Genomic DNA, 57,671 nt, shown 5'->3' with positions numbered 1-57,671 from the left:
GCGCTAGAGACCCTCCAGCAAGGGTTCGACGAGGCGCATGGGTATCTCGACATCGATGCACTCCGCGCGTTCGGCGCCGCGGTGATCCTCGTGCAGCTCCTCGCGGGTGACTACGCCGCCGTGGACGAGATCGTGGAGACGGTGTTCGCCGCCGGTGAGCCCTCGCCTCTGCCTCCCGGCGTTCAGCTCTCGCTCTTGACCATCGCGTCCGTCGTGGCGATCCGACGCGGACAACTGAGCCTGGGAGAGAAGATCGCCCAGGAGATCAACGGCACCTCCATTCTCGACGGCCCGCTGCCCGGCCAGACCCACGCCTGGCCTCGTGCGCAGCTCCTGGCCTTCGATGGAAAGGTGCAGGCGGCCGCGGATGACATGTGGGCGTCGTCGCAGTCGCTGTGGGATCGTGGCGCACGGTTCGCCGCAGTGCTCGGCATGCTGTCCTCGCTCGAGCTCGCCCCCGTCGGGGAGCGCCTCGCGGTCGCCCGTCGCGCGCTCGACGAACTCCCGGACGCCCGCCTGCTTCAGGCGCACGGCGACTACGTCTCCGCCCTCGTCGAGGGCGACCCGGTCACGATGCTCGCGTGCGTGGAAGAGCTCGAGCAGGTGGGGCTCGTCGGCCTCGCCCTCTCGGCGTGCCAGATCGCGCGCACCACGGCGCTCGAGAGGGGCGATGACGCCACACGCCGGGCCGCAGACAGCGCGGCGCACGCGATTCGCGCCGCTCACGGAGACCGGGCCTTCGACACGGCCAGATTCGGGGCCGCGGCCGTCACCCTCACGGAGCGCGAGCGCGAGGTCGGCAGGTTCGCCGCGATGGGTCTCTCCAACCAGGAGATCGCCACGCGCCTCGTGCTCAGCGTGCGCACGGTCGAGAGTCACATGCATCGCATCATGCGCAAGCTCGACGTGTCGAACCGGAAAGCGCTCGCGCAGCACGTCGAGGTCTTGTCTTAGCTCTCCGCACAGAGAGAACGCACCGCGGAGTTCCGCCCTCCGGACCACGGAGCGGGCTGCCGTCATCACTGAATCATGGCAGCGCGGCTACGTGACCTTTGTGGCGACCGGTACCCGCAGACCGCTCCGTGGCGATACTGATCAGCTGCCCTTCTCGTCCGGAGCCACGACCCATGCCGCATCCCCCCTCTCGCCCGCTCACCCGATCCTCGAGGTCACGCCGAGCGCTTCGCACGCGCACGCTGTTCGCGGGGATGCTCCTGGCTGTGGGGGCGGCGGTGCTCGTCGCCGTGATCTTCGCTCCGTCCGAGGTCGAGCGCGTCTACGGCGAGACGAAGATCGCGATCGCCACGGTTCAGACCGAGGCGAGCGGAACGCTCCCGCACGTCACGCTCGGCGTCCCGGGCGACGAGAGGGAATTGGACCGGTGCGACGGCACCTTCACCGAGATGGTCCGCTATGAGAACCCCGGCACGGTGCCCACGTGGGCTGCCCACAACAACTGCGGTGGGGACGTCATCCTCCCGTGGGAGGTGGGCCAGCAGCTCTCCATTGACGGAGTCACCTATGCCGTGGTGGATGTCCGGATGCTGCCGAAGCGCGTCGCGACCTCGGACGACCTCATCGGCATACACGGCGAACTCACCCTGCAGACCTGCCTCTACGGACAGCAGATGATGAAGTTCGTCGGAGTGGAGAAGGTCTCAACGACCGCGAGTCGCTGACACGGCGGCTACTCGGCTCACACGTCGACTACCGCCGATCACGTCATCGGCGCGCGTGGTTTCGGCTCGAAGACACGGAGAACCACGCGAGGAGCACGGCATCGGAGGCATTCAACGCCGAGGAGCGAAGCTGGCCACCTAGCTTTGCTGAGTTCCCTGCGCTGCACCCAGAAACCCGACAGGCCGCGCAACTCACACTCAACCAGGAAAGCAAATACAAATCATGTCAACATCCACCGTCCCGAACGCTTCTGGTAGCGCAGTCCCCACGGAGGGCCTGCGCTCCAAGATGCTGGGATTGGCGAGCCTCGTCACGGGAATCGTCTCGTTCTTCGCAGGCATCACGCTCCTCGTACCGATCGCCGGTCTGGTCGCAGGGTTCTTCTCACTTCGTCGCGAACCCGCAGGCCGAACGCTTGCCGTCTGGGGAATCATCCTCAACACGCTGGCACTCATCGGTGGCGTGATCGTCGCCGTCGGAATCATCCTGACCTTCATCGGTACCGGCCTTACCGCGTTCCTCCCCGCGTGACTCGGCAGCACCGCTAGCTGACTGCGCATCACGCTCGATCGTCGTCGGGGCTCGGCCCGGGCCACGGTCGAGCGTGACGTGTTCCACGGAAACGGTGCCCTACGTATTGACAAGCTTCGATGCATGCGAGATCGTCTATGCATCGAAGTTGTTCAATGCGACGGACCGGCCACGTGCGACGCCTGCTCCGCCGTCTGAGCGCGAACACCCTGCCCGGAGAACTTCCGGACACCATGCTCTCGCGCCAAGATCACCGAGAAGGAGAACGCATGAGCTCGTCGCCCCTGCCCGCCCCTCACGCCCCCGTGTTCCCGCACGGATGAGGGCCATCGTGCTCGATCGCTTCGGCGGCGTCGATGAGCTCGTCCCTCGGACGATCGACGTTCCGATCGTGGGCGAGTCCGATGTCCTGATCAAGGTGTCCGTGGCGGGGGTGGCCTCCTGGGACGCCGTGGAGCGCCAGGGGGAATATGAGGATGCGTTCGGTATCGCCTCGACCTTCCCCTACGTACTCGGCTGGGATGCCGCCGGCACGATCGCCGCCGTGGGCAGCGCAGTCACACGCTTCGCGGTCGGCGATCGCGTCTATGCCGCGTCGATGCCCGTGCCGCGCGGAGGGTTCTACGCCGAGTACGGAGTCGTCGCCGAGGAGCACGTCGCCCACGTCCCCGAGCGCCTGTCGATGACCGAGGCCGGCGTGATGGCGTGGGATGCCCTGACCGCCCTGAGCGGAATCGATCTGCTCGATCTCGCGCCCGGCCAGACGCTGATGGTGTTCGGCGCGAGCGGGGGCATGGGACACATGGTCGTGCAACTGGCGCAGCAGCGCGGCATCCGGGTCCTTGCCGTCTCCTCCGGCGCCGACGGCGTCGCTCTGTCCCGGAGCCACGGCGCCGCGGCCGTCGTCGACGGCCGCTCGCACGACGTCGTGGCAGCGGCGGAGGCTTTCGCGCCGAACGGGCTCGATGCGGCGTTCGTCACCGTCGGCGGATCCGTGCTGGAGCAGGCGCTTCGCGCGATGCACCCTTCAGGACGCGTCGCTTGGCCCCACGGCGTTCATCCCCTGCCCGCGACACCACCCGCCGTGCCGATCCTCCACTTCGACGGCGACCGGAGCCATGCCGGCCTCGAACGACTCAACTCCCTCATCGACGCCGGCACGTTCACGCCGCACGTCACGCAACGGTTCCCCTTCACTCGTGTGCAAGACGCCCACCGCGCGCTCCGCGAACACCATGTGGGGAAGCTGGCCCTCGACGTCGCCGGCGACGATGCGGAAACGGTATGACCGCAACAGGGGGAACGATCAGCCGGCGATCACTTTGATCCCCAGCGTGGCGGTCGGCACATCCTTGGTCTCACGGGCGGTGAGGGCCGCGAGCGTCACGATGAGGCACACCACTGCGGTGAAGATCGAGATGACGACCCATCCCCCTTGCTGAACGCCTCCGAGCCCGGCGACGATCGACGGAGCGAATCCGGCGAGCAGGAAACCGATCTGAGTGCCGATCGCCAGCCCGGAGAACCGGACCCGGGCAGAGAACATCTCCCCGTAGAAAGACGGCCACACCGCGTTCGCAGCCGCGTAGCCGCAAGAGAACGTGAGCACGGCCAGAGCGAAGGTGAGGACCATGTTGTCCCCGCTCATCGACAGCATGTAGAACGGCATGAAGACGGCGGAAGAGATCGCCCCGTAGATGAAGACCGGCTTTCGCCCGATGCGATCGGCGAGTGTGGCGAACAGGGGTTGCGTTCCGAGAGCGAAGACGTTCGCCACCACGACGAGCCACAGGGTGAGACTCTCGGCGAGTCCGACCTCCTTGCCGTAGGCGAGCGCCAGGTTTCCGAACACCGTGGAGACCGCGGCGATGAACGCGCACAGGATCACTCGCAGCACGTCCCGCCAGTGATATCGCATGAGGTCGAACAGCGGGATCTTCGCGATGTCCCCGTGGGCCTTCGCTTCTTCGAATGCCGGCGGCTCCTGCAGGGTGCGACGAATGTAGAACGTGACGACGACGACGACCGCGCTCAGCCAGAACGGTATCCGCCATGCCCACTCGTACTTGAACGGGTCTTCGTCGGGGATCAGCGTCACCGGGAGGAAGATGAGCGCTGCGAGGATCTGCCCGCCCTGTGTTCCCGACAGCGTCCAGGAGGTGAAGAACGAACGCCGATCGTCGGGCGCATGCTCCAGGGTCATCGACGACGCGCCCGCCTGCTCACCTGCGGCGGAAAGCCCCTGCATCAAACGACAGAGGACGAGCAGGATCGGCGCGAACCAACCGATCTGCGCGAACGTCGGGAGGCATCCGATGACGAAGGTCGAGATGCCCATCAGCACGAGCGTGAACATCAGGATCCGCTGGCGCCCCAGCCTGTCCCCCAGGTGGCCGAGGATGACCGCGCCGATCGGACGTGCGATGTAGGCGAACCCGAACGTCGCGAGCGACATGACCAGAGCAGCATTGTCTCCGTCGGGGAAGAAGATGTGCGGGAAGATCAGCGCCGCGGCGGTGCCGAAGATGAAGAAATCGTAGTATTCGACGGCGCTGCCCATGAAGCTCGCGACAGCCGCCTTGACGGGGGTCTTGTGACCCGTTTCCGCGTCGACGGGCAGGTCGGGGGCATCAGAGGGCGCTGCGCTGGGTGGATGCGACACGTTGTTGACTCCTTTGTCATGGGTGATGATCACTTACGGGGCGGCGATGAGTTCTTCGAAGTGCCGGTGCATGCGCGGAAGGTCCGGGGCTCGGCCGGTGACCAGGTGGAAGGTGTCGGCCGCCTGACCGACCGCCATGTGCCCGCCGTGCATCGTGCGGCAGCCGGCAGCCGCGGCGGCGCGGAGGAGCTCCGTGTGGAGCGGTCGATACACGATGTCGGCAACCCAGTGCCGCGCGTGAAGCAGTGTGAGGTCGAAGGGCGCTCCGGGATGATTGTGCATCCCGATCGGCGAGCAGTTCACGATGCCATCGACTGTCCGAAGCAGATCGGCAAGGTCATCCGGGCTCGCCGGGACCGCCGCGCGACCGTGCCTCTCGGAGACGGACTTCGCAAGGCTCCGGGCGCGATCCGAGTCCAGGTCGACGATGACCAGTTCCTCGGCACCCAACCGCATCAGCGCGTCGGCGACGGCCGCCCCCGCGCCGCCGGCAGCGAGCTGAACGACTCGCCTTCTCCGGACATCGTCCAGTTCCGCACGATAGGCCCGCTCGAACCCGGTGGTGTCCGTGTTGAGGCCGACCCGTCCGTCCGCGGTGAACAGCACCGTGTTCACCGCGCCGACGGCAGCGGCAACGGGGTCCAGGGAATCGAGGAGAGGAATGACCGCCTGTTTGCAGGGATAGGTGATGTTCAGCGCGCTGAATCCCAGACGCTCGGCCCAGTCGAGCACATCGGCGAGCTTCTCCGCGCCGAACCCCGACGATCCCGACGCATCGAAGTCGATTGCTCGATCGACGAGATTCAGGCCCTGGGCTCTGCCCTCCTCCATCTGCAGCAGGGGCGTCAAGGAGGGGAGCACTCCTTCACCCACCAGCCCCATGAGGACCCCGGTCGATGCGTGGACCGGCTCGGTCGCGAGGCCGAGGGATCTGATCATGGGGCATCCGTTCGTAATGGACTAACTGGTTAGTACACTTTGACGCCCACCGGCCGGCATGTCAACCGTGGGCTAATTAACCGTCTGGTACATTGAGCGCCATGCGCACTTCGATAGCGACCGTCTGCCTCTCCGGGGGCCTCGTCGACAAGCTCCACGCCTGCGCCGCCGCAGGCTTCGACGGCGTCGAGATCATGGATGCCGACCTGGTCGCGGCCGTGGAGTCGCCGGAGGAGATCCGCGCGCTGTGTGCGCGTCTGGGACTGACGATCGACCTCTTCCAGCCGTTGCGTGACTGTGAAGGCGTCGATGACGCGACGTTCGCGGACAATCTGCGCCGTGCTCGCGCGAAGTTCGAGGTGATGCGCCGACTGGGGGCTTCGATGGTGCTCGTGTGCAGCAATGTCGGAACGGCCACGATCGCCGACCCCGAGGTCGCCGCGCGGCAGCTGGGGCAGCTGGCGGACGCGGCGGCGGAGTACGGCATCTCGATCGCATACGAGGCGTTGGCCTGGGGGCGGTTCGTCGATGACTACCGGGACGCGTGGAACATCGTCGAGCGTGCCGACCGCGCGAACCTGGGCGTCTGTCTCGACAGCTTCCACGTTCTGTCGCGGGGCCACGACCCTGCCGCAATCGAGGGCATCGATCCCGCAAAGTTGTTCTTCCTGCAGCTGGCCGATGCACCGTCACTCGACATGGACGTCTTGTCGTGGAGCCGCCACCACCGTCTCTTCCCCGGCGAGGGACAGTTCGATCTGACGACCTTCCTCTCGCACGTCCTGCGCGCCGGCTACACCGGTCCGCTGTCGCTCGAGGTGTTCAACGACACCTTCCGTCAGACCGACGTGACCCGAACGGCCGCGCATGCGCATCGCTCCCTGCGTTGGCTGTACAACAGCACCGTTCGTGCGAACGGACAGCCGGACGCGCAGGTCGCACCGCCACAGCCCCCGCACGCGGTCGACTTCGTCGAGATCTCCGGCTCCGATCTCTCGTCGGTCGAGCAGATCCTCGACCAGCTCGGGTTCGACTTCGGGGGCGGACACCGCACGAAGGCCGTACGCCTCTGGCGCGCGGGCGAAGCGAGCATCGTGCTGTCGGAGGAGCCTCGCGCCGGCGAACCGCACATCGAGGGGATCGGCTTCACGGTGGCGGATGCGCAGGCGGCGAAGCGGCATGCCGTATCGATCGGCGCGACACCGCGGTTTCGTCGCACCCGCGCCGGTGACGCCGAGCTACCGACCGTCTCCGCTCCGGACGGCACCGGGATCTACTGGAGTTCCGCGTCCACGGCAGAGTCGTGGGTCGCCGAGTTCGAAGGCGGCCAGACCTCCGAGATCGACTCTCTCCACGGCGTCATCGATCACCTCAACGTCGCCCTCCCGTGGCATGAGTTCGATGAGGCGGTCCTGTTCAACATCGGCGTTCTCGCGCTCGACCCGGGGACGTCTGCGGATCTGGCCGGCCCCTACGGCCTCGTGCGCAGTCAAGTGATGCGCACGCCTGACGGATCGGTCCGCCTCGCCATGAATCTCGCCCCTCCCACGGCGCCCCTTCAGCCTCGCCACATCGCGATACGGGTCGATGACGTGATCGCCGCCGCCGAACGTGCGCGACGCTCGGGCTTGCCCTCGCTCCCGATTCCCGACAACTACTACGACGACCTCCACGCACGCTTCGGCCTCGACGACGAATTCCTCCACCTCCTGCGCGAACTCAACCTTCTCTATGACCGTGATGCGAATGGCTCCTTTCTGCACTTCTACACCCCGACCGTCGGCAAGGTCTTCTTCGAGATCGTCGAACGGCGCGGTGCCTACGACGGATACGGCGCGGCCAGCACCCCGGTCCGGCTTGTGGCTCAAGAAGACCGCAGGGCAGGATAGCCATGTGAGCGAACGAGTGGTGCGGCATCGCGACGCCGAGCGGACGCGGGCCGAACTCCTCGCCGAGGCGACAGCGGCCTTCGCACAAACGGGATATTCCGGAACGACAGTCGATGACATCGCGCAGCGGAGCAGCACCACCAAGCGCATGATCTACTACTACTTCGGGAGCAAGGAGCAGCTGTACCTCGCCGTCCTGGAGAACTCCTACCGCGAGATCCGCGAAGCCGAACAGCGACTGCGCGTCGATGGGCTCGAGCCGGTCGCCGCCCTCCGCCAGATCGCGGAGCTGACCTATGATCACCACCTGGAGCACCGGGACTTCGTCCGCCTCGTCGCCGTGGAGAACATCCACTACGGACGTTTCGTCACGCAGGTGGACTCCCTCCGCGAGCTCAACGCACCGGCCCTCGAACTGCTCGACGACATCCTCAGACGAGGGCATGAACGCGCCCTCTTCCGCCGTGACATCGATGCGCTCGACGTGCATCTGCTGATCAGCTCCTACTGCGTCTTCCAGATCGCGAATCAGCACACTTTCGAGTATCTCTTCGACACCGACCTGCACTCGCCCGGCCGTCGCGACCACCTCCGCCAGATGATCGGCGACGTGGTCGTGTCGTGGGCGACCGCACCGACGGAGTAGTCGCCGGTGTCGACGACGAATCCTCCCCCTCCCCCCGACCGACGCCTGCTCCTGTTGAACGGCCCGAACCTGAACCAGCTGGGCCTCAGGGAACCAGAGCTGTATGGAACCGAGACCCTCGACGACGTCGCGCGGATCGCCGTAGCCACGGCACGAGCACTCGGCTACGACATCGAGACCGTCCAGAGCAATCACGAAGGCGTCCTCATCGACGCGATCCACGCGGCGCGGAACCGAGTCGCCGGCATCGTCATCAACCCCGGCGGTCTGACCCACAGTTCCGTGTCACTTCGCGACGCGCTCTCCGCTGTGGCACTCCCGTTCGCGGAGGTGCACGTCACAGACCTGGACCATCGAGAACCCTTCCGCCGCTTCTCCTACCTCCACGACATCGCAGCCGTCCGCGTCGTCGGGCAGGGAGTGAGAGGGTACGCCGTCGCCGTCGAGGAACTCGTCGCCCTGCTCTGAGCCCGTCGAGCCTGCACAGCGCCGGGATGTCGCCGTGCGCGTGGGGGCGTCAGTGTAGGTTCCCGCTCGAAGTGGCGGTGAATGCCTCGGATTCCACGGTACTCGGCACGAATCCCTGATCTGAGATTCCACCACAGGTGGCGGATTCCTACACAGTGATTCATCGAGGCAAGAGAGATTGGCCGTGCTCGGTCTCGGCCAGCCTCACGAAGTCCTCAAGCGCGTCCGCTCGGACCGTGGCTCGCTGGGCAGGCGTCCGATCGGGATAGACATAGCCGAGTCCCGAGTTCTCGACATACAGACCGAGTGCCCCGGGGGTCGGCGCAGCTCCTGGAATCACATGAAGCACAAGCGGCGCCTCCGCGAAGGTGGCGCGCGCGGTAAAGTTCACCGTGCGATCAGGGTTCTCCGTTCGCCCGGAGACAGTCGCGTCGAAGCTCTCGGGCCAGAGTTCACTCCGCAGAGGAACATAACGAAATGGCTTGGTCGCATCGCCTGCAACTAAGATCGTGTACCCACCGACAGGTTCAGGGCGCACCAGGTGGACGATATGCTGCATCGTCGACTGCAAGCGAAACAGCACAGAATCGTCGGCGAAATCGTCGAAGCGCGCTTGAAACCTCGCAAACGCGCTCCGGTCTCCAGCCCATGCTCGGCCTATTGCGGTCCGCTCCTCGACTCCCAGCTCGGCCGAGACCGTCCAAATCCGGGCGGGCTCTCGATGAGCCACGACAAAGGACGCACCGGCGATCAGCGACAGCTCTTCAAGCACCTCGTCGACTCCGCGACCGCGCAAGCTCGTCACCGCAGACGCGAGCACGTCAGGCCCGTCGCCGGCATAGCCGACGACAAGATCATCGTGAAGGTGAATGATCTTGAGTACGGGTTCCGTGTACACCCTCCTCGTTCGGCTCTCATCCTGAGCCCATGTGACCTTGGAGTCAGCTCCTACTGCGACTGCCCCAGTCACCTGATCAATCACGGCCACGACCAACGTCATGCGTTGATCGTCCCACGACCGCGAAGAGCAGACGACCCAGTACCATAAGCCGCAGGCACGAGGGGGAGACTGTGACGGCGACCGACGACCACCCGAACGATGGTGAAAGCTTCGAGCAGGAGAGCATGGATGCTACCGCTGAGTACAGCGAGCCGATCGTGCTCGATTGGGGATCCCCCGACCCCGAAGAGACAAGGCGGCTCCTCAATGAGACCCCAGAGCAGCTAGCGCGCCTTGTTCAACGACACCCGCCCCTCGCCGCGTTCCTCAAACTGGGGCTCGAGGCGATCAAGTCTGCCGGTTCTGAAGAACGAGCAGCCAATGCGCACACCTCCGATTCTTACTACGAACTCACCAACAGGATCGTTGATGGACTATTTGAGCGGCTTAGCCAGGGCGGCATTAGCGAAGGCGAAGCTCACACGATCTACCGCCTCCTGGAAGACCTTCAAGTTCAGAGCAGCGACAAGACGACCGAGTTTCTGCGCGCCAACGACAAGACTGGCACCAAAACCATGCTGGTCGTCGGCCTCCTCTTAGCTGCCGGGTTGGGGATCGCAGCGGCGATCTATTCAGGCCAGCGCCCCTCCACGTCCCCACCGTCACTTCGCGCTTGACGTCTAAGGCATAGGGGATCCGTGTTGGGTGATCCACCAGTCGAAATTCACGCGATAAGCGATCGGCGGTTCAATGCATTCGTCGGTTGGACGCGTGGTCCGATGGCCAGCGTCCTCGTCGCGGAAGTCGAGTGGATGGAGCTCAAGCCCGGAGCGGTCTTGGCCACCGTATTCCTAGACCGCACCGACAAGGATCTCTGGAGCGCTATTCTCGCCCCAGATCTCGCTGGGCGCTATCGCAGCGTCATGAATCTCGGTCCGCACGCGAATGTGCGCGAAGCAATCGAAGCCACGGCCAACGGCATGGTCGCGGTTCACACGAACTATGATGTCGCACGCGAACAGGGCGACGAAGCGCCTGCTGTCGACTTCTTCGCCACCACCACGTCGGAACATCTGTGGCACCGAAACTTCCGGTACCTTCGTGAGGAACCGGCCGCGATCGGTGCTCGTCGACTGATCCAGCTCATGATGCGGTGGTACGAGAATCAGGATGGAACGTTCGTCCGCGAATTCCAGACGACGGCCTTCGACGCCAGAATCTGGGAGCTGTACGTCTGGGCCATGCTTCGCGAGTCCGGCTACATAGTGGAGCAGCCGAAGCCCGCACCAGACTTTCTCGCTCACGGCCTCGACGGTAGCTTCTACGTGGAGGCCACCACGGCAAACGAGCCATCCGCCCCGAATGTCGCGACCGTGCCCACAAACGAGGCCGAACTACACGCGTACGTTCACGAGTACTTGCCCACGCGATTCTCCGGACCGCTCTACGCGAAACTTCAGAAGCGCTATTGGGAGCGCAAGGGTATCGAGGAAATCCCTTTCTCCATCGCGATCCAAGATTTCCACGGCGAGCTGTCGATGACGTACAGCCAGTCGGCGCTCTACGAGTACCTGTATGGGGTGCGCATTGACCTGGTCGAGCATGAAGGCGTCGCTCAGAAGGTCGAGGTGCCGGTCAAGTCGCACGTGTGGGGCAAGAAGGAGGTCCCCTCGGGGTTCTTCAGCCTGCCCGACTCCGAGCACATCAGCGCTGTCATGTTCAATGCCGGCGGGACGCTGAGCAAATTCAACCGCATGGGCATCTCAGCGGGCATGGGCGATGAATCCGTGACCGCCGTCCATGAGGGCACTCGCTTCGCGTTGGACAACTCGGGCAAAGAGATCCCGTTCAGTGCGCCCGTCACGGAAGGCTACGAAGAGGACTGGGTGGACGGACTCACCGTATTCCACAACCCGAACGCGCTCCGGCCGTTGGCGAGGGAAGCACTTCCAGGGGCGGCCCATGTTTTTGAGGACAATGGTCTTCGAACGCAGCTCACTCCCCGCGGTCACGTGGTGAGCAGCATCACGAAATTGACCAGACGAGGCAACCCTCTTAAACGCTAGGTTCCCCTTGAGGGCCAGTATCATCGCCACGCGCCTCGTCACCCGCTGTTTCGTCGACGTCCATCCGCTTCCTTAACGAGCGCAGGATGTTGTCGAGCCGCCTGAGCAGGTCGTCGTATGTGATGATGTCGACCAAGTTTGAGTACTTCCGGCGAACGAACTCAAAATCAAAGGCCTGTTGGTCGGTGAAGTTGGTGTCTCGCCCTGAAAGCACATACGCCTTCGGATTGGTGATCTGAACCTTCAGCCCGCTTGGCAGCTCTGCCGCATGCTTCTCCGTGATCATTTTCTCCCCATCAGGCCCCGACTTGCCGAGATAGAAGAGATACTTCTCAACTTGGACGATGGTGCCTGAGAGCTCCCGAACGGGAACGTGGTTGTCGCGATACTTCCGCGCTGACATCAGGCCATTGGAAAATGGCTTCTTGATTTCGAGGATGTCAGCGGTGCCGTTCGCCGCGATCAGGACCAAATCAAGCTCGCGTGTGCTCACACTCGGGCTCCGCGAGTAGCTCTCCTTGACTCGTACTTTCTGCAGCACCGCGACGTATTGCGGGAAGATCAAGAGGAAAAGGTCGGCCACCGTACGCTGCCATTCCGCCTCGGAGTATGATTCGGCATCGCGAAGCATCTCGGCCACGCGATCCCGGACAAACGTGAACTTCTCCAGTTCCAGCTCGTTGGCCACCGGGAGCCGCTCGTCCACGACAGTAGGGGTGTTCGCGCGCGAACGTCGTCGACGCTCGAAATGATCCGCGAGCTTCGCCTCCGCGTCGCTCATCGTGTCCATGTGCTCTTGAAGGATCCGCGTCACGCGCGAATATGAATAGAGCCTCATCTCAGTCGTCGTTGGGAAATCGTTGAGCAGCCGGACGAACTCCTCCTTGGGTATCGCTCCCTCCCTATCTCCCCCAATTACGACTTCTTCGTCGGACAGCTCGTCTATGCGCCAGAAGATCGAGATGTTCTGCTGGGCGATGAACATCTTCCGAGTCAAGCCAAGGCCGCTATCGATCAGCACGTCGTGCTTCAGCCCCAATGAACTGGCCCGGATCCGGCGGTACCTACCGTCGTGTACGCCAATAACGAAGCGGCGAACTTCGGAATCATCCCATTCGTCATCGCCGCCGACCGTTAGCAGATCCTGCTTTCGGAGTGTGAACGTATGTGCGAGCCTGTAGCTGCCGTCCGCGTCCAACTTTTGGTCGAGCCAATCGGCTGGGCTTCGGTCTGGCCGGTAAGCCAACACCACGTCGTCACCGTGGTCCTCAAACTGAATCATGTACCGCCCTCACCTTCGAAGTCCGCAACACGCCACTTCTTTGGGAACCATCACGAACACAACTGGGCCGAACGCAACCAGCGCAGCGGCACCGGCCGGTGTTCTCTAATCGAACGGCGTGTGGTTCACTCGCCGATCGCGGTGCATTGGCTTCTCTACCTTTGCGGCCGGGGCCGCTCACGCCTGCTTGTCCTTCAGGAACTCGTACAACATCGCCGGCAGCGCCTTACTCAGCTGCGCGAACAGCCCACTATCGCTGAGCATGTCATCCACAAGCAACGGCGTTTCATCCCGCACCTCGATAACAGCCTTCGCGAACGCCTTCGGCAGCGCGGGCGACTCCGCAAACTGCTGCGGTGTGTTCACCTCGGCCTGTCGCGCGAGGTCGTAGTCGACGGCGAGCTTGCCCATGATGTGGTTGACGGTGAGGTCGACTGCGCCGATCCCGTACTTGTCGCCGAAGCGCTCGTTGAGCTTGCCAATGATCTCCTCGAGGGCGCTGCGGTGCTTCTCGTGAATCGCGCCGGAACCGATCGCGGTGATCGGGTCGAGTCCCGGCCCCTGCTCCAGGTTGAGCTTCACGGAATCCCCGGGCGCGATGCTGTACTCCGTGAGCTGCACCTTGGAGATGTCGACCGGCTCCTCGTAGGTCGCCGTCGACAACTGCGGCAGGATACGCCGCAGGAAGTAGTGCCGCCGAGGCAGATCGGTGTCCTCGAGGTTTCGCGCCTGCGAGATGAAGTCGTAGAACTTCACGTACTGGCCCGCGTCGCTCTTGAACAGCTTGAGCTCTTCCTGCTCCGCAGCATCCCCGTCGGTAACCGCGCTAAACCAACGCTTCGAGAACCGATCCACCGCAGGCGCCGTCGCAGCACTGACTGCGCTATTCGCATTCACTCCACCAGCCAAGGCGGCGTCGAATGCCTGCGCGACCTCGGCCATCGTGTAGATACCGGCCCCGTCGAGTTTCGTCACCAGGTCGTAGATCAGGTTCGGGTCCGTCGTCGCTGTCAGCGTCGCCTTGCGGTAGTAGTCCTTGAACGCATCGAGAATCTCGAGGGGCTCGTTCACGAAGTCCAGCACGAACGTCTTGTCCTTGCCCGGGTACGTGCGATTGAGCCTCGAGAGCGTCTGAACGGCCTGCACGCCGCCGAGCTTGCGGTCCACGTACATTGCAACGAGTCGCGGCTGGTCGAAGCCAGTCTGGAACTTCTCCGCCACGATCATCACGTTGTACGTCGAAGGCTTGAACGCCGCGGCCAGATCCGACGTCCACAGGCCCGGGTTCTGGGTCTTCTCTGTCAGACCCTCGCCGACATCCTCGGGATCTTCGACCGTGCCGGAGAACGCGACGAGCGCCTTGACACCCTGAATGCGCGAGTCGGACAGGTACGTGTCAAGATACTTCTTCCAGCGCACCGCCTCCTTGCGGGAGCCGGTGACCACCATTGCCTTCGCCTTGCCGTCCAGCAGCGGCTGCGCGAACGCGCGGAAGTGATCGACGACGATCTTCGCCTTCTGGCTGATGTTCGTCGGATGAAGTCGCACATACTGCACCAGTGCCTTCACCGCCGTCGACTCGTCGACTTCGCCTGGCCCGTCGTAGTCCGCTCCCGGATGTTGCAGTTGCCACGCGACCTTGTAGGGCGTGAAGTTCTGCAGCACGTCGAGGATGAAGCCCTCTTCGATCGCCTGCTGCATCGAGTACAGGTCGAACGGCTCCGGCGTCTCTGCACCTTCAGGGGTCCGACCGAACAGCTCCAGCGTCTTGGCCTTCGGCGTCGCGGTGAACGCGAAGTACGAGATGTTCGATGCGTTGGCGGTGACCTCCATCGCCCACTGCAGGTACGCCTCCGAGTCAATCGGAGCACCCTCAGCCACGGCGGCCTGCTCCTGCGGCGAGAGCACCTTCGTAAGTGCCCCCGCCGTCGATCCGGTCTGCGACGAGTGAGCCTCGTCCGCGATCACCGCGAACCGCCGCCCCTGCAGCTCCGGCTTGGACTGAATCGCCGTGATCAACGCTTCGAAAGTTTGGATCGTCACGATCACGATCTGCTTGCCACCAGAAAGCGCGGCCGCAAGCTCCGTCGACTTCGACTCCCCGCTCTCGCGAGTGATCGATTGCACCACGCCGGCGTGCTTCTCGAACTGACCGATCGCGTCTTGGAGTTGCTTGTCCAGCACCGTGCGGTCGGTGACGACCACGACCGTGTCGAAGACCTTCTCGCTCTGCTCATCATGCAGCTGCGAGAGCCGATGAGCGAGCCAGGCGATCGAGTTCGTCTTCCCAGAGCCCGCGGAGTGCTGCACCAGGTAGCGGTTACCCGCGCCCTCTGTACGTGCGGCTTCCACGAGCCTATTGACGGCACGCCACTGGTGATAGCGCGGGAACAGGATCTTCTCGGTGCGCGTCTTCTTGCCCGTGTCGGGATCGACATCGACCTCGACTTGCAGGTGGACGAACGATCCAACCACTTGCAGCCAGGCGTCCCGCTGCAGCAGCTCTTCCCAGAAGTAGGAGGATGCCGAGCCTGCCGGGTTCGGCGGGTTGCCCGCACCCTGGTCGTGTCCCTGATTGAACGGAAGGAAGCGAGTGCCGGCGCCGGCGAGCTTCGTCGTCATCCGCACCTCGTTGTTCGACACGACGAAGTGTACGAGCGACCGCTTCGCGAACGAGAACAGCGGCTCACCCGCCGGGTTACGGTCAAATCGGTACTGGGTGACCGCGTTGCTGATCGGCTGCGTGAAGTCTGTCTTGAGCTCGACCGTCGCCACCGGGATGCCGTTGACGAACAGCACCAGGTCGAGCGCCTTGTTCGGATGCTTCGTCGAATAGTGCACCTGGCGCATCACCCGCACCCGCATCTTCGCGTAGTCAGCGAGCGTCTCGGGGTTGTTCGCCGTCGCTGGACGGAACTGCGCCATCCGGAACTTCACCGCACCACCGTGCAGTGGCACCATCGAGAACCCCTCGTGGAGGATACGGATCGTACCGCCGTTCTTCATCGGGTCGTTGTCGAGTGATTTTGCGAAGCGAGTCAGGATGCTGCGGGATGCCGCTTCGCGCTGTGCCTCGGAGTCGTCCGGACGCACGACCTTCGCGAACTCGGTCGGTTGCGACTCCGCGAGCCAGCCAAGAACATCATCTGGGAAGAGCGCGAGCTCGCGGTCATAGCCAGCATCGGTTGGCGAATAGAGCCAGCCGCTTACAGCCAGGTAGGTCGCGATCTCGGTCTCTAGCACCGACTCGAGGTGCGCACCAGCGGGCCCAGTCATGCCGCCTCCCTCACATCAATCTTGCCCGTGACTGCCGCCGAGATAAGAGCGGTACGACGCTCACTGGCAAGTTTGACGGCTTGCCTTGCAACATTTATCGCGGTGTCGATCTTGGCAACGGCATCATCAACCATTCCCGCGATTCTTTGCTGCTCATCGACTGACGGGAGTGGAATCGGCGTCTCGCCGAGCGTCCCAAGATTGAGCCGGCGGAACGTTGCACCGAGGATCTCATAGTCCCAGAAGTCGTCTGCGATTCGCGAGCTAAGCACCCAGACCAGGTAGTGCGCGTCAATCTTCTCAGGCATCGCCGCTACACGGACGGTGTCCTGCGTTAGGTTAGCACCAGCCAGATCGTCAGAGAGCAAACCCACCCGGCCAAAAGCCGGACCGATCGACACGACGATATCGCCGCCCGCGAGGACTGACCGCCTATATGCGGCCGCGATCTCCGGAGTGGTGCGCCGAAGGGATGCGAGAACGGGCGAGACACCCTCACCGGGGAGATCAGAGGGACCAATGTACGGAATACCGTTCTCGACAGGTTCCCCGCATTGCAGGATCCCGTAGGTTAACGGTCGCCTCGGCGAAACCAATCGCTTGAGGGGAATCGTTTCATGGCTGCCGATCAGTTCGACGATCGATGATGCGCGGCGCTCAGTGAGGAGGGCGATGAGTTCCTCGTTCTTCGCGATGAACGCGTCGATCTGCGCCGTCTCCCGGTCCAGATAGTCCGCGATCGCCCGCTGTTCCATCATGGGCGGGAGCATGATTGGTGCGGCCTTGATCGCCGACGAAGTCATGCTCGGCAATGCCGTGTCCGTCGCCCACGCTCTGAACGGAAGAGTCGTCGCCCAGTAGTAGGCAAATCGAGGCAGCAGTCTCGATCGGTCGATCACGCTATAGAACATCGTGTCGACGGTCCAAAACTTTCCGGAAACGTGCAGTGGCCGATCCACGGTGCCCTTGCGTCCGAACAGCACTGACTCGCCGTCGAACAGATAACTCGAAGCCCGACGAAACTCGCCACCAGAGCCGTAGACCGGGTAACCGCCGTGTTCAACTTCGACGCCACTATAGTCAGCGCCATTTCCGATGCGGGCCAGACGTCCGAACGTCGTCTTTGGCCAACTAGCAACGGTGCGCGACTTCACCGCTCGACCTCGAGAAGCATCGCGCGAAGCTCGTCCATCACGGACTCAAGATCACGATCGATCTCCTCCAGTGGACGTGGCCGCATGTACCGGTAGAAGTGGCGGGTGAAGGGGATCTCCGCGCCCTCCTTGGTCTTGGCATGGTCGATCCAGGCATCCGGCGCGTACGGCGACACCTCACGCCGGACGTAATTGTCGACGTCCTCGTCCCACCGCACGTTTTCGGTGTCGCGTAACGAAGCGTCCGCCTCGACCTTGCCTTTGGCGTCCAGGCAGGCGTCGGCAGTATCATCCTGCTCGCCGAGCTCCGCCGTGACGGTCTTCAGCAGAGGCCCCGTGATCGCGATGCCTTCGGCCTTCGCGGCAACCTTCAGCGACTTGTGGAACAAGGTCCGGTTCTTCCACACGGTGTCGCCGCCCAGAGACTCGAGCACGCGACGCAACGCGATAGCGTCCGCCTCGCTCAACTTCTGCACGGTCTTCGCCCCGAAGACCGCGTCGATACGCTCTGGCGTCGCCTGCCAGTTGAGCTTCAGCGGTCGCTCGACGGTGATGGTGCGGTAGAGGAAGTCCTCGTTGCGGAAGATCTTCGAGTTCTCGCCATCTTCGAAGCCGGCGTACAGCCCCACGATGGTTTCGATGTCCTGGGCCGAGAGCTCGTTGCGCTTCGAGCCGAGCCCCTTGCGCAGTTTGGTGAACATCTCGCGTCCGTCGATCAGCTGCACGTGGCCCTTGCGCTCATCGGTCTTGCGGTTGCTGAGCACCCAGATGTAGGTAGAGATGCCGGTGTTGTAGAACATGTCCTTCGGCAGTCCGATGATCGCCTCGACGAGGTCGTTGTCGAGCAGCCACTTGCGGATGTTCGATTCACCCCCGCCCGCGCCACCGGAGAACAGCGGCGACCCGTTCAACACGATCGCGACGCGCGAACCACCATCCTCCTTCTTGCGCATCTTCGACACCAGGTGAAGCAGGAACAGCATCGCACCGTCGCTCACCGCGGGCGTTCCGGGGCCGAAGCGGCCGTTGAAGCCAAGCCGCGCGTGCTCCTCGTCGACGTACGTGCGCTGGTCTTTCCAGTCGACGCCGAATGGTGGGTTGGAGAGTCCGTAGTCGAACTTCTTGCCGTCGAATGCATCCTCGGTGAGGGTGTCGCCGAGGGCAATGTTGTCGACATCCTGGCCCTTGATGACCATGTCGGCTTTGCAGATCGCGTAGGAGGCGTCGTTGTAGTCCTGCCCGTAGAGGCTGAGCTGGATGCCAGGGTTCATCCGGCGCAGGTACTCGTCGGCAACGGAGAGCATGCCGCCGGTGCCGGCGGTCGGGTCGTAGATGGAACGCACGACGCCCTGCTTAGAGAGTGCGTCATCGTCGAGCGCGAACAGCAGCTGCACCATCAGCGCGATTACCTCGCGCGGCGTATAGTGATCGCCCGCGGTCTCGTTCGAGCGCTCGTTCGCCCACCGGATGAGCTCCTCGAACACCAGGCCCATCTGGATGTTGCTGACGACCTTCGGGTGGAAGTCGGCCTGCGCGAACTTCTCCATCACCGCGTAGAGCTTGTTCTTCTCTGCCAACTTGTTGAGCGTCTTGTCGAACTCGAAGCGTTCGAAGATGTCACGCACGTTCTCGGAGAATCCGGCCAAGTACGCCGACAGGTTGGCGCGGAGGTCTTGCGGGTCTGCGACGAGTTTCGCGAAGTCGAATGAGCTGGTGTTGTAGAACTGGTGGCCCGCAGCCTCGGTCAGCCGCAGGTGCCGCAGCATGTCGGGGATCGCCTCCGTCGCCTTCGCGACGTTGAGTACCTTCGGCTTAGTCTCCGCAAGCACAGCATCTAGACGCCGCAACACAGTGAACGGAAGGACAACCGATCCGTACTCCGCGGGCTTGAACGGGCCGCGCAACGACTCCGCGATGTTCCAGATGAAGTTGACGTGATTGACCAACGGCGGGGACTCCTGACAGCTCGACGAGACCAGTCGGGCCTCGTCTCCCTATCCTGGCGCACGGAACGCGAATCGTGATGTGCCGCCCGGACGACATCGCTAGCTACGTCGCCCCTTCGTCAGTCCCGCCACGCGGAGGTATCTCCGGATCGTCGTCGGACTGCAGCCGAGCTCGCGAGCAATGCTCGCCGCGGTCCGTCGTTCCGTCTCGTACTGCTCGCGTAGCCACTCGGTCTTTACGCGGTATCGCGGCTGGCGGCCCGGCCTCGAGGGGATACTGTGCGCGTCTCGAGTCCGAGCGACACTCTGACGCGAGAGTCCGAGCTTGACCGCGGTGGCACGTATCGAAAGGCCCTCGTCGTGTGCCGTGGTGATCGCGATGTCCTCGGGACCGCCGCTCGCACCGCGCATCGGACGCCGCGCGACCCATTCGCGGTCACCTGCTTGAACGGCGAACGATTCTAAGCCAAGCGCGCTCGGAGTCGGATGCCACGACACCGGCTCGTCGATGCCGAGGCGGTCCAGATACGACGCCCCGACTTCTTCAAGAGTGGAAAGCACCCGAGAGGGCGCGTTCCGTATGAATCCGTCGAGTTCCGAGTCGGTAACGAGTTCCGTCGCGCTGTCCAGCGGCGGAAGGCGTTGGACTCGATCACCGCTCAGCAAACGGTGCACGTGCGCGCGAGCGAGTACACCTCGTCGCGGGAAGCCGGAATGGACATTCTGCGCGATTGCGATCCGCTCCCACTCCTCTGGCGGCAGCAATTCCGTGTAGTCGAGCGAACGTCGCCGGGCATAGTCGATGGGCGTATCGACCGCATCCAGGAACTGAGCAAGCTACAGGATCGTCGGCAGGGTTTCGGTTTCGGCACCGCTCCTGCCGAGCGAACGCATCACGTTGGTCACTCGGCGGCTCGGCGCTTCCCTATCGATCAAGCCCAGGCTCGCAGCGTGGGTGAGCCTGCTTCCTGCCAACACGATCGCTGCGGACAGTGCCGCCGCCGCAATGGTGCGGTCAACGCGTCGAGGTGCAAGGTGAGCGGTCCACTCCGGCCAGAGAAGCGGTGGAATCTTGGCTGCGCGAGCCGCCGCGTCGCCGCCATCGAAAGCCGTCTGAAGGACGAACGTGGCTCGACGTTTCGTACCTCGGGTAGATTCGATCAAGGTCTGCATCTGCGGCGATAGTCCGTCGTAAGAGGTGGTGACGTTGTCGCGGAGCAGTTCATTGAGCAGGGCAGTGTCATGCACCGCCCGACATGCGACGGCATAAGCAGACGCGCGATGAATCGCACCGGCGCCGCCCGATGATGTCCGACTTTCGTCTGGACCCCGTTCCTCCAGGTCGCGACTCACAGCCTCCGACATCCCGCGCTCGTCCCGTTGCAAGTGAGCCTCGCGGAACCTCGCTACTTGGCAGTACTGCCAAGTGACTGACAAGTAGCGGTGGATTTTGCCAAGTTCACCCGGAACCTACCGTCAGTTGTGTAGGTTCCCGCTCGAGATGGCGGATAACCCCAGGGATTCCACGCTAGTTGGCGGTGGTCCCGGACTCAGGATTCCACGGGAAATGGCGGATTCCTACACCGCTCTCTGACGCGCCGACCCTGTCTGGTCAGCGGCCTGTCACGGCGGCGAGAGCGCTGGAGGTCACTGCAGCTGGCCGAGCTCGAGCATCTCACCGTCGAGGAAGAACGTCGGAGGGGAATGCTGAAGCTTCGGTTGACTCTGGGACTGCCAATGACCCCACCACGAACGGATGCTCGCGGTCTCACTGTCACCGTTCCAGCACGACGGCGAGGCCTTGACCCACGCCGATGCAGATCGCCACGACGGCGACGCCGCCTCCGCGTCGCGCAAGCTCATGCGCGGCATGCCCGAGAATGCGGCCCCCCGAAGCGCCCAGCGGATGGCCGATGGCCAGCGCTCCGCCGTGGATGTTGACCCGCTCAGGATCAAGTTCAGGCCACCCGGCGACGCATGCGAGCGACTGTGAAGCGAACGCCTCGTTGAGCTCGACCACGTCGACATCGGCCCAGGACCGGCCGGCGCGTGCGAGCGCCTTGTTCGCCGCCTCGATCGGCGCGATCGGGAACAGATGCGGATCGACGCCATGCGCCCCGCGTCCCGCAATCCGCGCGAGTGGCTCGCCGGGCAGCGCACCCTCCGCGGCGATCAGAACGGCGGAAGCGCCGTCGTTGATCGGCGAGGAGTTGCCGGCGGTGACGGTGCCTTCGCCGTCGCGCGCGAACAGCGGAGTAAGCCCGGCGAGCTTGTCCACGGAAGTGTCGTCCCGGATGCCCTCGTCGCGTGCCAGGTCGGCCCCTGGCACGTGCACGATCTCGCCATCGTAGACCCCGTCAGCCCACGCTTTAGCTGCCAGCCGGTGAGAGCGCACGGCGAACTCGTCCTGGGCATCTCGGGAGATTCCCCACTCTCGGGCGATCTTCTCCGCCGATTCTCCATTGGAGATGGTCCACTGCTTCGGCAGCTTCGGGTTGGTCATCCGCCACCCGATGGAGGTGTTCCACAGTGTCTGGTTACCGACCGCCGGCCACGGCCTCGGCGACTTCTCCACGATGAACGGCGCCCGGCTCATCGACTCCACTCCGCCGGCGAGCACGAGACCGGCGTCGCCGGTCTCGACAGCGCGGGCGGCCTGGATCACCGCTTCCAGCGACGACGAGCAGAGTCGGTTGACGGTCACGCCGGTGACACTGGTGGGGAAGCCTGCCAGCAGCGCCCCGAAACGGGCGACGTCGCGGTTGTCCTCTCCTGCTTGGTTCGCATCGCCGAAGATCACGTCATCGATGCGCGCGGGGTCGAGGCCCATGCGCGCGACGGTCGCCTTCATGACGACTGCGGCGAGATCGTCGGGCCGGATGCCGCTGAGCGCGCCACCCGCCCGCCCGAAGGGGGTGCGGACAGCATCGTAGACAAAGCTCGCGGTCATGGCGGGCTCCCTTCCGTGGTCGGCCGAGGGTCAGGCGAACGCCGATATTCCGGTGATCTGGCGGCCGATGATGAGCGACTGGATGAAGTCGGTCCCCTCATATGTGTGGACGACTTCCATGTCGGTGAGGTGGCGGGCGACGTGGTTCTCCAGAAGGAGTCCGTTGCCGCCGAGGAGGTCGCGGGCATCCCGGCAGAGTGCACGCGCGTGCTGGCCGGTGAACATCTTCGCGAGCGAGGCCTGTTCGTTCGTCAGTCGCCCTTCATCCTGCAGAGTGGCTGTGCGGAAGCAGAGCAACTGCATCGCGGTGAGATCGGCGAGCATGTTGGCCAGCTTGTTCTGCACCAGCTGGAAGCTGGCGATGGGCTTGCCGAACTGGACACGTTCCTGGACGTAGACCGCCGCTGCCTCGTACGCGGCGAGAGCGTGCCCGAGCGCCTCCCACGCGACGGTGCTGCGGGTGCGGTTGAGGATCGCGGAGACGTCACGGAATGAGGTCGACTTCGCCAGCTTGTTCCCGGCAGGGATCCTCAGTCCGGAGATCTCGATGTGCGCCTGCTGGATCGCGCGCTTAGCGATCTTCCCGGTGATCGCCTCCGCAGAGTACCCCTCGGGATACTGTCCGTCAGCGCCTTTCTCGAGCACGAATGCCTTCACTTTGGCATCCGCTGTGTCGCGGGCCCAGATGATGACGAGGTCCGCAACGTGTCCGAGCCCGATCCACCGTTTGGCACCGTCTATGACATACGCGCTCCCGTCGCGGCGGGCAGTGGTCTCCAGGGCGACGGAGTCGGAGCCGTGATCGGGCTCGGTCAGCGCGAACGCGCCGAGCTTGCGGAGGGCTGCCATTTCGGGCAGCCAGCGCTGCTTCTGCTCGTCGTCGCCGAGCAACGCGATGCTGCCCATCGCAAGTCCCGAGTGCACGGCATTGAGCGTGTTCACACTCCCGTCTCCACGAGACAGTTCCATCGCGACGAGGCCGGTCTGCAGTCGGGTCAGTCCCGGACAGCCGTAGCCCTGGATCGCGGTGCCCACGATTCCCAGCTCGCCCAGTGCGGGGAGGATCTGGTAAGGGAAGTCCGCTAACTCCCAGTACTCGTTGATAACTGGCAGGACCTCGGAATCCACGAATCCGCGCACACGTGTGATGAGATTGCGGTCGTCGTCGCCGAGAAGATCACCGATCTGATAAAAGTCCGTATCCACCGGATGTGCCGCCTTCGTGATCGTCATCTCTCAGCGTCCCTCTTTCCGAATCGCCGGGACGGTAACCCGATCGCCGACGTGGTCTTCATCGTCTTCCGCGACTTGCAGCCACCGTCGGACCGCCTCGCCATCCTGGTCGAGTGCAGGAGGCGCGGCGCGGTAACTCGCGGGGGTGCGGGAGAACGTTATGGGGTTGCGAATGGTGGGCACCGCGTGGTCGCCGGTGCCGGCCGCGACGCTGGGCTCCAGGCCGATCTTCGCAGCGAACTCGACGCCTCCACGGACATCCAGGACCGGCGCACACGGGACCTGCAACGGGCTGAAGATGTCGAACCACTCCCATGCGGTCTTGGTGACCAGCCGCGCTGTCAGCAGCGGGCGCAGGGCGTCTCGGTGCGCGCTGCGGTCTGCGTTGGACGCGAAGCGAGTGTCTGCGGCCAGCTGCGGCAGCCCGATGGCGTCGCAGAACGTAGCGAACTGCGCGTCGTTGCCGATCGCGAGCACCAGTTCCCCGTCATGGGTGCGAAACGGTGCGTAGGGGTAGATACTGGGGTGGTCATTGCCCATCCGGGTCGGAGACTGCCCGCTCAGCAGAAACCCGCCGGTCTGGTTGACCATGCCCGACAATGCGGAGGACAGCAGGTTCAGTTCGACGTGCTGTCCCTCTCCCGAGCGCTGTCGGTGGTAAAGGGCGGAGGTGATCGCGATGCACGTGTGCAACCCGGTGATCACATCGAACACCGCGACGCCCGCGCGGAACCCTTCCGTGTTCGGCGCGCCGGTCACGCTCATCAGTCCAGACAGCGCCTGTGCGAGCAGGTCGTAGCCGGCGAGCCCCGCGCCTCCCGCGGTACCGAAGCCGGTGATCGACGCATAGATCACACTGGGGTTCTCCCGCTTGACGGACTCGTAGTCCAAGCCGAATCGCCGGAGCCCGCCGGGTTTGAAGTTCTCTGTGACCACATCGGCTCGGGCCGCGAGACGCTGTGCGAGGACAAGGTCATCGGGGTTGCGGAAGTCCAGCACCACAGACTGCTTGTTCCTGTTAATGGAGAGGAAGTAGGTCGACTCGCCTCGGTACTCCGGTGGCCGGTAGCTGCGTGTCTCGTCCCCTAGCGGACTCTCCACCTTGATGACCGTCGCCCCGAGGTCCGCGAGCAGCATCGTGCAGTAGGGGCCAGCGAGTACCCGGCCGAAATCCGCGACCAGGAGACCCTCGAAAGGACCACCGGCCACGTCCTGCACCGTCCGGCCATCCGGGAGCGAGCTCTTCATCATCGGGAACACCTCAGTCGTCGTGTTCGTCCAGACTCCCAGCAGCCGTTTATGTCCGTCCAATACCTGATCAGGCACGTATTGATGCTCTAATCTCATGAAACGAGGGCTGTTCCAGAACGGCACACTCGAGGCTCCCCATTTCGACGCCACCCTGGTGGTGTCGAGGCGATGGGGCCGGGAGCGGCCCGCGCCTGGGCGTGATCAGCAATGAGGCTAAGGAGAACCCATGGGTAGCAGGCTTGCAGGCAAGGTCGCGATCGTCACCGGCGCGGCGAACGGGATGGGGCGCGCACATGTGCGCCGCCTCGCCCAGGAAGGGGCGAGCGTCCTCGCCACCGACGTCGACTCGGCCGGGCTCGAGCACACCGTCGCCGAAGCGAACCGTGACGGCGGGACGGTCGTGGGGCTGGAGCAGGATGTCGCGATCGCGGCGAGGTGGGACGAGATCGTGGCAGAAGCCGAGCAGCGTTTCGGCCGGCTCGACATTCTGGTCAACAACGCGGGGGTGCTCATCCTCAAGCCCGTCGAGGAGACCACAGAGGAGGAGTGGGACCTCATCTTCCGCATCAACGCCAAGGGTGTCTTCCTCGGCACCAAGGCCGCGGTGCCTGCTCTGGTCCGCGCAGGCGGGGGATCGATCGTGAACATCTCGTCGATCTACGGCATCATCGGCGCACCGAGCGCCGCCGCGTACGAGGCGTCAAAGGGCGCCGTCCGGCTGCTGACCAAGGCCAGCGCGGTGGACCTGGCCAAGTACGGCATCCGGGTGAACTCTGTGCATCCCGGTGTCATCGCCACCCCCATGACCACGGGGCTGCTGGCGACGCCGGAGTCGACGAAAGCCGTGCTGTCCACGACGATCCTCGACCGGCCCGGCCAGCCCGAGGAAGTCTCGAACGTCGTACTCTTCCTCGCCTCGGACGAGGCTTCCTTCGTCACCGGCGCCGAGTATGTCGTGGATGGCGGCTATACCGCGCAGTGATCTCGGTCGGCCGGGGTCTGCGCGACCCCGGCCGACTCATCCAGACTTGTATGCCAATCCACCTTCCATCGGTACGGATTATGCAATAATCCCTGGATGGATCTGCAGCAGCTGCGCACCTTCCTCGCCGTCGCCGAGGAACTGCACTTCGGACGGGCAGCCGAGCGCCTGCATATGGCGCAGCCGCCGATCAGCCGCGGCATCCAGCAGCTGGAGCGGGAGTTGGGTGCGCGGCTGTTCGAGCGGAGCACCCGCAAGGTAACGCTGACCTCGGTGGGCGAGGCCCTCGTCGCCCCCGCCCAGGAGGTCCTGGACGCGCTGGACCGGGTGAGCAGGGTCGCCCGCGCAGCCGGGACGGGCGAGATCGGTCACGTCCGTCTGGCGTACGCGGGTGCGTCCTCCAACGTGATGGTCGGATTGCTCGCCCGAGCAGTCAACCAGAACCACCCAGGCATCCACCTCGAGCTGCTCAGTCAGCACTTCGCCCAACCGGCGATGCAGCTGCTCACCCGCGGCGACATCGACATCGCCCTCGGCAGGTGGGACCACATTCCCGCCGCCGTGCGCACCCGCGTGATCGCTGTCGAGGAACTCGTCATCGCCGTCCCGGAGACCCACCGTCTAGCCGACGCCGGTGCCGTGTCGATCGCGCAGTTCGAGGGTGAGCCGTTCGTGTCGCTCCAACCGCAGACCGGCACGTTGCTGCTGGAGCGGCTGCGACAGATGAGTAGAGCCGCCGGGTTCAACGCCGATGTCGTCCAGCACGCACCGGACTCGTGGACGCTGATGTCCCTCGTCTCCGCCGAGATCGGCTGCTCATTGACCCTGTCCTCGGTGATCGACAGCATCGCCGACCCGCACTTGCGCTTCCTGCGCCTGACCGACGACGTCGCACCTGTCGAGCTGCGGATGGCGTGGCTGCGCGACAGCGACGACCGTGCCTTGCACGCCGTGCTCCGGTTGTCCGAATCCGTCCTCCCGACGCCGCAGGACTAAGCCTCGATCCACCGATGGACGGGGCGTTGAGCGAGCGTCGTGACGTAGAAATGCCCCTCTGATCAGGAAGAATAGAGCTTGCTTAGGGTTCTGTTCGTCTGGTCGGAGAGGCATCTCGTAGATGCAATTCAAGCACGCCCCCGCCGCAGTGTCTGCGGTGTTCGATGATCCGAATCTCGTGTCGGCCGCGGGGCTGGTGCCGATGCTCCGCCTGGCGCGTTCCGCGGGGTTGGACGAGCTCGCGCGTGAGCGGTTGAGCGTCCCGACGGATAAGGGCGCCAACGCGGGTGCGAAGGTGATGGCACTGGTCGCGGGCATGCTCGCCGGGGCGGACTCGATCGACGACATGAACCTGCTCCGCCATGGCGGAATGGGCCGGTTGTTCGACCGGACGTATGCGCCGTCGACGCTCGGGTCGTTCCTGCGGGAGTTCCGGTTCGGACACGTCCGCCAGCTCGACGCCGTCGCCTCCCGGGTGTTCGCGAATCTCGCTGTCGACGCGCCGCTGCTCCGAGCAGGCGATGGCGAGCGGGTGATGGTGGATCTGGACGACACCATCATCGAGGTCCACGGATACCAGAAGCAGGGCGCCGGTTTCGGGTACTCCGGCGTCCGGGGGCTGAACGCCCTCCTCGCCACGGCATCGACCACCTCGTCGGCGCCGGTGATCCTGGCCCAGCGGTTGCGGCAGGGGAAGACCGGGTCCCCGAAGGGGGCCGCGCGGATCGTCGGCGATGCTCTCGCCACCCTGCGCCGCACCCGCGCCGCGACCGGGGCCAGGCCGTTGCTGCGGGCGGACTCCGCGTTCTACGGACACGCGACCGTCGGCACCGCGATCAAGGCGGGCGCCGACGTGTCGGTGACCGTGAGGATGGACCCGGCGGTGAAGGCCGCGATCGCGACCATCCCGGATGATGCGTGGGAGATGATCGAGTACACCGACGCGATCCGTGACGAGACCACCGGGCAGCTGATCTCCAAAGCCGAGGTCGCCGAGGTCCCGTTCACCGCGTTCCGCTCGAGGAAGAAGGCGGAACAGGTCGCCGGACGGTTGGTGGTGCGGCGCATCCCCGATCTGAACCCGAGACAGGTGGAGCAGCCGACCCTGTTCGACGTCTACCGGCATCACGCGTTCTTCACCACCACAGCGAAGGAGGTGATGGACACGGTGGCCGCGGACAAGACCCACCGCGGTCACGCGATCATCGAGCAGGTCCACGCCGACCTCAAAGCGGGGCCGCTCGCGCACCTGCCCTCCGGGGTGTTCACCGCGAACAGCGCCTGGCTCGTCATCGCCGTGATCGCATTCAACCTCACCCGCGCTGCCGGTCTCGTCGCCGACCGAGCGGGACGGCTCGCGAGAGCAACGACCGCGACGATCCGCCGCACCCTGATCCACGTCCCCGCACGGCTGGCGCGCTCCGCGCGCCGAATCACGCTGCACCTGCCCGAGGCCTGGCCATGGCAGACCGCGTTCGACCGGCTCTTCACAGCCACGCACGCGCCACCGCCAACGGTGACCACCTGACCATCGCCGCAACGCGGCACGACCGAGGACCAAGTGGACGACCGGGATGCGACGCCCGGAACTCAACCCTGCCCTCGACGCGTCACCGCGCCCCGATCATGCCGCCCCGGCACACCCACGGCTCATCGGTGGATCGAGGCTAAGGGTCGCCAGGTATCAATCCGCCTGCCATTTGGTATTGGAGAGAATCAGAACGAAGTGGAAGCGTGGAGTCCACTGGGCGTACATCAACGGCGAGGACAACCAATGCACGCATTCGCGATCTTCCAAGACGACCACACGGTGACCGATGTGGAACTGCCGACACCAACCCCCGAAGGCACCGAAGTGCTCCTGCGCGTCGTTCGGTCCGGGGTGTGCCACACCGACATGCACCTGCGTGAGGGGTACTACGATCTCGGCAGCCGGGGGCGTCTGAATCTGATCGACCGGGGCGTCACCTACCCGCTTGTCCTCGGCCATGAGGTCGTCGGCGTCGTCGAAGCGGCCGGCCCCGACGCCGACGGGGTCTCGCCGGGTGAGCATCGCCTTGTCTACCCATGGATCGGCGACGGCTCCTGCGACGCATGCCAGGCAGGTCACGAGAACCTGTGCCCCTCGCCCCGTAACCTCGGCGTCGCCCGCCACGGCGGGTATGCCGAGTTTATCCTCGTCCCGCACCCCCGTTACCTCCTCGACGTCACCGGGATCGAAGAGCGGTGGGCCGCAACTCTCGCCTGCTCCGGCCTGACCGCCTACAGTGCCGCGCGCAAGGCCCTTCCGGCCACCGCGTCCGATCCGGTCGTGGTGATAGGCGCCGGCGGTGTCGGGTTGATGGCGATCGCCACGCTGCGCGCGCTCGGCCACGAAGCAGTCCTCGCGGTGGACCTGCAGGAGCGCAATCTGGAACTGGCGCGGCAGCTCGGAGCGACCACGACGATCTCCGCCCGCCAGGAAGACCTTGCCGCCGCCATCGTCGCCGGCGCCGGTGGGCCGGTCGCGGCGATCGTGGACTTCGTCAACAACTCCACAACAGCTCCCGCTGCGTTCGCCGCGCTCCGCAAGGGCGGAACGATGGTTCAGGTCGGGCTGTTCGGCGGAGAGCTGGTCATCCCCACCGCGTTGCTCACTCTGAAGATCATCACCATCCGCGGAAGCTTCGTCGGGTCCCTCGGCGAGCTCGAGGAGCTCGTCGGGCTCGCGCGGCGCGGCGCGCTCCCGCATCTCCCGATCATCGACGGGGAGTTGTCTGCGACGGCGGTGCAGGATGCGCTGGACCGGCTCGCCGCGGGCGGCGTGCCCGGCCGGATCGTGCTCAGCGCGTGACCGCGCCGGGCGTCCAGCCGGCCACGACTCACGCGTAGTCGAAGAAGCCGCGTCCCGTCTTGCGTCCCAGCTCCCCGGCCGCGACCTTGTCGCGGAGGATCTGCGGCGGGGCGAACCGCTCGCCGAGCGTCTCATAGAGGTATTCGGCGATCCCGAGACGCACGTCCAGCCCGACAAGATCGGAGGTGCGCAACGGACCTGTCGCGTGACGGTATCCCAGCACCATCGCCGTGTCGATGTCCTCAGCGCTGGCCACCCCCTCTTCGAGCATCCGCATCGCTTCCAGCGCGATTGCCGCGCCCAGGCGGGAGCTCGCGAAGCCGGGCGCGTCGTTGACGACGATCGGGGTCTTCCCCAGCGATGTCACCCACTGCTCCGCCCGTTGCCGCAGGTCCGGGTCGGTCGACGGCGTCAGCACGATCTCGACGAGTGACGAGGGCGGCACCGGATTGAAGAAGTGCAGTCCGCACACGCGCTCCGGCCTCGCCAGCTGCGCCGCGAGCCTTGTCACCGACAACGATGAGGTATTCGTGGCCAGCCACGCCGACTCCTCCACGATCCCCTCTGCTCTCTGCATCGCCTCGACCTTGAGTGCGAATGTCTCTGGGACAGCTTCGATCACGAGCTCGGCATTCCGCAGCGCCTCGTAGTCGGCGCTGGCCGCGACGCGGCCGGCGATTGCGTCGACGTCGACCGAGGCATCCCGCTCCGCGGCCTTGCGGATCCCATCGGCCAACCGCGCGGCGGCCGCGCCCGCCGCCGCCGGGTCACGTTCGATCACGGTGACCTGGGCGCCCGCCTGAGCGAACACTTGCGCGATACCGGCGCCCATGCGGCCGCCCCCGATCACGCCGACGGTGGAGGGAACAGTGATCATCGGGTCTCCTGAGAACGGTTGAGGAATCGGGTCATCAGCTGCGTCTTGGCGTCCGACTCGAACAGGATCGCCTGCGCGAGTTCGTCGACAAGGGGGTGGGCGTCCCGCGGCGCAGCGAGCACGCGCTTCGAGAGGCGGAGGGCGAGCGGATCCTGGCCAGCGATCCGATCGGCGACGGTATCCGCCGCGGCCGCTAACTGGTCGGGTTCATGCACCGAGGCCACCAACCCACACCGCAGCGCCTCCTCGGCGTCCAGCCGGCGCCCCGTGAACAGGATCTCCTTGGCCAGCGGCTCCCCCACCAGCTCGGCGAGCCGCCAGGTCGCCCCGGCCGCGGCCAGGATTCCGATCGCCGTCTCGGGGTTGCCGAACACGGCGCGGGTGGACGCGATCCGGATGTCGGCCGCGTACGCGAGTTCCGCACCGCCCCCGATCGCGAACCCGTCGACCGCGGCGATCACCGGCATAGGCAGCCGCGCGATACGGGTGAACAGCCCGGAGTTGATGCCGGCCAGCGCTTCGTCGCGGCCGCGCTCGAGCAGCTGCCGGATGTCTGCGCCAGCCGCGAACACACCCCGTTCGGGCGTGGAGGTTCCGGTGAGAATCAGGATGCGGGGCTCTCGCTCCAGGCTCGTGCATACCGCGTGAAGTTCGTCGACCATGTCGTCGTTGATCGCGTTTCGCACGTCAGGACGGTTCAGTTCGACGTGAAGCCGGTCCGCGCCCTCGCGGAGTATCAGAGTGGTCACCGTCCCAGCCTCCCATCACCGATCAATGCGCGTCCAATACCCGATCCACGTACATCTGATGCGCCATCGTCATCAATCTGGGCCGGGATCGGTATTGGACGAACTCGGCCACGGCGCGACAGGCTGAGTGGGCAGTATCGCGCCAGACGACCGCCGATCTGGGCGGGCGTGGCCCGAGAGACGCACGACAGCAATGAAGCGAGGAGACCACGATGGGTGCATACCGGACCATCAACCCAGCCACCGGCCAGACGGTCGCCGAGTACCCCGTGATCGGCGATGCGGACGTGGCCGACATCGTCGCCCGCTCGCACACGGCCTACCGCAGGTACCGGGAGCTGCCGCTCGCCGAACGGACGGGGATCCTGGCACGCGCGGCGCAACTGCACCGGGACCGCATCGATGAACTGAGCGCGCTGCTGACCCTCGAGGTCGGCAAACCCGTCACGCAGGCCCGCGGGGAAGTCGAGCTGGTCGCCTCGATCTACCAGTACTACGCCGACCACGCCGAAGCGTTTCTCACCGACGAGACCCTCGACATCGTCGGCGGAGGGGAAGCGCTCGTCCGCACCGAGCCGATCGGGCCGCTGTTGGGGATCATGCCGTGGAACTACCCGTACTACCAGGTGGCCCGGTTTGTCGCCCCCAACCTCGCACTGGGCAACACGATCATCCTCAAACACGCCCGCAACTGCCCGCAGTCCGCCCTCGCCATCGAACGCGTGCTCCACGATGCCGGGCTTCCGGCCGACGCGTACATCAACGCGTTCGTAGACAGCCGCCAGATCGCCGGCATCATCGCCGACCCGCGCGTGCAAGGGGTGTCGCTGACCGGCTCCGAGAAGGCGGGCTCGGCTGTCGGCGAGGTGGCCGGCAGGCATATGAAGAAGGTCGTCCTTGAGCTGGGCGGCTCGGACCCGTTCATCGTCCTGGAGGATGCTGACGTCGACGCGGCCGTGGCAGCCGGCGTGCGCGGCCGCATCGCCAACGGCGGCCAGGCGTGCACGGCATCCAAGCGGTTCATTGTCGTGGATGCCGTCTACGACGAGTTCTCTCGGAAGTTCATCGACGCGATCACGAAGATCATCCCCGACGACCCCACGGACCCCGACACGTTCCTCGGCCCGTTGGCGTCCGCGGATGCCGGCAAGGAGCTCGAGGAGCTCGTCGAGGACGCGGTCGCCAAGGGCGCCACCCTGCACATCGCCCCCGGTGCACGCCGAGAGGGCGCCTTCTACCCGCCCAGCGTGCTCACCGGGGTCACCCCGCTGATGCGAGCCTACGAGGAGGAGCTGTTCGGACCGACCGCGGTCGTGTACCGGGTGCCCTCCCCGCAGGCCGCGGTCGCCCTGGCCAACGAGTCGCCCTTCGGGCTGTCCAGCAGCGTCTTCACGCAGGATCCTCTGGCGGCCGCGCAGATCGCCCGCGAACTGGAGGTCGGGATGGTGTGGATCAACAGCACCAGCCGCAGCGCACCGGACCTCCCCTTCGGCGGCGTGAAGCGCTCCGGCGTCGGACGCGAGCTCGCCCGGTACGGCATGGACGAGTTCGCGAACAAGAAGCTCATCCGAACCCCCGCCTGATATCCCCGTGTAACGCCTCCGCCGCGCCGAGTACGCAACTGCGAATCCAGGCCTCCCTGGTCGGCAGGCGGGGGCGCTGTTTTCAGGAGATCAGGGTGTTCTGCCCGTCGAGACCGTACGCGCGCAGTTTCCGGTACAGCGTTGTGCGCCCGATACCGAGGATCTCCGCTGCGCGCGAACGGTTTCCGTCCGCTTCCCGCAGCGCCGCATCGATCGCCCGGTACTCGGATGCGGCGATGCCGCGCAGCTGGCGGGCACGTGTGCGCATCTCGGCGGGCAGAAGGTCGACGTCCAGGATGGTGCCGACGGGGCGGTACGCCACCATCGCGGCAATCAGAACCCGCAGCTCCGAGGCGCCACCAGGCCAGTCCCACCGGGAAAGCGCCTGCAGCAGAGCAGGGCTCAGTGTCACCGAGTGCTCCTGAGCGAGTCTCACGGCCAGGCCGATGACACGGTCTGGGTCATCGCGCAGCGCTGGGAGGTCGAGTCGCGGCCCCAGGCGGCCCAGGTAACTGAAGACGACGCCAGTCGGGTCGTCTGCGACACAGAACACGACCCGGGCGGACCGGATGGGATCTGCCGCGCCGGCCAATTGCTGCAGGACCGGGAAGTCAGCGTCGGTCAAAGACTCGACGCTGCGGACGACCACCGATGTACCTGTGCTCAGCGCGTGCACCGCCGTGACCACGGCCCCCGGTTCCCGAAATGCCGGGGCGTCGATGACGACCGGGTCGTGGCGGTCGCGTTCGCGCAGCCAGAGCTGGGCGAGAAGCGTCTTCCCGCTGTCGCGGGGACCGTGGATCGCGATGCACCCGCTGGTGCGACCGAGCACGTCGAGGTGCGCGGCAAGGCGGGAGAGTCGGGTGGGTTCCGGCGCTGCGGTCGGCTCGTCCTCGGGCAGTTCAACGAGGTAGATGCTCTCGCCTGCCCGATTCACGATGCGGCGGGCAGTGCTCGGCCGACCCGCGAGCAGGACGGATGCGACATCCCCCTGCCAGTGGTGGGCCTGCAACTCGTCCCACAGGGTCACGTGCCGCTCGGCCGAGAGCATCGGCAACGCGCCCGTCGAGGCGAGCACGCCTCCTCGACTGATGGCCAGCACGCGGTGGCGGGCGGTGCCGTCCGCGAACCGGGCCAGCAGCGCCTGCAACTCCGGCGGTGCGGTGTTCAGGAGCGCGTCCTGGAGGTCACGAGCGGCCTGCTTCGCGATCGCGAGCATCGCGGGGTGGGATGCCCCGACTGGAGAGGCGAGGGCGAGCGAGCCGATGACACGCTGCGAGAGGGGGTCGTGGATGGGGGCGCCGGCGCAGGCGAGGGTCTGCAGCCGGTCGTTGACGTGCTCGGCGCCGCGCACGAACACTGCGGATCTTTCCTCGATCGCCGTTCCGAGTCCGTTCGTGCCCAGCGCGGACTCCGAGAAGTCGAATCCTTCGGCGGCGGACACCTTGTCGAGCCGTCTCGCGTGGCTCGGGTCGCCTACCTTTCGGGCGAGGATCCGTCCGGATCGGTCGCTGACCAGCAGCGCGACACGCATGTCAGCGAGTGATTCCGCCCATCGCGCCAGGACGGTCTCAGCGGTGTCCTGGAAGCGTCCCGCCGGTTCGGAGAACGGGTGGTAGGCAGGAGTCGCAGTCGGATCGCAGCCGCCACCGGTGGTGATCGAGCGACGCCAACTGCGCTCGATCACCGGGGGGACGTTCAGTGTTCGGGGAGTGAGACCGTGCGCGCCGACGCCAGCTTCGAGAAGGCGTTCACGAGCCTGCCGCACGCTCGCGGCGGAGTAGGTATCGGTGGACATAGCTGGGACCTCGCGTCATTGCAAGTGGTCACACCCAGTATCCGCCTCCCTATTGGAACCCGCCAATACCTAGTCCGCTGTGGATCTATCCTCTGTGCGCATGAGTCCATGGTGGTGGGGAAGCCGGTCGCGTTCGTAGGTGATGTCGGTGTAGCCGTGAGGAATGGGCTGGCCGTGGTCGTCGAGGCCGACGAAGACGATCTTCTCGATCGTGAGAATGCGTTCACGGGTGATCATGTTGCGCACCTCGGCGCGCATCGTGAGGGAGGTGCGCCCGAACGCGGTGGCGCGCAGTCCCATCTCGATCAGGTCACCTTGTCGTGCGGAGCTGACGAAGTCGATCTCGGAGATGTACTTGGTGACCGCCCGAGGGTTTCCGAGCTGGATGATGGCGTAGATCGCGGCCTCTTCATCGATCCAGCGCAGCAGGCTGCCGCCGAACAGGGTGCCGTGCGCGTTCAGGTCCTCGGGACGGACCCAGCGGCGTGACCGGAATGTGACGTCTGCTGACATGTTGTCGCTCATAGGACGACCGTAGGCCGGGAAGCACACTCCCGGCCTACGGTTACCGTCGATCAGGCCGGGATGGGCTGTCCGATGCTGAATCCTTCGAAGTCCTTCGCCTGGATCTCCGAGAGGAGGCCGCGGTAGGCGCCTAGGCCGCCGAGGTAGAACATCACGGCGTGCTTCTTGCCGGGGATGTTCGCCCCGAAGATCCACGAGTCGGTCTTGGGGAACAGCGTGTAGTTCGCGATCGTCGTGCAGGTCTCGGTCCATTCGTCCTCGACCTGCTGCGACACCTCGATGAGCCCGCCTCTCCGCTCCGCCTCGGTGACCAGGGTCGTGATGAACTCGACCTGCGCCTCGATGCTGGGCACCAGGTTGGTGAACGGCCCGTTGGGGCCGAGGATCATGAACATGTTCGGGAATCCGGCCGTCATGATGCCGAGGAAGCTGGTCGGGGCGTCGGCCCAGTGCTCGTCGACGCTCACCCCTCCGCGCCCGCGGATGTCGATGCGGCGGTAGTTGCCGTCGACCGCGTCGAACCCGGTAGCCAGCACGAGCACATCCAGCTCGTGCTCCACGCCGTCCGCGGTCTTCACCCCTCGTGGGGTGATCTCGACGATTGGGTTCTCCTTGATCGACACCAGCTTCACGTTGTCCTGGTTGTACACGTCGTAGTAGCCCTGGTTGCACAGCGGCCGCTTCGCATACGGCTGGGTCGGGGTGAGCAGTCGCGCCGTCTCCGGATCCTTGACCGTCTCAGCGATCTTGCGGCGGATGAACGCAGCGGCTGCCTCGTTCGACTCCGGGTTGATGGCGATGTCGTTGAACGTGCCGAACATGAAATAGAATCCGTTGCCTCGGTCCCATGCCGCCTGGAACACGCGCTCCCGCTCGGCCTCGTCGACATCGGTGGCCGCGACGGTGGACTCCTCGAACCCGAACGCGACGCCCGAGTTGCGGACCTGCTCCCAGATCTCCGGGAACCGGGACTTGTAGTTCTCCACCTCTCCCGGCTCGACCGGTCCGTTGCCGGAGGGGACGCTGTATTGCGCGGAACGCTGGAACACGGTCAGGTGCGACACCTGCTTGGCTGCGGCGACGATGAACTGGGTTCCGGTCGAGCCGGTGCCGATGACGCCCACCCGCTTGCCCTCGATCGACAGGTCGTCCGGCCACTCCGCGGTGTGCACGAGGCGGCCTTCGAACGAGTCGATCCCGGGGATGTCGGGGATGTTGGTTGCTGCGAGCAGTCCCAGCGCCGTCACCACGTATCGGGCCGTGAAGGATTCTCCGGCGGAGGTGCCGACCGTCCAGGTGTTGGTGGCTTCGTCGAAGACGATCGACGTGACTTCGGTGTTCAGCTGGAAGTCCTTGCGGAGGTCGTACCGGTCGACGACGGTCTCAAGGTAGCGGAGGATGTCGGGCTGGTCGATGTACTTTCGGGCCCAGTCCCACTCCTGCAGCAGTTCGTCATCGAACGAGTATCGGTAGAAGGGGCTCTCCGTGTCGGACATGGCGCCGGGGTACCGGTTCCAGTACCAGGTGCCTCCGATGCCGGCGCCCTTCTCGAACCCGCGGACGCGCAGGCCGAGCTTGTCGCGCAGTGTGTGCAGCTGGTAGATGCCGCCGAATCCGGCGCCGACGACGATCGCGTCGAGGTCCGTGGTCTGTGTGGATGTCATGGTGCAACTCCTTCGTTGAATGAGGTGGGTGGGGGTGCTGCAGGTCAGTGGCGAAGCCACTGGCCGATCGCCGCAAGCTCCGCGTCGACGTCCGCGTCGCGGCCAGCCAGGAACGGGTAGACGTGCTGCTGTCCTTCGGCGACATGCAGGGTGACGTCAACGCCGGCGCCCTTGGCGCGCTCTGCCACGCGGATGGCATTGTCGACCAACGACTCGACCGAACCGGCGTTGACGTACAGCGGGGGGAACCCGGTGAAATCCGCGTAGAGCGGGTTCGCGAGCGGCGCCGACGGGCTGGTGGTCTCCCCCAGCACGCCGGCGATCATGCCCTCCAGGAGCGGCACGGAGATCAGCGCGTCGGTCGCATCGTTGGTGACCAGCGTCGCGCCGCGGTTCTCCATGTCCAGCCACGGGGAGAACGCGATGACGTGCCCGGGCAGCGGCCGTCCCTTCGCCTTCAACGCCAACGGGATGGCGATGGCGAGATTGCCTCCCGCCGAGTCGCCGATGGTGGTGACGTCCTCGGGGTGGACCCCCCGCTCCAGCAGGGCCTCGAACGCCGCGACCCCGTCGTCTACCTGGGCGGGGTGCGGGTGCTCGGGCGCGCGACGGTAGTCCAGCACGAACGCTGTTACCCCGGCCGCCTTCGCGACGTGCGCGGCGAGCTTCCGGTGGCTGGCCGCAGAGCCGACGGCGAACCCGCCGCCGTGCGTGTAGAGGAGGACCTTGGAGCGATCGGCTCCGGCCGGGAACGCCCAGATGCCGGGCACGCCGCCGACCGTCTCCTCCTTGTAGGTGACATTTTCCGGTTCGATGGTCGGCTGGTGCCATTCATCGAAGATGCTGCGGAACAGCCGCATGTCCAGCTCGTGGGTGGCCATGAGCTCGGACCAGCCCAGATACAGATCACGCAGGGCGCTCGGGACGACTGCGGTCGCGGTGGATGACGAGGACATCGCATAACTCCTTCGTTGATGCTCGGCGCCTGCAGGAACGAGGCGACCACTCGGTGGATGAGCTCTACTCTCAGGGAGGATTCCGCCACAGCGCTGTGCCGATTTGGAACAGCTCACCCGGGTTGCCCGGTGACCACGACAGAGATCGGCTCCGGCGCACGGCATGATCAGGATCCAGCGCACGAACGAGACCGGATCGGGCACGGTGCCAGACGATCAGCGCCGCCACGACGAGAGTCGCGGCGGTCACCGCCATTGCTCCGACCCAGCCGCTCTGCGTGAAGACCGTCGCCAGGACGAGACCGACAGCCGGGATTCCATCTCCACGGAGAGCGACGGCAGCACACGCCGGACGGCGAAGATCTACTCACCGCCACCGTCTCCGCTTCCGACGACGACGACAGCTTCGGCTTCTACTCCCGGCCCACCAAGGCCCACATCATCGCCGCCGGCATCCGCCGCACCGCATGAACGAGCGCCTCATGAACAGCCGCACCAGCCTCACCATCTACCCCGCCCACGACGAGCAAACCCTGCTCCCGCCGACGCCGATCCTCGTCGACGAGCACTACTTCGTCCGCGCCGGGCTCGAGCAACTCCCCGCCCGCCTCATCGGGTTCAGCCCCGCCGGCGCGCTCGCCATCACGGCGTGGGTTCACGACGTGTTCCGTGCCCCGGAGCTCGCACGCGACCTGTACCCGACTTTCATCATCGCCGGTCGCGTCCAGGCATATCCGATCCCCGCCGCCAGGGTCACCGTGCGCGAGCCCGCCGGCGTCGTCCAGGTCGTGATCACCGACCCTCGCGGCAAGAGATACCGGCCATACCTCGGCGAGGACCGCGACATTGCCGACCGCATCGCCGCGGCCTGGGGCTCCCACCGCGGATACTCCGCCACCGTCCAACCGATCACCTGACAATCACGAACGGAGACACCATGCGCTGCTTGATGTGCGAAGAGCCCACCACGATGTACATCCCCTCGGACGACGTCGACGGCATCGGGCTGCATAGCTGCGGTGTCTGCGGGTTCGAGATCGAAGGCCCCCGCGACGAACCCGCGCATGTCGCCGACCATCGGAAGCTCACTGCAACGACGACCTCGACGACGTGTAGGTTCCCGTTGGAAATGGCCGAGGATGCCGGGAATCCCCGGTAGTTGGCAGTGGCCGAAGGCTCAGGATTCCGTGGGGAATGGCGAATCCCTACAGCCCCACGCCAGTCAGTCCTCGGCAACGCTGTCAGCGGCGTCGAGGCCGGGCAGTGTGAGAGCAGTCGCTTCGATCTCTTGCTGGGGTGCAGGCTCGGGCGGCGCCTGCGCCGGCTTACCGAACCCTGCGATTAGAAGCTCGCTGATGTCGTCCTTCAGAGAGCCAAAGCTTCGCAGGAACGCTGCAATGAGGCTCACGCTTGATCTTGCCGCCGGATCATTGAGTCGAAGCTGAGCCCCCGCAGCTTCTGAGATGTCTCGCCCACGAGCTAGCCGCTCGTGAACGACGAGATCAAACTGTCGAGGCAAGTCTCGGAGCGCGGGCTGACGGCCTAGCCGGATTGCGAGTTCTGCAGCAGAGTCAGCCCACTCCGGCGGTGAGGGCTCAAACGCGCCCATGGCCTCAGTCCGCACCTCGGGCGAGGCCTTCGCCGCCGCGAGCAGTCCACTGATGAACTTGTCGAAGTCGCGCGACAACTGGCGCATGCGCTGAGCGGGCACAACTCCGTCTGCGAGGCGTTCGCGAAGAAAACTTGTGAATGCACTCGGATCCATCGGGCGGACAAATCCCACGATCGTTACGAGGTTGAGTACCCAGATACTGAGGGTCTCTGAAATGAGCCACCGTACCGCGAGCTGTTCGTCATCCTTGACGCCGGGCGTCCAGCGCTGGCAAAGCGTCTCAAGTAGACCCAGGCTCTGCTTCAGTGCAGCGAACGGATCTAGAAACCACACGGTGGAAGTGAGGAACTTGAACGCAGGTCCGAGCGTGGGATCGTCCTTGCTGACTACTTTGACTGTGCGCCGCAGAAGCAGGGCGTTGGGTCCGTGGGCCCCAAGATCTGTGAGTTTCGAGAGATTAAGTGCGGCCTCTCGCGCCTGGAGGTCGTTGATCGATTCGACGCTGACGCGGGAATGGCGGCCCAGCTCCCGGGTTCTGGGCGTCACGCTCGAGGCAACAGTCAGTTCCGCTCGCTCTGCGCCTACCAACTCTTGCAGTCCGCGTAGCCACACAATACGGTCGAGTGGTTTCGGCGCGCTCTTCCCCGTCCCGCTCTTGGACTCGCCAATGGTCCGGTGACTCTCGAGCCCGGGACCAAGCCCGATGGCGAGTAGATCCAGGTCGGTGACTTGGATGAGTTCCGCGCCGTAGTAGCTGATGAGGTCGATGCCTACCCGAGTGAAGTACCCCTCCCAGAACCACACTTGGCCTACGCGGCATTCGAGTCGATCACCGGGGGTTAGCGGGTCGGTCTTGACGGGTGGCACGTTGCAGTTCCTTTCTCAGCTCGAGGATCGCTGATCTCGCGATCTCGTCAGCGGCTCCGAGGTCGCCCGCGCCCGCACGTGTTTGCTCTGGGTTGGTGAACTCGCCTGGAGCTCGGAGGAGGTTCACCGTCGGGTCCGTCGTTCCTGCGGACGTTGATGAGTTCTGAAGCCACGCGAGCCCGCCTTCGACGATCTCCTCCTTCACAAGTTCGAGGTATGCCCGGCCGTGGTCCGTTTCACGGACGCGAACGATGCCGTGCGCCTCAAGCAGGTGGTAGTCGGTGCTGATGTTGCTCGCAGGCCCAACGCTCCCGCGGTTTAGGAGCGCCCGCACGAGGACCACAGGATCGTGTATTCGACCGCCGCTACGTTCCGCTCGTTCATGCCCGAAGAGCATGTGGGCGACAAAAAGCTTGCGCTGATTCAGCGCCTCGGTGGTTGTGAGCCGGTCGTCCTCCGACTCGAGAGTAGGTGAAAAGACATATGTCTGCGCTCCGGATCCTCCCGTCGACTTGACGGTGGCGGCCTGGACGAGTCCGACCTTCTGTGCTGCGCCGAACACGCCGGGGGTCGGTTGCGCGAGGAGTGGAAGTGCGAGGCCGGGGTGTTGCGCTGCCTGTTCACATATGCCGAGAAGCGCGTCGCGCTCGCCCGGGGGAAGGCCACGGAGGAACGACGCGATCTCAATCTGTCCTGACTCCCACACGTAAGGGCTATAAATTACGTCCTCGGCGAGATCGACGGAGTTGACGCGCTTTGTAAGGCCTGTCGCCAGTGCAAGGTTCAGACCGGTTTCGCTGACTTGGTCGTTGAATCCTCGTCGGTGGAGTTGGTCGAGATGTTGGGTGGTCGTCAACGGGGCGAACGATGCGACTTCGATCGAGTGCAGCGTTACGATCTCATCGATGGTCGGGTTGAGCTGCTGTAGAACGCGGTAGGACTGTTCGATGAGGTTCCCGGTTACGCCCAGAAACTCCTGCACCTCGATTACAACGCCTTGTGTGTCCAGCGCGAAGTCTGCAACATTGGCAGCCTTCAGCGCCGGCAGCACGGTCGAGTGAAGTGATTGCCTTCCAATTCCTGCCTGGACGGCGAAAGACTCGAGGGCGGATGCACTCAAGGGGTCGGAGAATCCATGGATGCGGGCGACGAAGTCCATCGCTTCGCCTGCGTGAAGTAGTGACTCGAGTCTGGGTCTCAGAGCCGGGTCGATTGTGCGCGAGGCTTGATGAACCCGCGTCACAGCGCGCCCGAGTCGCCGGTCGGACCTGTTGACGTCCAGATCGGCAGTGGTGCTCTCCGCCATTCGAATCTCCTCACCCGCTACCGAGATGAGCCTACTGATCGGGCGTACGCTCCTCGCAGTGCGCTCGTCTCAATTTGTGGGGAATCGCATTTCGAGCACTCGCTGCCATTTGACGACGTCGGCGGCGTCCTCGGGCCGAAGACTGCGCATGTGTGCCAGACGATTCCGAATCGGCATGATCTGCGCGCTGAACTGTCGCCAGTGAGCGGCGCTCAACCCCAAGTCGCCGATCTGGGAACGGTCCTTTAGTTGGAGCAACTCCCCGAGTGAGAGCCATTCGAGAGGGTCGCGCAATTGCTTGACCGACGTGGCGCCCATGTATGCCGATTCGCTCGCTCGCTCGAGCACTTTTTCCGGAAGGTCGCCGTTCAGGCACTGCGTGCGCCAGTTCTCCGCCCATGCGGCGATTGCGCGCCGACGCACTTCGCGTCGGATGATCCGCTCGATCTTCCAGAGTCCCGAACTCACCTCGGCAAGCTGCTGCTGAGGATCGAGGGCATCCGCGAGAACCTCGTCGAGCGCCTTCTTGAGCGGTCCGAGATGCTTCGGAAAATTCCATGTCCGAGTCGCACCGTCGGGCGCTGTAAGGCTGGAACCATCCAGCGCCTCAAGCTCCCTCGCGTTGAGCAGGCCCAGCGCGCTCTGGCCAATCAGCAGGCTCTCGTACACGACACGATCGAGAGACGCAGCCAGGTCCATACCGAGTTCTGTCAGCGCCCGGCACAGTACGTCGGCCGGGGAGGCGCCGTCTTCAACGCACGTTGGCCACTCGTGAGCGCCTGTGCTCTTGACGACCGGAGCATGCGCCAGGCTGGCGTCGTCAAGGAGCGAACTCCCGACCACTGGAGGGAAAGCAATCCGAGGCGCCCGGGAGAGGAGGATGACCCTGCCGCCGGCCTCGACGTCGCTGAAGACGCGCTCGCGTAGCGCACCCATCTGAGTGGCCTCACTCTGCATCGTGAGCGACTCCATCCCGTCGATCACGACTGTTCCGGTGGTAAGTGGGCCATCTGGCTGCAAGTAGTCCCGGACGCGCGTCACGTTCACCTGCGAAGCCCCCAGAGCGCGGCGGGCTGGCTCGTTGCTCGAGCCCAGCTGCAGGAACACGACGCGGAGTTGCTCCGCTTTTCGGTGAACGCCCAGTATCCAGTCGGAGTAGTCGGTCGCGCTCATACGAGCTCCAGGATCACGCTGACTTCGAACTCGCCGTCCTGTTCGTGAATCAGACCCAGGTCCTTCAGTCGACGAACTGCGACGTGCTCGCTGGATGCGAGTTCCTTGAAGTCGGCTGCACTGTCCATCAGCACGTCCAGCATGACGGCCTCGTTCGCGTAGTAGCGCTTGACGTGTTGGACCATCTCCTCAATGTTGCCTTGGACGCGACTCTTCCAATCATCAAGTTCTGTGAGCACGGAAGCGCGAGTCATCGTACGTTGGAAGACGTCGGTCGGAAGGTGCTGCACGACGGCTGAGCTCAGATTTCGATACAGATAGGCGTGACCACCGGACGCCTCGTGGAGTGCCTCGAGCGCACCAGGTTCGATCTGGATGCCCATCTTGCCGCCGACGGTGCTCGCGAGATCGTCCGCCTCTTCTCGCTCCAGCGGCTTCACGTACACGGCCTTCGCCCAAGAGAAGAGGGGATTCGGTCGACCATACAGTCGTCCACCTTCAACGATGGCGCTTGTAAGGCCGGACAGCACGAAGGTGAAGTTCTCAGACTCCTGCACGATGCTCCTGAGGGCCGATAGCAGCTGCGCAATGCGTGGCATGTCGCCTTCAGCGATATCGATGCGATCCGCTGGGGTCAAGTACTCGATCTCGTCCAGGAGGAGCAGGATCCTATGCCCGTCTTTGTGGAGATGCTTGAGTATCGCCTGGAGAGCGTTCTTCAGGTCGAGGATGCTCGGGCGTTCCTGCAGCTGCGAAAGCTCTTGGGTGCGCAGCTTGTGAGCTTTGAGTTCAGCAATCAGTCGTCGACGCAGATCGCTGACGATGTCGTCGGTGGGGTCTTCCGGCGGAGAGGGGAAGGCCTCCAGGTCCATGAGGACGGTCACCACTTTGTCCTCTTGCAACTCCTCCTTAAGCTGCATGAGGATGCTCGTCTTGCCCGACTTCCGCAGTCCGAAGACGCCTGTGACTCGCTGGTTGAACACGTCGTCACGCATCGACTGCAGCAGTGTCCTGCGGCCGAAGAAGCTCGCGCCATACACGGGAGTCGTCATGTAGAAGAGGTCTCGGGCATAGATGTAGTCGCGAAGAAGGGTAATTAGCGAGAGTTCGTCTTCGTCGTCAATCAAGAGCGGGATCGCTAGTTTCGCGGGGCGCGACCAGTCGTTCAGTTTGATCTGTAGACGCCGATCGGGCGACCACATGAAGAAGATGTCCGGAGTGATGGAACGATCGGCGCCACCGAGCTCGCGGGCCGCAGCCTGGAAGGTCCGGCCCTGGAGATCCTCATGCGGACTGTAGAAGATCATCACCTCGCGGGTAAACCCAAACCCGGCCTCGATCGCTCCACTGAATCGCACATGGACGATCGCGCAGTCCCTGAAGCCATCCTGACGGCAGAACCCCGCGTAGACCACCTGGGAGCCAAGACTTCGCAGAGCGTCGATGTGGTCACGCAGGACCGGGTACTTGTATCGAACGCGCTCGACGTTTGCCAGCAGGTCTGGGTGCTGGGGCGCCGCCACAGCGCCCGATCGCCAGCCGAACTGTCGAGTGGATGGTGCGGTCGGATCGAATCCCGGCCGATCGACATGCGGGTCTACGTGCTCACGTCGCATCGGCGATGGCCGAGGCGAACCGGGTCGAGGGGGTCGGGCACCGAACGACGCCCTCACCTTGCGAGCAACTGGAGCTTCTATCGATGAAGACGGGCTCTTGACGAACTCACCAAGTTCTCGCAGACGGACCAAGACGGCCTTTGCGTCGACTCCCAGTTCGGCGGCGAGCTCGTGCACTCGCATCTTCGCCATCTGTTCTCCGCTCGTGGTCACTTGGCCCGCTGTGTCTGCCAGGGGCTGTGCATTACCGGCGAAGCCGGGTTGCCAGATCAGTCTGTTGCATGCTGCAGACACCGGCTGCGATGACACGGCTCGATATATCAGTCGCCGTCCGCCGTCCCACCGAGGCGGCGCGCCTTGAGCAGCACGTTCATGTGCCTCGGGTGGGCTACCCATTGAGTTGTGATCGGTCCAGCGCGTCGAGTGAAATGGCCTTCCACCGGCTGCTAGGCCTTGCTGGGCCTCGGGCCAAACGGGGTCCAGGCCCATGCCCGCGACGAACGTCACGCAGCGCTGGATGTCGATGAGGTCTTCTGGGGCCGCTTTCAGCCGCTTGAAGTGTGCGATGCCATGAGGCGAGCATCTCACGACGGGCGAGACTTCCTGAGCGAGAGCAACCACTCGACTCGAACAGGCTCTGACCCAATCAGTGGACACAAATTCACCGGTGTGAGAGACTACTCCGTTCGCCAAACGAAGGGTCTGGCCGATGTCACACTCTGACGGCAACACGGACTGGGGGCGGATCATCCGCGACATGATCGCGCGTAGCACCGACTCTGCCCCCACCGAGCCCGGGGTCTACCGGATGCCGTGTGGGAACTGCTACGTCGACTTCTTCCTCGCCTCGGACGGCACCGAACGGTGGCTCGTCCCAGGCGATGAGCGCAGCTACACCCGCGACACCGTGGCCATCGCTCGCCACGGCGAGCACCCGTGGGAGCGGATGTACACCCTCGGCCATGCCGCCGCCGAGATCCGCCGCCGCGCGACCGCCGACGGCACACCCGTTCTTGTCCTGATCGATGAGCTGGCAGCGGTCGCCGCCACGGAGGATGCGGCGGAAGACGAGGAAATCGCCCGTATCGCCCGGGAGCGTCCCGCCGACAGTGCGGAGGTGGCGCGCTCCGATCTCGCCCGGAAATTCGGGATCGATCTCGACGAACTCTAGGAACATCTAGCGGTGTCTACCGAAACGCTAGACACCGCTAGATTCTGCTAGACATCCGTCACATGCGAGGAGCGTTAGCCGTGAGTGAGTATCCGTGGTTCGACTTCGACCGAGTCGACTACGTCACCGCGGACACCCACTTCAGCCACGCCCGGATCAGCGAACTCGCGGACCGTCCATTCACCACCGTCAACGAGATGAACACCGAGCTCATCCGCCGCTGGAACGAGACGGTCGCCCCGACAGATGTGGTGCTACATCTCGGGGATGTCGCGCTCGGGCCGATCGAGGAATCGATCACCCTCACCGCGCAGCTGAACGGTCACCGGTACCTCGTCCCCGGGAACCATGACCGGGTCTCACCAGCGACACAGTCCAGGAAGGCGATCGAACGGTTCGCGCCGCTCTACGAGGCGGCCGGGTGGACGATTCTGCCGGAGGTCATCGAAGGCACCCGGCACGGCTACCGGATCCTCGCATCCCACTACCCGTACAAGGGCGACTCGCAGGAGTCGGACCGACACACGTCGCACCGGCCCCGCTGGGACGATGGGATCCCGCTGTTGCACGGTCACACGCACGCACGCGACCACGGCCCGAATGGGCACCAGTTCCACGTCGGCGTCGACGCCCACGCATACGCGCCCATCCCGTTCACCGTCATCGACGAGTGGGTCCGGGGCCTACCGGATGTCGAGCCGTGGCTCGATGTGGCGGTCCGTGAAGCCCGTCAACTCCTCGCCAACCTCGACGCCACCGAAACCTCGAACTCCGACGCGATGTTCTACACGATGGGCTACAACGAACTGCGCGTCGCGCTGGAGGAACTCCTCGGCGCGCTCTACTCTTCCCACCCCGACTCCCCCGGGAACACCGCCAAGGCTTAGGACTGCCTCGGACGCGCTTTCGGCGCGGGCGACGGTATGAACAGTTCGCCTGCCGCGGGGCCGGATCGGAGGGTCCGCGGTTCTCGTCGGAAGCGGATCCATCCACAACGCTGCCAGTGCACCATCGTCAGGTACCGCGGCGACGACGACGTCCAGGCAGCCTGATGCTCCGCGGCGCTGAGATCGTGCGACGCGAGCTCCGGGAATACTTCCCGGAAGGTCGGGGATTGGCCGTGTTCGCGGGCGTAGCGATGGAGGAATGTCACAGCGCGACGCGCCCACACCGGCGCCGTCTCGTCAGCGGTGAGTTCAATGAACAGCGGCGCGAGGTGAGGTGCCGACCACGGCTTGTCCTCCCGGCCTGAGTCGGCCGACACCACGCATTCCTTGCCCTCGACCGTCATCGCAGAGATCCCACCCCGGACTCAGCTCCGGTCACGGGTGTCGTCGGGTGCGCGTTGCGTGTCGGCGGGACCCGCAGGCTCCTCGCCCTGATCTCGTCCTCCAGCTCGGCTGCTGGATGAACCCGCATCCATGACTGCCTTCAGCGCCGTGGTGTACTTCTCTCCTGTCACCTTCACGCGTTCCCGCGCGTCGTGCCGCAGCCGACTGGAAGTTCGTTTCTTCTGCGTCATGCCGACGTCCTTCGCGTGTCTGGAATTCGAGTATTCGTCGATGGCTCGACGGGAGTGCTGCGACGGAGTCCGTGAGCCTGTGATGGGCCCCGCGGGGCGGGCGGGTCAGATCGTTGCCTGCCTGCGTCCGAGGTAGACCCGTTGATGCGCGCCCCGCGTGGGCGGACCGGGATGCCGGCGCTATGCAAATGCCGGTTGATGGTCATCTCGCTACAGCCGGCGAGCTGCGCGATCTGTGCGATGGTCCAGTGCTTCGTTTCATAGTGATCGCGGAGCCAACGGGGGTCGAGGTCGAAGGTGCGGGGTCGTCCCCTTCGAGTCCGGGTGCCCGCGTCGGCGAGAATGCGACCCACTGTCTGCCGAGACACCCTCGTGTCTGCGGCGATCGTGTAGGTGGAAGCTCCCGCCGCGTACACCTGCGTCAGCCGGTCTGGTGGCATGGCTTCTGTCGCTGTCGCTCGTGCCGGCCGGATGGGCGGCCACGACGGCGCGATCTGGGGTCCGACTTCCGGGAGCTGAGGGGTGGGTTCGGGTGTCCAGGTGACGGGCTCCTGAATGCCGTTGGCGACGAGGAACTCTGCGGCGATCTGATCGAGCGCCGCCCGCACCGCCGGCGGGAGCTCCTCTACGAAGCGGGCTACGGCGGGCGGGCTCGCCCTGGTCGTGTGCCACGCCGTAGGCATCGCACGCAGCGGGTTCCCGGAGAGTTCTTGGTACAGGGCTGCGCGCGCCAACTCCCAGCGTCGTCCGCTCCCTGGGGACACGCCCGCGTCCCGGCAGAGCTGCCCCCACTGTGATTCGGGCAGGAGATCGGTGTAGTCGAGGTGGCGGCGGCGGGCGTAGTCGATGGGCACGTCTTGCGTGTCCAATAGAGCTGCCAGGCGGAGGACCGCGTGCAGGGTCGTCACGTGGTGAGTGCTGCGGCCCAGCTCACGCATCACGTGCGTCACCTGCCGTGACGGTGCGTGCGGATCGAGCAGCGCGAGCGCGGCGGAGTGTGTGAGCCTCGTGCCGGTAAACACGACCGCTGCTGCCAGCGCGGACGCGGCGATCTCGTTGTCGACCCGCAGTGGGGCGTACTGGGCGATCCAGTCCCCCCACAACTGTGCCGGCACTTTCCGTGCTCGCTCTTCCGGGCTGACGCCCGACGGCGGTGCGGACTGCAGAAACACGGTGGGGCGGCGGCGGCGACCCAGCGCGGCCGCGATCAGGGTCTGTAGTTGTGGTGTGTGCGCGGTGTACGACGTGCTGTGCGCCAGCCGCCCCTGCAGCAGGGAGATGATCGCGGCCGGATTGGTCAGTGCGCGGTGACCGAGGGTGGTGCCGACAGCGGCCCCGACGGCAGAGTCTGGTCGCGCCCGGATCGCCCTCGTCCAGTCCTCGCTCATCTCGAACAGCCCAATGAGCTCCCGGCCCAGCGGGCTCGCGTCGATGCTGTGACCGCCGACGATTGCGTCCCGCGCGGTGCGGGACAGTAGCCGAATGTCTTCCAACACAGGCACGGCCGGCTGCGGTGCATCAGCATAGATCCCGAACTGCGCCTGACCGGTGGAGACGATGCGCATCATCGCCCGTTGCGCATCCAGCACCGCCTGCGGCACCGGCGTGCGGGTCCGGTCCTCGGTGAGGTCCGCGCGACACCGGTTGGCCTGCGGACCCCTCCCCGGACCCCGCACGGGATTGTGGCAACGCCCGGGAACGGGAACAAGTGCGAGCGGGTGAGCGCGGTGTCGGGCAGGAAGATCACAGGTCTGGCACCGATCCACGAGAAGGCGGCGGTGGCGGGCACAGGCGAACCCGAACGGGAACTGCCACGACATCCGCCACCGTCCACCCGAATCGACCAGGCATTCCGGGCAGTATCGTCCCGCGGTCCCTGCAGCCGGGCATTGCGCGCTGATCCGACCCTGCCGGGTATAGCGGATCGCGTGACGGGCGAAGCGCATCCTCGTCATCTCGTGAAACTGATCGGCAGGGATGCCCGTGGAAGCCTCAAGCCGGGCAGCCTGCTCCTCGGTGAGGGTTGTGGCCCACTTGTCCGCCATCCACGCGGTCGCCGATACAGCCAAACCCTTCTCCTGCTCGATGAGACCGAGCGCGCATGCCATCTCGTTCATCGTCGCCCCATAGGTGGCCGCCATCTTCTCCAGCCAGGAATCGAACGGCTCATCCGGCAGTGGCCGCACCCGAAACGGCAGCACCCGCACCTCGTCGGAACGCGTCGCGGCCTTGCCGGTCATGCGGCTGCCACCTCGCCACCCTGGGTCTTTCGGCGGCGGCCCGCTCTCTGGCTTCGAAGCTGCCGTTCCAGCTTCGCCTCCAGCTCACGACGTTCCGTCTCGGCGCCCTCGTCGATGCGAATATCATCGAGCAGCTCCCGATCGATGCGTTCCCTGCCGGTGCGGATTGCGCGCGATGCGCCGCGGCGGATCAGGTCCATCAGCGACCCGATGTTCCCGGTCGTGCGGGCGAACAGGTACCGCGAGAGGTCGACGAGCATCCCGTCTCTCCCGTCGGTCAGCACGAGGGCCTGGTCGATGCCGAACAGCAGCCGGTCCCATTCATCGCGGCCGCGTTTGTGGGCGAGGGTGAAAGGTTCCAGGCTGAGGACTGTCCACCGTCGGAAGGTCTGCGCCATTGCTGCGCCTTCGCCGGTCTGGCCCTCCCCGACGAGTCCCCGCTTGCGGAGGGCGACACCGGCGAACAGGAACGTGGCGTTGTATTCATTCGAGAGCCACTTCAACTGGTTCGCGACCTCTACCCCGTCACGGGTATTCATCCGCAGGAAGTGGAGATCATCAACGATCACCAGGCGCGTGTCGTGGCGTTCGATGCACTCCGCGGCTGCCCGGGCAAGATCTCTACCCGCCATCGAGCGGTGCAGGATCCCGGCGGTGGCGGGGTGGGCGTAGAACCCGAGGATCATCATGTGCAGACCCTTGATCGTCGGCCGGCCCGTCAACGTCACATGACACACCGGCAGGTGCCGCACGTCCCGGTCCTGATCCAGCCACTCCCCGGCCTCCGCGATCCGCTGCTGGTGGAACACTCGACCGAAGTTGTTCACCACCGTGGACTTCCCGAGCGCCGGCGGCGCGTCGATCGCCGCCGCTGACTTCACCCGGTCGGCGTCTTGCAGGTTCGAGTCCAGGATGTCGCCGAGTTGCAACTCGATCTCCTGCACCTGTCGGGTGCGCAGCAGGATGTTCGCGTGCCACTGACGCCGCGCCAAGTCATACCCGACACGCTCCTGCGTGGATAGCGCCGCCAGCCGCTTCAGCGTGAGGGTGTCCGGACGGGTCCGGGCTGGGCGTTCTGCGAAGTCGTTCCACCCCTCGTAGGTGGACAGGCTCCGCTGCCGTGCTCCCGCCTGCGGCTGGGGCTGGGTGGTTGTCATCGGAGCATCTCCATCGGCTCGAAGCGGTAGTCGCCACGGATGGTGGGCTCGTCGATGTCGTCCTCGTCGTCATCATCTCCGGTCTCCGGCACATCGACCCGTGTCCTCGGATCCCTCACCCCGCCGGTCAGCTCCGTCGCCAGGTCCGACCCGGCCGTGAGTTCTGCGTCCAGCATCCGTTGCACCGTCCGCAACGACCACACCCCTTCCGGATCGGGGTTCTTCTCATCCAGGCGGGCCGCCATCCGGGCGCTCATCCGCCGCTCCGACGGTGTCAACCCTCGGCCCGCGCCCCAGTCCTCGAGCAACTGCGCGGCAACATCATCGACCTGCGAGGGGCGGCCCTGCCGGATCGCAATCTTCTTCGCATACTCCAACGCGTCCAAACTGAACGGGGTGTCGAACGCGTCCTTGTGCTCCCACTCCAGGGTGTGCCAGGTGTGATCCTCCGGGTCGTGGAAGTAGATCTTCGTCAGGTCGTCCGGGTTCACCACGAACGGCCACTCCGTGCCCGTGTCCCGGTGGATCGACCGGGCCCGGTTGCGGTACTTCGCCACCGAATCCCCCGTGTAGCGAAGATTGTGAATCTCCACCCCATAGTGGTTGAACTGACGCTTCACCACCGGCAGCAGCTCCAACAGCACATTCCGGTCCGTCGGCATCCGCAGCGAACCCGCGACAGCGAGCCCCTGGTCATACTTCTGCGCCGGACTCAACTTCACACCCGGGAGGCTGGGATCGGCGAGCGACTCATGCGGGCGGAGGTGATAGACCGTCGCGATCCACTCGCGGATGATCTGCTCCAACTGCGGAACCGTATACACCGCCTCACCCTCAACATCGTCCCCACGACCCGACACGTCCGCACCCTTGTAGCCGGGGAGCTCCTGCAGGAGAGAGTCGAGAGTGCGAAAGAAGCGCTCCACCGGGCTCTTGTCGGTGGGCTGGTAGATACGGGCTGGCTGGATTGATATGCCCAGTCGGGCGCACGCGGTGGTGACATGCTCGGAGAGGAAAGGGCGACCGTGGTCCACGACGATCGTCTCGGGCAAGATGCCGGCGCGTGTGAAACGGGCGACATCGGTTCGGGTGGGGTCGACGAGCACCGTGTCAGGCACGCCGTGATACGGGACACGAGCGGCGGTATCCCAACTGCCCGGTAGGTCGAACGGCAGCATCGCTTCGACGAGAACACCGGACACGTCGATGGACTTGGTCGATCCTGGCGTCAAGCGCAGCCCGAGAATGCACCGTGAGTAGAGATCGATCGCGACCGTGAGGTCCGCGCAGACCCACTTGCCCGTCACCGGAGCGACGGCGAACACATTCAGTGGGGTGGTGTCAAGAAGTACGAACTCACCGGGACGTGACGCGGTCAACCGTCCGTAGGGAGCGGCGGGCCGGTTCGCGATCGATCTCTTTGCCTTCGTGGAACCCGCGAAAGTGCCTCGTCCGCGGGTGAGCTCGTCCAAGCCCCGGTATGCGCTGGCGGTGGACGGGAATGTGACGACGTCGGGGCCGTGAAGTCTCTCGATGCGTGCGCGGATCCGGGCGAGGATGATCTTCTTCTGCACCTTGGACTGATCGTCCTGCTCATCGAGTATCGTTCGCGCGGCGTCAACCCACCGCGGGTCGAAGTTTGTCAGTGCCGCACCCGTCCGTGACATCCGGGTATCGATGAGACCCGCTTCCCCGGTGTCTCGATACCGGGAGACCCATCGCTCCAGGGTCCGTAGGCCTATGTCGAGCTCTTTGGCCTTGGCCTTCTGTCGCTCTCGGAGCGGCCGTTGCGGGTGGTACTCCAGTCGTGGCTCGCCCTCTCGGGCGACCTCACGACTGCCCGACCGGTATCCCGTGAGCACCTCACGGACGTGATCCGCCCGATGGTGAGCACCCGCCTGAGCGGACTGGGTTGCGTCCGACCAGACAAGCATCAAAGGTTGCGTCTGCTCGTCGTCGCCCACCCTGCCTGGCACGTGCACTCTGCCGCCTTCCGACTCCGGTTGCAGCACATCGATCATGCGGAGACGGCGAGTGCGCCCATCCGCGGTGCGGACGATGACGGCGCCATCACCGATCTCCGCGACCGTGCACATCTTTCCGTCGTAGGCAATCTGGGCCCCCGGGCTGACCTTCCAGGTGTTCTTCATCGGACGCGTTTCCCTTCTCGTTGATCTGCGGGTGTGTGGATCGTCGCGCTCGACACTCATGTCTCCAGGAGGCTGGTGATGTCGAGCACGCGGGTGAGGTCCGTGTGCAGGCGCCGCGTCCACATCAGGTGCAACACAACGGACCGAGCCAATCGCGGATCGGCAGTGATCGCCGTGACAGCTCGCACCGCTTCGCCGAATGTGACCGGAGTGGATAGCAACTCTGCTGCGCCATCGACTTCGGACTCGAGGAACTGGAAGCGCCGCCTATACCCGGCGAGGAACCGCACGTTCGCCAGCACGACAGGATCGGGCTCGGATTGCACCCGGTACTCCCAGCCGTGCCCCTCGATCACGCGCCGCGACCATCCCAGAGAATCGCGCACTTTCGGGCGTGACAACTTCTCAGCCGGCTTCACATCAACCACGCACCCCGACTCATCGGCGTGGACGAACAGGTAATCCGGGACGTGCTTGCGGCGCGTGCCGCGATCATCGCCGTCGAGCAGAAACGGCTGCGAGAGGATCCACACCACCCGCGGGTCGAAGTCGGCCAGCAGCAGGTTCACATACTCCAACCGCGACTCGTACCCCACCGGGGCCTCCATCGTCGCCGACCAGTACGAGCCGGAGAAGTGTCGCTGCTTGCGGTACCAACGAAACTCCCGCCACGGCACCGCGGTATCGAACTGACGAAGACGAACATCATTCAAGGCGATGACATCGACGTGATCGTCTGACCTGCGAATCTGAACCGTCGACGCCAGCCCGGTCACAGCCCCGACGCTCCCTGGTACGACAACGGAAACGAACCAGCCCCTGCGGTCCGGCGGTTTGTGAACATGTCGCCATCATGGGCGCCCACACACGCGTGCATCCATGCACGAAACCACCACGAATACGTAACACACGTCATACCGAGTTGCTCTTGCGAATCGGTCAATTACGTACTACGTGACGTACGTTCTAGTGAATGTCACATTCACTGTACTCTCGAAACGACCAGAATCAAGTTGTGTACGTCAGATAGACAACACCGGGAAGGAAGTCGCCTCGGAATCACCTCGCGCACGTGCCGGACGTCGGTGACGTATGCGAAACTCGGGGCATGACGATAGTGGAGCCGATCGCACCAGCGGAGTCGCGGCTGTTCTTCGGCAACAGCTACATGAACGCTGTCGTCATAGAGATCGCCGCCCTCGAAGGCGACACCTTCTCTCCCAAGCAGATCGTCGAAGCGACTGGACTGTTGGGGAGCATCGTCCACCCACTGATCCACAAGCTCCGCGACGCACACTTCCTTGAGTTCGTCGGACGCGTGCCCGGAGAGCGGACCCTGCTCTACCGGATCCGTGACAACTACTGGTGGGAAGCCGCGCGACGCTACGCCGCCGACCGGGAAGCCGCATCGGCCGAGCGCACGGCTTCCTAACTGCCTGGGGACTGCAGCGGAACGTAATAGGCATCCAGATCGATTGCTAGAGCTGTTCCCAGCCGGGAAAGTGCGCGATACAGACGCGTCGCGAACCAGATCAGTTCCTGTCCTCCTGGGGAGTACGCGACCCCGTCAGTCTGATCGAAGGCGCCTCCTCGGACAGCAATGCCGAGATCGAGCCCCGTGGGCTGAGGCTCGGTGATCGAGCCCACAGCTGCAGCACCGCGGATATCTCCCCAATCAAGATCCGTGCTGAGAAAGACACCCAGGATCGGCTTGGCTTCCGGATCCTGAGCTGGATACGTACCGCCTGCATGCCGGATCTCCGCTGAGGTGCGGTGAAGTCGGCGAACGCTGGCGACCTTGTCCCGGGCGTAGTCGAGGTTCTCCTTGTTCATTCTGGGCTTCACCTCACAAACGGCGTACAAGCTCTCGACCGGCACGAAGCGGACGTCGCCCTGCTCGAAAAAAAGGGGCGAGTACTGTCGATCGAAGATCGCAATGTCGATCTGTCCGCTCTGTTGCCCGAGGGAGTCGATTGCGAAGATTGGCCCGACCCCGTATCGCTGGGGAAGAAACTCCCGGAGCACGCTGACCCATTGCTCCTCGGTGGCGTCACCCTTGGTGCCGGGATGATCTGTGAACTGCGGCATGAGCCCCAGCCCTGTGAGCATGTGGTCCTGCTTCGCCGTATATGCCTTGGCAAGGTCGAACGGTTCGGACATGGGTGGTCTCGCTTTCAATGGACGCGGCTGGGAGATCGCCCGCGGGGATGGTGTCGAATGTTCGTGTTCGGACGCCACGCGCTTTGTGTAGGTCCACGACGTAGTTCTACCCGTCGCGCATAGCGGTCAGCAATGATGTGGGCAGCGGCCGGTACTGGTGAAACCTCAACTTCGATGTTGGACTTCAGTGGCTTCGCCGGGTGGCATCTGGTTCCGCGAGCCCTGATCGGTTGCTGTGAGTGCGAGCGCGGCACGGTGGAGTTCGATGCCGTCTGGCGATTGCGCGAGCACCCATACGCTCAGGTGCGGGCGGGGATTCGGTGACCCAATAAGCGCGATGAATCGATGGAAGCGAAGTTCCAAGTCGACGAGGTGGGAGATGTAGGTGTTGAGATCCAGCGGGCTGGGTTCTGGCGGACCGTTGGGATGGGTGTGCCATTCTCCGATCCATTGTGAGCGGTCGACCTTGTGGGCGCGGTCCGCGGCGAGTTGGGTGTATTCGAGGTCACGGAGGAAGTAGCCGGGTTGGTGGTGTCCCGCGTCAAGTATTTGGCAGGATTTCTTCTCTTTCGAAGTTGGGGATGGTGGGGTCGGCAAGGCCCAGGTGCACGTCCATCGGCCGGTTCCAGGCGATCGCCTCGTGAGGACGGATCTCGTTGTATTCGATCCGGTAGTCCTCAGCGCGTTCGACGAGCGTCATCGCGTCGGGGATCTCGTCGAGGAACAGCCGCTCGTACTTCAGCGTCCCGAACCCGCGTTCGCGTGACCCGTTCTGCCCGGGCGATTTCACCCGAGTGCGGACGTGCCGCAGCTCGGGGTGACGCAAGATGAACAACTCGAAGTTCATCGACCGGAACGGGCCACCATTGTCAGTCACGAGGGTCACGACCGGCAGCAGCTCGCCGGTCTCCGGGTCGACCTGACACTGATCGACGAGGGGGTGCCCGAACATGCGCTCGTAGTCGGTCAGGGCGAGCTCGACGGCGGCGATCGCGTCATGCTGGTTCGCCGTGGGCGAGGTATGGAAGGGGTGCTCGACCTTGGAGAACCAATCCCGGCACCCCGCGATCCGCCACGTCCCACCCTGGGTGGTCTCGAACTCGCTGAAGTCCAGCTGCCACACCTGGTTCGGGCCCGTCGGGTTCCTCGCGAACGCCGCCTTACGGTCTCTCGCGAGCTCACGGCGCTGCTTCTGATACTCCGACGGCAGGATCAGCCCGTCATCGCGCAGCAGGCGCAGCACGGTCGCCTGCGACACCCGGTGCCCGTCGTGGCGGGTCATCGCCCAGATCTTCCGATGACCCCACGCCGGATGCGCCAGCGCGTGCTTGGTCGCGAGCGGCCTGGCCGCGTCCCGCGCGGGCTGCGGCCACGGACCCTTCGGCGGGCGATCCGCTCTCGCTTTGGCCTGCCAGCGGCGATACGAACGCTCGGGCACGCCCGTCAGCTTGCAGAACCTCGACGTCGGCATGCCCGCCTCCAAACGGATCACCTCGAGGTCCTCGAAGGGCCCAGCCGGCCCTCCGCGCTCTTCTTCCACACCCGGATCTCGACCGCCGCCTCACCGAGGGCCTGCGTCAACTCCGCGACCTCATCCTCGAGCTGCTGCTCCCGGGTCGAGGGTTTGGACTTGCCCGCCTCGATGCCGGCCTTGCCGCCCTCGAGGAACTGGCGCTTCCAGTTCCCGATCGCTTGCTCGGACACCTTCTCGCGGCGGGCGGCTTCGGCGATCGTGATCTCGCCTTGCAACACGGACAACACGATGCGGAGCTTCTTCTCTACCGGGATCGTCGGGGGACGACTCATGCTTCAGACCTCTCAGCTGGGGCGTTGCATCAGCAACTAACTACCCCTGCCAAACATTCTGACGCGCGACAGTGGACGGCGTTCGGACCGGGTGCGGAGGCGGATGTAATGACGAGGGCGTTTTCGTGTCCGAAGAGTGCACCGCCGGTTTCGAGCGTGGGGTCGCTTCTCGCGATGATCGTTCTGATCGATGTGAGCGCACCCTGGGTGATACCGACGGTCCAGCTCACGGGTGGCGATGGCATGCGGGGCAGTCCGGGTAAGGGGGCGTCGCGGAGGACCAGTGCGGGTGGAGTGCTCGTCGCGCATCGAAGGGGGCGGCGTAGCCGGGTGATGGGCGGAGGGCGATGACGAGGTTGTCATCGGTGAGGGTCTGATCGACTTCACCGGCGTTTTGCAAGAGAGTCGCGACGGCGACTTTCGCTGCGATGCTCCCAACGAGGTGAAGGTCTCCACCTATTGCGGTCATCGGGTTGTGTCGGGTGCCGTCCCCGTAGCCTCGGTCCAGGCTCGGTTCGGGATCGATCATTCCGTTGTCGCGCATGTATCGACGCTGACAGTCGAGGCATCCGACCTCGGGCAGTGCACGGATGCGCAGAATCTCTCCGTATCTGCCGTCGGCGAGGACGCAGGCGAACACAATCGGTTTGCCCGCACGGCGTGCAAGGTAGTTTGCGACGCGTCGGGGTTCGACTCCGTCGACGGTGCAGATGATGATGTCGGCGGCGTCAATCAGGGGTCGGGTGATGTTGGCGTTGGCGGTGAGGTCGATGGGCCATGGGCTGATGTTGCTTTCCGGCCACTGCCTGTTCAGGGATGCCTTTAATCCATCCACTTTGGACATTCCAACGCTCGCGGCAGCGAGGACGTGCCGGGGAACGTTGTGGAAGAGGATCTTGTCAGGATCGACCAGGTCGATGTGGCCAACTCCGTAGCTTGCGAGTGCTTCGGCTGCGGCTCCTCCGATGCTGCCGGCGCCTAGCAGGAGCGCCCGCGAGGTCGAGAGGAGGCTGGT

Annotated in this window: 49 protein-coding genes and 1 pseudogene (2 of these 50 running past the window's edge); 18 read left to right on the top strand and 32 right to left on the bottom strand. The window is 64.9% G+C overall.

Features of this window, described 5'->3' with window-relative positions; translation table 11 throughout:
• From ACLF6J_RS11590 to ACLF6J_RS11575, 4 genes are all read left to right on the top strand, one after another.
• A protein-coding gene (locus ACLF6J_RS11590; protein WP_421076888.1) for a helix-turn-helix transcriptional regulator crosses the window boundary here: on the top strand, positions 1 to 954 show its 3' portion. Its footprint begins 1,029 nt before the window's first position; only the last 954 of its 1,983 coding nucleotides appear in the window; its start codon lies beyond the left edge, outside the window; it ends in the stop codon at positions 952 to 954.
• A gap of 254 nt (positions 955 to 1,208) precedes the next feature.
• A complete protein-coding gene (locus ACLF6J_RS11585; RefSeq protein WP_134352537.1) occupies positions 1,209 to 1,679 on the top strand; it encodes a hypothetical protein in 471 nt (156 codons plus the stop codon).
• A 223-nt stretch (positions 1,680 to 1,902) separates the two neighbouring features.
• Complete coding sequence (locus tag ACLF6J_RS11580) at positions 1,903 to 2,211, top strand: hypothetical protein (protein ID WP_227991869.1); 309 nt, start codon at positions 1,903 to 1,905, stop codon at positions 2,209 to 2,211.
• A 331-nt stretch (positions 2,212 to 2,542) separates the two neighbouring features.
• Positions 2,543 to 3,499, top strand: a complete 957-nt coding sequence (locus ACLF6J_RS11575; RefSeq protein ID WP_244093541.1) for a quinone oxidoreductase family protein — start codon at positions 2,543 to 2,545, stop codon at positions 3,497 to 3,499.
• A gap of 18 nt (positions 3,500 to 3,517) precedes the next feature.
• Here ACLF6J_RS11575 and ACLF6J_RS11570 read toward each other — a convergent pair whose 3' ends face one another.
• Positions 3,518 to 4,771 (bottom strand): MFS transporter, encoded by a 1,254-nt coding sequence (locus ACLF6J_RS11570; protein WP_134353912.1) that lies wholly within the window; start codon positions 4,769 to 4,771, stop codon positions 3,518 to 3,520.
• Between the two features lie 135 nt (positions 4,772 to 4,906).
• Positions 4,907 to 5,812 carry a shikimate dehydrogenase gene (locus ACLF6J_RS11565; RefSeq protein WP_134352539.1) on the bottom strand — a complete coding sequence of 302 codons (906 nt, stop codon included), beginning with the start codon at positions 5,810 to 5,812 and terminating at the stop codon, positions 4,907 to 4,909.
• Positions 5,813 to 5,913: 101 nt separating this feature from the next.
• Between ACLF6J_RS11565 and ACLF6J_RS11560 the strand changes: the two genes are divergently transcribed.
• From ACLF6J_RS11560 to ACLF6J_RS11550, 3 genes are read left to right on the top strand one after another with little or no spacing between them, the layout of a single operon-like run.
• The gene (locus tag ACLF6J_RS11560; protein ID WP_134352540.1) at positions 5,914 to 7,701 is read left to right on the top strand and encodes a bifunctional sugar phosphate isomerase/epimerase/4-hydroxyphenylpyruvate dioxygenase family protein; all 1,788 of its coding nucleotides are present in this window, start codon (positions 5,914 to 5,916) and stop codon (positions 7,699 to 7,701) included.
• 4 nt (positions 7,702 to 7,705) lie between these two features.
• A complete protein-coding gene (locus ACLF6J_RS11555) occupies positions 7,706 to 8,347 on the top strand; it encodes a TetR/AcrR family transcriptional regulator (RefSeq protein ID WP_244093543.1) in 642 nt (213 codons plus the stop codon).
• Positions 8,348 to 8,353: 6 nt separating this feature from the next.
• Positions 8,354 to 8,815 (top strand): type II 3-dehydroquinate dehydratase, encoded by a 462-nt coding sequence (locus ACLF6J_RS11550; protein ID WP_134352541.1) that lies wholly within the window; start codon positions 8,354 to 8,356, stop codon positions 8,813 to 8,815.
• Positions 8,816 to 8,975: 160 nt separating this feature from the next.
• Here ACLF6J_RS11550 and ACLF6J_RS11545 read toward each other — a convergent pair whose 3' ends face one another.
• Positions 8,976 to 9,815 (bottom strand): hypothetical protein, encoded by an 840-nt coding sequence (locus ACLF6J_RS11545; RefSeq protein ID WP_134352542.1) that lies wholly within the window; start codon positions 9,813 to 9,815, stop codon positions 8,976 to 8,978.
• A gap of 71 nt (positions 9,816 to 9,886) precedes the next feature.
• Between ACLF6J_RS11545 and ACLF6J_RS11540 the strand changes: the two genes are divergently transcribed.
• Together ACLF6J_RS11540 and ACLF6J_RS11535 are read left to right on the top strand one after the other, a co-directional pair.
• Positions 9,887 to 10,432, top strand: coding sequence for a hypothetical protein (locus ACLF6J_RS11540; protein WP_134352543.1), 546 nt, complete (start codon positions 9,887 to 9,889; stop codon positions 10,430 to 10,432).
• 102 nt (positions 10,433 to 10,534) lie between these two features.
• Positions 10,535 to 11,821: a hypothetical protein gene (locus ACLF6J_RS11535; protein ID WP_134352544.1), complete on the top strand. Its 1,287-nt coding sequence runs from the start codon at positions 10,535 to 10,537 to the stop codon at positions 11,819 to 11,821.
• Here ACLF6J_RS11535 and ACLF6J_RS11530 read toward each other — a convergent pair.
• The 8 genes from ACLF6J_RS11530 to ACLF6J_RS11495 all read right to left on the bottom strand — a co-directional run bounded on the left by ACLF6J_RS11530 (position 11,811) and on the right by ACLF6J_RS11495 (position 24,988).
• Positions 11,811 to 13,103, bottom strand: coding sequence for a Shedu immune nuclease family protein (locus ACLF6J_RS11530; protein ID WP_134352545.1), 1,293 nt, complete (start codon positions 13,101 to 13,103; stop codon positions 11,811 to 11,813). The two genes, ACLF6J_RS11535 and ACLF6J_RS11530, sit on opposite strands and share 11 nt — an antisense overlap.
• Positions 13,104 to 13,280: 177 nt before the next feature.
• Positions 13,281 to 16,379 carry a type I restriction endonuclease subunit R gene (locus tag ACLF6J_RS11525; RefSeq protein ID WP_134352546.1) on the bottom strand — a complete coding sequence of 1,033 codons (3,099 nt, stop codon included), beginning with the start codon at positions 16,377 to 16,379 and terminating at the stop codon, positions 13,281 to 13,283.
• Positions 16,376 to 17,533 (bottom strand): restriction endonuclease subunit S, encoded by a 1,158-nt coding sequence (locus ACLF6J_RS11520; RefSeq protein ID WP_134352547.1) that lies wholly within the window; start codon positions 17,531 to 17,533, stop codon positions 16,376 to 16,378. Before ACLF6J_RS11520 ends, ACLF6J_RS11525 begins: the two co-directional genes overlap by 4 nt.
• Positions 17,530 to 19,479: a type I restriction-modification system subunit M gene (locus tag ACLF6J_RS11515; RefSeq protein WP_134352548.1), complete on the bottom strand. Its 1,950-nt coding sequence runs from the start codon at positions 19,477 to 19,479 to the stop codon at positions 17,530 to 17,532. Before ACLF6J_RS11515 ends, ACLF6J_RS11520 begins: the two co-directional genes overlap by 4 nt.
• An 837-nt stretch (positions 19,480 to 20,316) precedes the next feature.
• Positions 20,317 to 20,727 (bottom strand): hypothetical protein, encoded by a 411-nt coding sequence (locus ACLF6J_RS11510; protein ID WP_134352549.1) that lies wholly within the window; start codon positions 20,725 to 20,727, stop codon positions 20,317 to 20,319.
• Positions 20,728 to 21,253: 526 nt separating this feature from the next.
• Entirely contained in the window at positions 21,254 to 22,429 is a 1,176-nt protein-coding gene (locus ACLF6J_RS11505) for a thiolase family protein (protein WP_005055005.1), read from the bottom strand.
• A 30-nt stretch (positions 22,430 to 22,459) separates the two neighbouring features.
• Positions 22,460 to 23,662, bottom strand: coding sequence for an acyl-CoA dehydrogenase family protein (locus ACLF6J_RS11500; RefSeq protein WP_135950157.1), 1,203 nt, complete (start codon positions 23,660 to 23,662; stop codon positions 22,460 to 22,462).
• Between the two features lie 3 nt (positions 23,663 to 23,665).
• Positions 23,666 to 24,988, bottom strand: coding sequence for a CaiB/BaiF CoA transferase family protein (locus tag ACLF6J_RS11495; protein WP_228179441.1), 1,323 nt, complete (start codon positions 24,986 to 24,988; stop codon positions 23,666 to 23,668).
• A 151-nt stretch (positions 24,989 to 25,139) separates the two neighbouring features.
• Between ACLF6J_RS11495 and ACLF6J_RS11490 the strand changes: the two genes are divergently transcribed.
• The 4 genes from ACLF6J_RS11490 (at position 25,140) to ACLF6J_RS11475 (ending at position 29,724) form a co-directional block, all read left to right on the top strand.
• Positions 25,140 to 25,895: an SDR family NAD(P)-dependent oxidoreductase gene (locus ACLF6J_RS11490; RefSeq protein WP_135950158.1), complete on the top strand. Its 756-nt coding sequence runs from the start codon at positions 25,140 to 25,142 to the stop codon at positions 25,893 to 25,895.
• A 96-nt stretch (positions 25,896 to 25,991) separates the two neighbouring features.
• Entirely contained in the window at positions 25,992 to 26,891 is a 900-nt protein-coding gene (locus tag ACLF6J_RS11485) for a LysR family transcriptional regulator (RefSeq protein WP_135950159.1), read from the top strand.
• A gap of 121 nt (positions 26,892 to 27,012) precedes the next feature.
• Positions 27,013 to 28,419, top strand: coding sequence for an IS1380 family transposase (locus tag ACLF6J_RS11480; RefSeq protein ID WP_135950160.1), 1,407 nt, complete (start codon positions 27,013 to 27,015; stop codon positions 28,417 to 28,419).
• Positions 28,420 to 28,665: 246 nt separating this feature from the next.
• Entirely contained in the window at positions 28,666 to 29,724 is a 1,059-nt protein-coding gene (locus tag ACLF6J_RS11475; RefSeq protein WP_005054993.1) for an alcohol dehydrogenase, read from the top strand.
• Positions 29,725 to 29,752: 28 nt separating this feature from the next.
• On the opposite strand, the gene ACLF6J_RS11470 is transcribed toward ACLF6J_RS11475, so the two are convergent.
• Positions 29,753 to 30,601 carry a 3-hydroxyacyl-CoA dehydrogenase family protein gene (locus ACLF6J_RS11470; protein ID WP_005054991.1) on the bottom strand — a complete coding sequence of 283 codons (849 nt, stop codon included), beginning with the start codon at positions 30,599 to 30,601 and terminating at the stop codon, positions 29,753 to 29,755.
• Complete coding sequence (locus ACLF6J_RS11465) at positions 30,598 to 31,350, bottom strand: enoyl-CoA hydratase/isomerase family protein (protein ID WP_135950161.1); 753 nt, start codon at positions 31,348 to 31,350, stop codon at positions 30,598 to 30,600. The genes ACLF6J_RS11470 and ACLF6J_RS11465 overlap by 4 nt, the downstream gene beginning before the upstream one ends.
• Before the next feature lie 212 nt (positions 31,351 to 31,562).
• On the opposite strand from ACLF6J_RS11465, the gene ACLF6J_RS11460 reads away from it, so the two are divergent.
• Complete coding sequence (locus tag ACLF6J_RS11460; RefSeq protein ID WP_347424474.1) at positions 31,563 to 32,933, top strand: NAD-dependent succinate-semialdehyde dehydrogenase; 1,371 nt, start codon at positions 31,563 to 31,565, stop codon at positions 32,931 to 32,933.
• Positions 32,934 to 33,015: 82 nt separating this feature from the next.
• Here the strand turns inward: ACLF6J_RS11460 and ACLF6J_RS11455 are convergent, their stop codons facing one another.
• The 4 genes from ACLF6J_RS11455 to ACLF6J_RS11440 all read right to left on the bottom strand — a co-directional run bounded on the left by ACLF6J_RS11455 (position 33,016) and on the right by ACLF6J_RS11440 (position 37,876).
• On the bottom strand, positions 33,016 to 34,731 hold the full coding sequence (locus ACLF6J_RS11455) for a sigma-54-dependent Fis family transcriptional regulator (protein ID WP_421076887.1): 1,716 nt from the start codon (positions 34,729 to 34,731) through the stop codon (positions 33,016 to 33,018).
• Positions 34,732 to 34,800: 69 nt separating this feature from the next.
• Complete coding sequence (locus tag ACLF6J_RS11450) at positions 34,801 to 35,256, bottom strand: acyl-CoA thioesterase (RefSeq protein WP_421076886.1); 456 nt, start codon at positions 35,254 to 35,256, stop codon at positions 34,801 to 34,803.
• A gap of 50 nt (positions 35,257 to 35,306) precedes the next feature.
• Positions 35,307 to 36,920, bottom strand: a complete 1,614-nt coding sequence (locus ACLF6J_RS11445) for a flavin-containing monooxygenase (protein ID WP_195692615.1) — start codon at positions 36,918 to 36,920, stop codon at positions 35,307 to 35,309.
• 44 nt (positions 36,921 to 36,964) lie between these two features.
• Positions 36,965 to 37,876 (bottom strand): alpha/beta hydrolase, encoded by a 912-nt coding sequence (locus ACLF6J_RS11440; RefSeq protein ID WP_005054979.1) that lies wholly within the window; start codon positions 37,874 to 37,876, stop codon positions 36,965 to 36,967.
• Between the two features lie 482 nt (positions 37,877 to 38,358).
• On the opposite strand from ACLF6J_RS11440, the gene ACLF6J_RS11435 reads away from it, so the two are divergent.
• Positions 38,359 to 38,793, top strand: coding sequence for a hypothetical protein (locus ACLF6J_RS11435; protein ID WP_101305219.1), 435 nt, complete (start codon positions 38,359 to 38,361; stop codon positions 38,791 to 38,793).
• A 305-nt stretch (positions 38,794 to 39,098) separates the two neighbouring features.
• On the opposite strand, the gene ACLF6J_RS11430 is transcribed toward ACLF6J_RS11435, so the two are convergent.
• From ACLF6J_RS11430 to ACLF6J_RS11410, 5 genes and pseudogenes are all read right to left on the bottom strand, one after another.
• On the bottom strand, positions 39,099 to 40,355 hold the full coding sequence (locus ACLF6J_RS11430; RefSeq protein ID WP_005054973.1) for a hypothetical protein: 1,257 nt from the start codon (positions 40,353 to 40,355) through the stop codon (positions 39,099 to 39,101).
• The gene (locus ACLF6J_RS11425) at positions 40,318 to 41,661 is read right to left on the bottom strand and encodes a hypothetical protein (RefSeq protein WP_005054971.1); all 1,344 of its coding nucleotides are present in this window, start codon (positions 41,659 to 41,661) and stop codon (positions 40,318 to 40,320) included. Before ACLF6J_RS11425 ends, ACLF6J_RS11430 begins: the two co-directional genes overlap by 38 nt.
• Before the next feature lie 69 nt (positions 41,662 to 41,730).
• The gene (locus ACLF6J_RS11420; protein WP_005054969.1) at positions 41,731 to 42,834 is read right to left on the bottom strand and encodes a hypothetical protein; all 1,104 of its coding nucleotides are present in this window, start codon (positions 42,832 to 42,834) and stop codon (positions 41,731 to 41,733) included.
• The gene (locus ACLF6J_RS11415) at positions 42,831 to 44,357 is read right to left on the bottom strand and encodes an AAA family ATPase (RefSeq protein WP_005054967.1); all 1,527 of its coding nucleotides are present in this window, start codon (positions 44,355 to 44,357) and stop codon (positions 42,831 to 42,833) included. The genes ACLF6J_RS11420 and ACLF6J_RS11415 overlap by 4 nt, the downstream gene beginning before the upstream one ends.
• 140 nt (positions 44,358 to 44,497) lie before the next feature.
• Positions 44,498 to 44,642 (bottom strand): annotated as a pseudogene (locus tag ACLF6J_RS11410) (translation initiation factor IF-2 N-terminal domain-containing protein); the annotation flags it as partial.
• A 517-nt stretch (positions 44,643 to 45,159) separates the two neighbouring features.
• Here ACLF6J_RS11410 and ACLF6J_RS11405 point away from each other — a divergent pair.
• Together ACLF6J_RS11405 and ACLF6J_RS11400 are read left to right on the top strand one after the other, a co-directional pair.
• Positions 45,160 to 45,621 carry a hypothetical protein gene (locus tag ACLF6J_RS11405; protein ID WP_005054965.1) on the top strand — a complete coding sequence of 154 codons (462 nt, stop codon included), beginning with the start codon at positions 45,160 to 45,162 and terminating at the stop codon, positions 45,619 to 45,621.
• A gap of 80 nt (positions 45,622 to 45,701) precedes the next feature.
• Entirely contained in the window at positions 45,702 to 46,508 is an 807-nt protein-coding gene (locus ACLF6J_RS11400; protein WP_005054963.1) for a metallophosphoesterase, read from the top strand.
• Here ACLF6J_RS11400 and ACLF6J_RS11395 read toward each other — a convergent pair.
• The 5 genes from ACLF6J_RS11395 to ACLF6J_RS11375 all read right to left on the bottom strand — a co-directional run bounded on the left by ACLF6J_RS11395 (position 46,505) and on the right by ACLF6J_RS11375 (position 53,466).
• Positions 46,505 to 46,912: a hypothetical protein gene (locus ACLF6J_RS11395; RefSeq protein ID WP_043341843.1), complete on the bottom strand. Its 408-nt coding sequence runs from the start codon at positions 46,910 to 46,912 to the stop codon at positions 46,505 to 46,507. The genes ACLF6J_RS11400 and ACLF6J_RS11395 overlap by 4 nt on opposite strands.
• A gap of 227 nt (positions 46,913 to 47,139) precedes the next feature.
• Positions 47,140 to 49,383, bottom strand: a complete 2,244-nt coding sequence (locus tag ACLF6J_RS11390) for a TniQ family protein (protein ID WP_101305218.1) — start codon at positions 49,381 to 49,383, stop codon at positions 47,140 to 47,142.
• On the bottom strand, positions 49,380 to 50,540 hold the full coding sequence (locus tag ACLF6J_RS11385) for a TniB family NTP-binding protein (RefSeq protein ID WP_005055282.1): 1,161 nt from the start codon (positions 50,538 to 50,540) through the stop codon (positions 49,380 to 49,382). Before ACLF6J_RS11385 ends, ACLF6J_RS11390 begins: the two co-directional genes overlap by 4 nt.
• Entirely contained in the window at positions 50,537 to 52,690 is a 2,154-nt protein-coding gene (locus ACLF6J_RS11380; protein WP_005055284.1) for a DDE-type integrase/transposase/recombinase, read from the bottom strand. The genes ACLF6J_RS11385 and ACLF6J_RS11380 overlap by 4 nt, the downstream gene beginning before the upstream one ends.
• A gap of 56 nt (positions 52,691 to 52,746) precedes the next feature.
• The gene (locus ACLF6J_RS11375; protein WP_005055286.1) at positions 52,747 to 53,466 is read right to left on the bottom strand and encodes a TnsA-like heteromeric transposase endonuclease subunit; all 720 of its coding nucleotides are present in this window, start codon (positions 53,464 to 53,466) and stop codon (positions 52,747 to 52,749) included.
• A gap of 332 nt (positions 53,467 to 53,798) precedes the next feature.
• On the opposite strand from ACLF6J_RS11375, the gene ACLF6J_RS11370 reads away from it, so the two are divergent.
• Positions 53,799 to 54,122: a hypothetical protein gene (locus tag ACLF6J_RS11370; protein WP_005054589.1), complete on the top strand. Its 324-nt coding sequence runs from the start codon at positions 53,799 to 53,801 to the stop codon at positions 54,120 to 54,122.
• On the opposite strand, the gene ACLF6J_RS11365 is transcribed toward ACLF6J_RS11370, so the two are convergent.
• From ACLF6J_RS11365 to ACLF6J_RS11345, 5 genes are all read right to left on the bottom strand, one after another.
• Positions 54,119 to 54,850 carry a DUF6602 domain-containing protein gene (locus tag ACLF6J_RS11365; protein WP_005054591.1) on the bottom strand — a complete coding sequence of 244 codons (732 nt, stop codon included), beginning with the start codon at positions 54,848 to 54,850 and terminating at the stop codon, positions 54,119 to 54,121. The genes ACLF6J_RS11370 and ACLF6J_RS11365 overlap by 4 nt on opposite strands.
• 165 nt (positions 54,851 to 55,015) lie before the next feature.
• Positions 55,016 to 55,447, bottom strand: a complete 432-nt coding sequence (locus ACLF6J_RS11360) for a Mov34/MPN/PAD-1 family protein (protein ID WP_421076885.1) — start codon at positions 55,445 to 55,447, stop codon at positions 55,016 to 55,018.
• Positions 55,392 to 56,342, bottom strand: a complete 951-nt coding sequence (locus tag ACLF6J_RS11355) for an integrase core domain-containing protein (protein WP_195692784.1) — start codon at positions 56,340 to 56,342, stop codon at positions 55,392 to 55,394. Before ACLF6J_RS11355 ends, ACLF6J_RS11360 begins: the two co-directional genes overlap by 56 nt.
• Entirely contained in the window at positions 56,339 to 56,656 is a 318-nt protein-coding gene (locus ACLF6J_RS11350) for a helix-turn-helix domain-containing protein (RefSeq protein ID WP_195692783.1), read from the bottom strand. Before ACLF6J_RS11350 ends, ACLF6J_RS11355 begins: the two co-directional genes overlap by 4 nt.
• A gap of 226 nt (positions 56,657 to 56,882) precedes the next feature.
• Positions 56,883 to 57,671, bottom strand: the 3' portion of a protein-coding gene (locus ACLF6J_RS11345; RefSeq protein ID WP_421076884.1) for a ThiF family adenylyltransferase. 459 nt of this gene lie beyond the right edge of the window; the window shows 789 of its 1,248 coding nt (coding positions 460-1,248); the start codon falls outside the window, past its right edge — the gene reads right to left on this strand; the stop codon is at positions 56,883 to 56,885.

It is taken from the genome of Microbacterium sp. IO18, from assembly GCF_049099505.1.
Classification (GTDB): Bacteria; Actinomycetota; Actinomycetes; order Actinomycetales; family Microbacteriaceae; genus Microbacterium; species Microbacterium aurugineum.
This window is presented reverse-complemented; position numbering and strand designations above follow the sequence as displayed.

Bases quoted from the DNA above. Each gene is read 5' to 3' on its own strand.
- ACLF6J_RS11585 (WP_134352537.1), top strand. From the start codon at position 1,209: ATGCTCCTGGCTGTGGGGGCGGCGGTGCTCGTCGCCGTGATCTTCGCT.
- ACLF6J_RS11580 (WP_227991869.1), top strand. From the start codon at position 1,903: ATGTCAACATCCACCGTCCCGAACGCTTCTGGTAGCGCAGTCCCCACG.
- ACLF6J_RS11570 (WP_134353912.1), bottom strand. From the start codon at position 4,771: ATGGGCAGCGCCGTCGAATACTACGATTTCTTCATCTTCGGCACCGCC.
- ACLF6J_RS11565 (WP_134352539.1), bottom strand. From the start codon at position 5,812: ATGATCAGATCCCTCGGCCTCGCGACCGAGCCGGTCCACGCATCGACC.
- ACLF6J_RS11560 (WP_134352540.1), top strand. From the start codon at position 5,914: ATGCGCACTTCGATAGCGACCGTCTGCCTCTCCGGGGGCCTCGTCGAC.
- ACLF6J_RS11545 (WP_134352542.1), bottom strand. From the start codon at position 9,815: ATGACGTTGGTCGTGGCCGTGATTGATCAGGTGACTGGGGCAGTCGCA.
- ACLF6J_RS11535 (WP_134352544.1), top strand. From the start codon at position 10,535: ATGGCCAGCGTCCTCGTCGCGGAAGTCGAGTGGATGGAGCTCAAGCCC.
- ACLF6J_RS11530 (WP_134352545.1), bottom strand. From the start codon at position 13,103: ATGATTCAGTTTGAGGACCACGGTGACGACGTGGTGTTGGCTTACCGG.
- ACLF6J_RS11525 (WP_134352546.1), bottom strand. From the start codon at position 16,379: ATGACTGGGCCCGCTGGTGCGCACCTCGAGTCGGTGCTAGAGACCGAG.
- ACLF6J_RS11505 (WP_005055005.1), bottom strand. From the start codon at position 22,429: ATGACCGCGAGCTTTGTCTACGATGCTGTCCGCACCCCCTTCGGGCGG.
- ACLF6J_RS11500 (WP_135950157.1), bottom strand. From the start codon at position 23,662: ATGACGATCACGAAGGCGGCACATCCGGTGGATACGGACTTTTATCAG.
- ACLF6J_RS11490 (WP_135950158.1), top strand. From the start codon at position 25,140: ATGGGTAGCAGGCTTGCAGGCAAGGTCGCGATCGTCACCGGCGCGGCG.
- ACLF6J_RS11485 (WP_135950159.1), top strand. From the start codon at position 25,992: ATGGATCTGCAGCAGCTGCGCACCTTCCTCGCCGTCGCCGAGGAACTG.
- ACLF6J_RS11480 (WP_135950160.1), top strand. From the start codon at position 27,013: ATGCAATTCAAGCACGCCCCCGCCGCAGTGTCTGCGGTGTTCGATGAT.
- ACLF6J_RS11475 (WP_005054993.1), top strand. From the start codon at position 28,666: ATGCACGCATTCGCGATCTTCCAAGACGACCACACGGTGACCGATGTG.
- ACLF6J_RS11470 (WP_005054991.1), bottom strand. From the start codon at position 30,601: ATGATCACTGTTCCCTCCACCGTCGGCGTGATCGGGGGCGGCCGCATG.
- ACLF6J_RS11460 (WP_347424474.1), top strand. From the start codon at position 31,563: ATGGGTGCATACCGGACCATCAACCCAGCCACCGGCCAGACGGTCGCC.
- ACLF6J_RS11455 (WP_421076887.1), bottom strand. From the start codon at position 34,731: ATGTCCACCGATACCTACTCCGCCGCGAGCGTGCGGCAGGCTCGTGAA.
- ACLF6J_RS11450 (WP_421076886.1), bottom strand. From the start codon at position 35,256: ATGAGCGACAACATGTCAGCAGACGTCACATTCCGGTCACGCCGCTGG.
- ACLF6J_RS11445 (WP_195692615.1), bottom strand. From the start codon at position 36,920: ATGACATCCACACAGACCACGGACCTCGACGCGATCGTCGTCGGCGCC.
- ACLF6J_RS11440 (WP_005054979.1), bottom strand. From the start codon at position 37,876: ATGTCCTCGTCATCCACCGCGACCGCAGTCGTCCCGAGCGCCCTGCGT.
- ACLF6J_RS11435 (WP_101305219.1), top strand. From the start codon at position 38,359: ATGAACAGCCGCACCAGCCTCACCATCTACCCCGCCCACGACGAGCAA.
- ACLF6J_RS11425 (WP_005054971.1), bottom strand. From the start codon at position 41,661: ATGGCGGAGAGCACCACTGCCGATCTGGACGTCAACAGGTCCGACCGG.
- ACLF6J_RS11420 (WP_005054969.1), bottom strand. From the start codon at position 42,834: ATGAGCGCGACCGACTACTCCGACTGGATACTGGGCGTTCACCGAAAA.
- ACLF6J_RS11405 (WP_005054965.1), top strand. From the start codon at position 45,160: ATGTCACACTCTGACGGCAACACGGACTGGGGGCGGATCATCCGCGAC.
- ACLF6J_RS11395 (WP_043341843.1), bottom strand. From the start codon at position 46,912: ATGACGGTCGAGGGCAAGGAATGCGTGGTGTCGGCCGACTCAGGCCGG.
- ACLF6J_RS11390 (WP_101305218.1), bottom strand. From the start codon at position 49,383: ATGACCGGCAAGGCCGCGACGCGTTCCGACGAGGTGCGGGTGCTGCCG.
- ACLF6J_RS11385 (WP_005055282.1), bottom strand. From the start codon at position 50,540: ATGACAACCACCCAGCCCCAGCCGCAGGCGGGAGCACGGCAGCGGAGC.
- ACLF6J_RS11380 (WP_005055284.1), bottom strand. From the start codon at position 52,690: ATGAAGAACACCTGGAAGGTCAGCCCGGGGGCCCAGATTGCCTACGAC.
- ACLF6J_RS11370 (WP_005054589.1), top strand. From the start codon at position 53,799: ATGACGATAGTGGAGCCGATCGCACCAGCGGAGTCGCGGCTGTTCTTC.
- ACLF6J_RS11365 (WP_005054591.1), bottom strand. From the start codon at position 54,850: ATGTCCGAACCGTTCGACCTTGCCAAGGCATATACGGCGAAGCAGGAC.
- ACLF6J_RS11350 (WP_195692783.1), bottom strand. From the start codon at position 56,656: ATGAGTCGTCCCCCGACGATCCCGGTAGAGAAGAAGCTCCGCATCGTG.